The sequence below is a fragment of the Tsukamurella hominis genome (assembly GCF_965137015.1).
GTDB lineage: Bacteria > Actinomycetota > Actinomycetes > Mycobacteriales > Mycobacteriaceae > Tsukamurella > Tsukamurella hominis.
Genome location: NZ_CBCRZG010000026.1, coordinates 6,811 through 57,632, shown reverse-complemented (window position 1 = coordinate 57,632; position 50,822 = coordinate 6,811). Strand labels below are relative to the sequence as shown.

Below are 50,822 nucleotides of genomic sequence, written 5' to 3'. Positions count from 1 at the left end.
GCCCGGTCCCCCGCCGCTGCCGGGGCCACCGCCCCCGTCCGAGCCGCCCGCGCCGGAGCCCGTGTGGTCGAACGCGCAGAAGCTGGCGTTCCGGCTGCTGTTCGTGCTCGGCGGCGGCATCCTGCTGCTGTCCGTGTACGGCAACGCGGGACTCGCCGTCGTGTGGAAGTTCTCCGGGATCTGGTGGCTGTTCGCCCAGATCGGCAGCTTCATCACCACCGGCGGAGGCGTCGACATCGTCGTCTCCGGCGGCGGCGACAACCGGTGGCAGTGGTCCATGCACCTCGGCTGGATCGTGGTCGGCCTGGTGATCGTGGCGGTGTGGACGGCCCTCGACCGGAACCGCCCGAACTACCGCTCGCTGCTGGGGCTGCTCGGCGTCCTCGCACGGTTCGCGCTGGCGCTGTCGATGCTGTTCTACGGCATCGCCAAGGTGCTCCCCACGCAGATGGGCTTCATGGCGCTGCCGGCTAACCAGCTGCAGCTCACCGGCGACACCAGCCTGTTCACCACGCTGTGGGGCTTCATGGGCGCGTCGGTGCCCTACATGGTGGTCACCGGCCTCATCGAGCTGACGGCGGGCGTGCTGCTGCTGTGGCGGCGCACCGCGATCCTGGGATCGCTGCTCGCGATCGTCGCGATGGGGCAGGTGTTCCTGCTCAACCTGTTCTACGACGTGCCCGTGAAGATCATCGCCGGCGAGCTGCTGCTCATCGCGATCGCGCTCACCGTGCCGTACGCGCCGAACCTGCTGCGGGCGGCGCTGAACCGGCCGGCGCCGACCCCGGTACCGCCGCTGCCCGTCGCGGGCGCGGGCCGCTCGTGGGCCCGGATCACGGGGCAGGTCCTCAAGTTCGGCGTGGCGGGGCTCCTGATGATGGTGCTGACGGCGAGCGGCGCGCTCATGACCTACGTGCTCCACACCCCGCGCTCCGCCCTCGACGGGGTCTGGCGGGCCACGTCCTTCACCGTCGACGGTGCGCCCGCCGGGCTCGCGCAGCGCGACCCGGCGCCGTGGGCGAACGTGGCGATCACCCTGCGCGGTAGCGACTCCAACGACGTGCTGAAGCAGCTCGGCTCGGCGTACGACAGCGTGGTGACGCAGGAGCCCTCCGGCTACACCACCTCGTGGCTGCTCGAAGTGGAGGGCGACGTGCTCAAGCTGCGCAAGAAGGAGGACGACGCTCCCCTGCGCGTGACCGCGCGGGTCGACGGCGACCGGCTGCAGTTGAGCGGCACGGTGGACGGCAAGCGCGTCGAGGGCGTCTACGAACGACGATTCATGGAGCGGCAGCGTTCGCACTTCCGGCTCGTCCAGCCCGACGATCCCGGTGCCGCAAGCCCGGAACGAGGAGGTTCCTGACATGACCAGACCATTCCGCTTCGCGGTGACCGCTCTGCCGGTGCCGCAGCTCGGCGACTGGGCGACCTACGCCCGGTCGGTGGAGTCCGACGGCTTCGACGTGCTCGCGCTGCCCGAGAACTACCCGCTGCCCGACGGTTTCACCTCCGCCGCGGTGGCGCTGGGCGCGACCTCGACGCTGGAGGTGGCGAACTACGTGGTGGCCGCGCCGCTGCACGATCCGAAGCACGCGGCGTGGCAGGCGCATTCGCTGGCGACGATCAGCGGCGGCCGGTACCGGTTCGGCATCGGCACGGGCCGGCCCGACGTGGCCGGCGACGCCGCCGCCCTCGGCGTACCCTTCGGCACGGGCGCCGAGCGCCTCGCCCGCGTCGTGGACACGCTCGACGCCCTGGCCGCGCTCGACGGTGCCGGGCACACCCCGGTGCTCATGGCGGCGGGCGGGCCGAAGGCCCTCGCGGTGGCGCGCGAGCGGGCCGACACGGTGGCCGTCGCGACGGCGCCCACCACCACGGCCGAGGCCCTCGCGGCGCTGACGGCGCCGCTGCGGGACCGGGTGGAGCTGGCCTGCTCGATCTTCGCGGTGAACGGCTTCGCGCCCGACTACGTGAGCGCCTTCATCGGCACCGACCTCGACGCCCTGCGCGCCGTGGACTCCCCCGCGCTGGTGGACGGCTCGGTGGACGAGATCTGCGAGACGCTGATCCGCCGCCGCGAGGAGTACGGCTTCTCGCTCATCGCGCTCGGCGGGCACACCCTGGAGGCGATGCGCCCGGTGGTATCGCGCCTGGCCGGAACGTGACGCGCCGACGCTGCCCCTCCCCGACCGTGCAGGCGCATGATGGAGGCATGCGCCCCGAACTGAGGTCCGTGCCCGGTGCCGCCCCGCGGGGCGTGGTGTTCGGCGATCCGCACGTCACGCCCGACGGGACGACGGTCATCACCGTCTCCCGCGTGCGGCGCCGGCGCAGCGGCGAGGACCGGGTCTCCGCGATCGGCGTGTACACCGTGCGTGACGGGCAGGCGGTGTGGTCGCCGGCCGTCGACGCGGACCGCATCGCGCTCATCGGTGTGGCGACCGGCTTCGTCGCCGCCACGCTCGCGACCCTCGCCGTGCTCCGGCAGCCGCCGTGGCCGGCGATGACCGGGACGATCACAGCGATCCGGGACCGGTAGCTCCGGGGCAGCTGCCATCTCAAGGAGAAGGGTGGTTCGCTGATGTCGGACTCCGAGACAGAACCGCTCATGCGAGCAGTCGGAACGCTGCTGGATGTCGAGAGATCGCCCGGCTTGACGTGCACCGTGCTGGACAAGCGTTGGCCCAGAGGGCAGTTCCACGGCGAGCCGTCCTCGGTGAAGCGTCGTCAGCTCGAGTTCGATCACGCCGCGCAGACCTTCTCGCTCGTCGACACATCGTCGCCCGTTCGGGTCGAGACCCGCTACTCCCCCGACACCGGGTACCAGATGATCCACGGCGACGACCCCACGGACCTTCCCGCCGATAGCCCAAGGCCGCTCGCCGTTCAACTCCTCACCCCGTCTCAGCTCGACATCTGGGGACGCGGATCGGACCAGTGGAGGATTGCGAGCTCAGCGCAGCAGAACGGCGAACTGCTCGTTCGCGCCGTTCACAGGGTCAGTCCGCATTCCCGCGCCGAGATCGCGATCGATCTCGGCGTCAGGCTCCCCGTGCGGTGGACCGCGGAGTACGAGGCGAGCGGGGGCAAGTTCGAGATCGAGTTGGCGGACATCGCGCTCGACGGGCCATGGTCGTTCACCCCCTGGGAACTCGGCTCGCGGGAGCGCGAGGGCACGCTCGGCGCCGACTCCCTCGGTCCGACCTCCACCTAGCTGCGGCCCCGGACCACGCTGACCGCACGTCCACTCCACGCACCGTGCGCGAGATGCAGCGCTACGCGACGGAGCGCACCCGATCCTCATCCAGTTGGGCCTTCCCCTGGCCCGGCGCCGGAGCTGGGACCCGCGACACGTCTGCCGCGGGTGCTCATCGCTCCGGCTCGTCGACCATCGCCACCTGCACCAGCTCCACGCCGCGGGCCCGGGAGACCCAGGTGCCGCGGCCGGGCGGCTGCGGCGACATCTTGACCGCACCGAGGACGGTGCCCTCCTCGCGGGAGCCGCTCATCACCAGGCCGTCAGCGGCGAGGTCGCGGAGGCGGGCGAGGAAGCTCTCGTACAGTCCGCGCGCGAGGCCGCCGCTGCGCCGCGCGACGATCACCTTGAGACCGATGTCGCGCGCCTGCGGCAGCAGCTCCAGCAGCGGAGCGAGGGGGTTGCCGGTGGCACTCGCGACCAGGTCGTAGTCGTCGACGATCAGGTAGATGTCCGGGCCGGTCCACCACGAGCGGTCCTTGAGCTGCTGCGGCGTGACGTCCCCGTCCGGGCAGCGCTCGCGCAGGACCCGCACGAGATGCGCGACCATGGGGGTCAGCGCATCCGATGACGAGGCGTAGCCCGCGAGGTGGTCGCTCTCGATCACGCCGAGCAGCGTCCGGCGGTAGTCGACGAGGACGATCTTCGTCTGCTGCGGGGTGCCGCCGGCGACGAGGCCGGCGATGATCGTCCGCAGGGTCTCGGTCTTGCCGCACTCGCTGTCGCCCAGCACCAGGAAGAAGGGCTGCGACTCGAACTGCAGTGTCGCGGCGGCGAGTTCGGATTCGCCGACGCCGAAGACGGCGTGCGTGGGTGGCGCGTCCCGGCGAGCCGGGATCCGGTCGCGCAACACGAGGTCGGGAAGCATCCGCACCTCGGGCGCACGTTCTGCGCAGCGCTCCGCGATCTCGGAGACCAGGGCCTGCTGCGCCGCGGGGAGATCGTCGGACTCCACGCCGCAGGGCAGCGCGACGAGCATGTGCAGCTGATCCGAGGTGATGCCGCGGCCGGGCCGTCCGACGGGCACCGAACCCGCCACCCGGCGGCCCATCTCGGAATCCATCGGATCGCCCAGCCGCAGCTCGATCCGCGTGCCCAGCTGATCCTTCACCGCGGGGCGGACCTCGCCCCACCGCGACGCGGCGATCACCAGATGCACGCCGTAGGACAGGCCCTGCGCGGCGATGGCGTTGACCTGCGGCTCGAGCGACTCGAACTCGCTGCGCAGCACCTGCCAGCCGTCGATCACGAGGAAGACGTCGCCGAACGGATCGGTCGCGGCGGCCGGGTGGGCGCGGTACTGCTCCATCGACGCGACGCCGTGCTCACGGAACGCCGCCTCCCGCCGGCGGATCACCCCCGTGACCTCCGCGACGGTGCGGCGCACCCGGTCCGGGTCCAGGCGGCCGGCGACGGATCCCACGTGCGGGACGCCGGCGATGCTCGCGAGTGAGCCGCCACCGAAGTCGAGTACGTAGAACTGGACCTGCCGCGGCGTGTGCGTGAGCGCCGCGGAGACGATCAGCGTGCGCAGTGCGGTCGACTTGCCCGACTGCGGGCCGCCGACGACCGCGACGTTGCCCTGAGCACCGTTGAGATCGACCACCAGGAGGTCCCGGCGCTGGTCGTACGGGCGGTCGACGACGCCGATCGCGACGCGCAGCGCCGTGGAGTCGTTGCGCCGCAGGTGCGCCGCGAGCTCGCCGACGGGCGCGGACTCGTCGAGCGGCGGCAGCCAGACCTCGTGCGCGGGCAGGCCGTGCCCGGCCAGGCGCGCGACCATCGTCTGCAGGAGCGACGGCGCGCCGACCCCAGGCGCGGCTGTGCCCGACGGGCTGGTCGGCGGCACGGGGTCGCCGGGCTGGGCGGGAATCCGCATGAGCCCCTCGGGCAACCCCGGCGACCGGCGCCGCTCGATCGGGGCCGCCGCGTTGAGGTATTCGCGGACCGCGGCACTGCCGACCGTCCCGCGGCGCACCGTCGACGCCGCGGAACTCGGCGGCTCGTACTCACCCGAGACGTAGCAGGCGTGGAAGCGGCGCGGCGGATCGGCGTCGAATTTGAGGTAACCCGCGCCGGGCGTCGACGGCAGGTGATACGCGTCCGGCACGCCGAGGACGGCGCGGGACTCGCTGGCCGAGAAGGTCTTCAGACCGATGCGATAGGACAAGTGCGAGTCCAGCCCGCGGAGCTTGCCCTCCTCGAGCCGCTGCGAGGCCAGCAGCAGGTGGATGTGCAGCGACCGTCCCAGGCGGCCGATCGCGACGAAGAGCTCGGCGAAATCAGGCTTCTGCGAGAGCAACTCGGAGAACTCGTCGACGATGACCACGAGCGCGGGCATCGGCTCGAGCGGCGCGCCCGCGCGGCGCGCCTTCTCGTACTCGCCGACATTGGCGAAGTTCCCTGCCCGGCGCAGCACCTCCTGTCGGCGGTTCATCTCGCCGGAGAGGGCGTCGCGCATGCGGTCGACCATCGCGATCTCCTCCTCGAGGTTCGTGATGACCGCGGCCACGTGGTTCAGGGATTCGAGCCCCAGGAACGTGGCGCCGCCCTTGAAGTCGACGAGCACCAGGTTCAGCGCCTCCGGCGGGTGCGTGGCGACCATCGACAGCACGAGGGTGCGCAGGAACTCGGACTTCCCGGAGCCCGTGGCCCCGATGCAGAGCCCGTGCGGGCCCATGCCGTTCTCGGCCGCCTCCTTGAGGTCGATCTCCACCGGCTCGCCCCGCGGCCCCACCCCGATGGGCACCCGCAGCCGCTCGCGCGCGGTGCGCTCGCGCCACACCGTCTCGGGTGTGATCGCGGCGGCGTCGGTGATGCCGATCAGCGCGGGCAGGCCGGGGTCCGTCGCGCCCGCGTCACCGTCGAAGTCGAGCAGCTCGGCCATGGACGCCGGGCGGAACCGGCCGATCCGCCGGGCCGTGACCTGCGCGGCGCCCGCCGTCACGGCGTCGGGCTGCGCGAAGTACTCGACCCCGGCGGCGCTGCGGGCGCCGAGCCGCCGGGCGTCGTCGATGACGAGTTGCAGGCCCGCGCGGACCGCGAGCGAGTCCGGCTCGGGCGAGAGGTCGAGCAGCGTCACGCCGTCGATCCCGACGGCCGCGTCGAGCGCACCGCCGGGCGTCACGGCGATCCCGCGGTCCAGCAGGATCACGACGTGGGGCCGCGAGGGATCGACGGGCGCGGACCGCGCGAAGGGGCCGCGGTCGGCGAGCTGGGGCGCGATCGCGTCCTCGAGCTCCGCCGCCGAGCCGTAGACCGTGCGCACGGGACCGAGACTGTCGCACTCCGTCGGGTGGGCCACGTGCGGAAGCCATTTCAGCCATCCCCACTCGGCGGAGTCGACCTCGGGCGTGGCGGCGACGATCCGCACGTGGTCGGGCCCGTGCAGAGCCGCGAGGGCCAGCACCATCGCGCGGGCCGCGTCGAAGACCTCGGCGCGCGGACCGCTCAGCCCGACGGCGGGGAACCCGCGCAGGGCCACCGCGACGGGCAGCCCGGGCACGGAGGCGCCGTGCCGGACGAACCGGCGCAGCGCCACCGTCGACACCGGTTCGAGGTCCTCGAGCGGGCCGGTCTCCGGCGGCACCAGGCGCGTGGCGAGACGCTGGCTGCCGACGCCGACGCGCACGTGCAGGAAGTCGGGGTCGGCGGGTCGGCGCTCCCACATCCGCCGGGTCCCGACGCACCCGGGCAGCGCCGCCGGATCGGGGTGGATCCAGTCCAGGGCGGCGCGCTGCTCCGTGCGGGTACGGTCCACCTGGGTGCGGATCTGCCCCAGGTAGCGTAGGTAGTCCTTGCGGTCCTCGTTCAGTTCGGCCGCGGACGCACCGTTGCCGCGGTTGTTCATCCCGTACATGCCGAACATCGACATGAGCATCATGATCGGGAACATCATCATGAACGGGCTCTGCATCATGGCGCTGCCAGAGGTGAACATCAACGCGATCATGCCGATCACGGCGACCACCATGACCACGGGCAGCAGCTTGCCGAGCAGACCTCCGGGGACGGCGCGCGGGATCTCGGGCGGCGCCTGCAACGCCACCTCGCCGCCGGGCGTCCGCGGTGGCGCGAGCCGCTGCTTGCGCGCGAAACCCTCTGTGACGGGCTCGAAAACCACGTCGGTCGTGTCGGTCACCCTCGGACTCCCCCGGGACTGCGGCGCGCCCCCACGCGCCGTCGTGGCACCACTGTGCACCCTCGCGTCGGCGCGCGGAAGACTTTCCGCGAACTTCGCGCGGAAGGGAACCGATCGCCGGGCTGGTGCGTCCAATGAGTATCGGGCCCTGTTCCGCGGGCGCGGATGACGGCATGCGAGGGGGCGCTATGACCGACGTGATGGAGGAGACGACCGCCGAGGTGGCGCGGCTGAGCCGCGTCTCCGTGCTGTGCGGCGGGGCGCAGGTCGACGTGTCCATCCCGCTCCTCACGCCCACGGAGGTCCTCATCCCGGAGCTGGTGCGGCTCTTCGGCGACCGGATCGGCGGGTCCGCGGAGTCGGCGTGGTCGCGGCCGTGGCGCCTCGCGCCGGTCGGGGGCGAGCCGCTGCCCGGCCCGCAGACCCCGGCGGACGCCGGCATCGCCGACGGTGCGCTCCTGGTCCTGTTCGTGGCGGAGGCGCCGCCCCCGCCGCCGGTCTTCGACGACGTCTTCGACCGCACCGCAGCGGATCTCGTCACGAGTCGGCGCTGGGACGAGCGTGCGGCCCTGATCGTCGGGCTCGTCGTGCTGGGCCTGGCGACGCTCGCGACGGGGGCGGTCGCGCTGCGGCTCGGTCTGGCCCCGCGCGGCGCCGACGGGGCGCGGCCCGCGATCGACCACGTCTTCGCGCAGCTGTGGTGCGGCGCCGCCGCGGTGGCGCTGCTCACCGGGTCGCTGCTGTCCGCACGCCGAATGCCCTCGCCCGGTCCGGTGCCCACCGCGCTCGCGATGTGCGCCACCGTGCTCGCCGGGGTGACGGGCGCCCTGGTCGTGCCGCTCGGCGCCGACGGCCGGTACGGTCCCGCGCACGCGCTCCTCGCCACCGCTACGGCCGCCGTGTCGGCGCTGATGGCGCTGCGGTTCACCGGCCGCGGCACGGTGGTGCACACGGCCCTGCTCGCGGCGGCCGCGCTCGCCGGGCCGGCGATGTTCGCCGCGCTGTGGTTGCCCGGGCGCCGCGCCGCGATCGGCGCGACCGTCGCGGTCGTCGCCTACCTCGTCCTGGTGTTCGCGGCCCGGATCGCCGCCGTGGCGGCCCGCCTGCCACTCCCGCACGTACCCGCCGCGGGCGAGCGGATCGATCCCATCGACGACGATCCGCCGCCGACGGTGGCGGGGGTCGGCGCCGTCGCCGCGGGTCTCGACGACGAGTCGCCGGAGCGGGACGCGCCGCCACGGTCCGAGCTCGCGCAGCTCATCTGCACCGGAATCACCGTCGGCGCGGCCGCGGCGGGGGCGGTCGCCACCCTCGCCGTGGGTGCCGCGACGCGCGAGCTGCCGGGACATCACCTCGCCTTCGCCCTGGTCATGGCGGTCGCCTTCTGCCTGCGTGGCCGCACCCACGCGGAACCCGTCCAAGCAGGTGCCGGCGTCCTCGCAGGCGCGGTCATCGCCATCGGCACCGCCACCAGCCTCGCGTGGGGCTTCGGTTCCTGGCCGGTCGTCGGCCTCGTGGGCCTCGCGCTGATCGCGGCCCTCGCGCTCGCGTGCGGGGCGCTCGCGCCCGGCGTCGTCTTCAGCCCGGTGCAGCGGCGCCTGGCGGAGCTCGGCGAGTACCTCACCATCGCCGCCGCCGGCCCCCTGCTGGGCTGGGTGTGGGACGTGTACGCGACCGTCCGGAACCTCTGATGGGACGGCGGATCCGGGTCGCCGCCGCGGCGGCGGTGCTCACGCTCGCCGTCCCCGCGGTATCCGCCGGGACGGCATCCGCCGATCCGCCTCCCGACGGTGCGCCGCGCGGCCCCGTCGCGCCGCTCGCACCCACCGTCCAACGCTCCCAGTGCAACACGCTGCGCACGCAGCCCGGCACCGACTACGCCCGGGTGGATCACGCCGCTCGATCCCTCCGCTTCGACCAGGCCTGGCGGTTCACCCGCGGCGAGGGGCAGAAGGTCGCGGTGATCGACACCGGCGTGACCCCGCACCCCCGACTCGGCGAGGTGATCGCCGGCGGCGACTACGTCTCGTCGGGCGACGGCCGCGACGACTGCGACGCCCACGGCACCGCCGTGGCCGGCATCATCGCCGGCCGCCCGGCTCCGGGAGACTCCTTCGCAGGGGTCGCTCCGGCGGCGTCGATCATCGCGATCCGTCAGGCCAGCGCGGCCTTCGAACCGCAGCAGCGCGGGGTCAACAGCCACGGCAACGTGACCACCATGGCCTACGCCGTGGTGCGCGCGGTCGACCTGGGCGCCACGGTCGTCAACATCTCCGAGGTGGCCTGTGCCGGTTCCGCGTCCGCGCTCGGCGACGACGCGCTCGGCCGCGCGGTGCGGTACGCCGCGGACCGGAACGTCGTGGTGGTCGCAGCGGCCGGGAACGTCTCGACGGGCGCCTGCGCCGAGCAGAACGCGAATCCGGTCGCGCCGAAGACCTTCGCATCGCCCGCGCGGTTCGCCGATCAGGTTCTCGCCGTGGGCGCCACCGAGCCGGACGGCCGCGCCGCCGCGTTCTCCCTGGCCGGGCCGTGGGTCACGGTCGCCGCGCCGGGCACCGATGTGACGACGCTCGAGCCGCGCGGCACGGGACTCGCCAACGCGCAGGTGACCCGCGAGGGCACGACGCCGCTCGCCGGGACCAGCTACGCCGCGCCGTACGTCGCCGGTGTGGCGGCCCTGGTCCGGGCGCGGTTCCCACAGCTGACGGCGGCGCAGGTCCGCGGCCGGATCCTGGCGACCGCGCGCCGGTCCGCGGGGATGGGCGGAGCGGGGATCGTCGATCCCGTCGCCGCGGTCTCCGCTGCGGTGCCGGGCGAGGCGCCCACGGCGGGCCGCCTGGACGTGGCCGCGACGCCCGCCCCGGATACCCGGCCGCGCACGTACGCGCTCGCCGGGGTCGCGCTCCTCGCGGTGGCCGCTGTCGCGGCGTGCCTGGCGCGCCGCTGAGCCTCAGCGGTCGACGGTGACCGGCGTGCCGTCGCGGGTCACCGCGGCGGCGGCGCGAGTGAGGTCGGGACCCGCGGGCATCGCCGTCAGCACCGACCAGGCCACCGGCCTCGGCTTGTGCTGCAGGCCCAGGATCTGCGCCGTCTCCACGTCCGGGATGCCGTACCGCACACCCGAGTCCGAGACGTAGAACAAGCCGTCCCGGCGCTCACCACCGGGGTCGGCCGACACGACGTACTCGCCCGAGCCGGACGGGATCGACGCGAAGTCGAGGGCGTCCCCGGCACCGTCGGCGCCGGCCAGCGCGACGGGCAGGCCCGGGCCGGGCGGCGTACGGAAGGAACGCAGCTCGACGGTGCCGCCGCCCTCGCCGTCGGTCGACGCGGCCGCACAGACCACGGGCGCGTCGCTCACGGTCCGCGCCACCGGACGAGTGTCGGGCAGGTCGCCGACCGGCACGGCGCGACGGGTGGGTGCGGAGGCCACGGTGGCCGCCGGCACCGTCGCGATGGCGGTGCCCGCGGGGTCTCCCGCGCGGATCAGATCGGCGGCCCACGCGCCGACGGACTGGACGCCGTCGGCGAGGACGACGTACAGGCGGTCGCGGTCGGTGTCGGCGACGCGCACGACGTCGCCGACGCGGGACCCGCCCACCGCGGCCGAAGGCTGTCCGCGCCCGGGGATCTGCGGCACCGCGATCGCGTCGATCGGTGCGAAGGCGTTGAGCAGGGGCGCGCTGACCGCGCGGGCGGAGACGCCGTCGATCCCGGCGAGTCTGCGCACCACGGGATCCGACGGGTCCACCGTCGCGCGCACGCCACGGAACAGGAGGAAGTGGTCGTCGCCGTGGCGGACCAGTACGGCGCCGTCGTCCGCGGACCCGGAATCGACCGAGGAGACCATCGTGTCGAGCCCGTCCCGCGCGGTGGGCTTGTCCGACGGTGCCCGCCGCGTCCGGTCGCAGAGCAGCCAGGGCGAAGCCCCCTCGGTCCAGGCCGAGACGGGACCGAGGATCTGCGCGGGCGCGCCGACGATGCCGACCTCGGGGCCTCGGCGGAAATCGCTGAGCCGCTTGTCCTTGACCGACGAGGGCTGCGCCGCCTCCCCCACCACCAGGCGCGCCGAGGCGAGCCCGGTGACCGGGTGCAGAACGTCGTCGACCCGGACGTAGAGGGCGCCGGACTCCTTGGCCAGCACGATCTTCGCGTCGCCCACCGCGCCCTGCGGCCGGAGCAGCGCGAGCACGCCGCATCCCCCGGTGATCACGAGCGCCAGGACGAGGCCGACGATGAGTGACCGCGACTGCGACGCCATCGGATCGGAGATCATGCGCGGATCCCGGCGCAGCAGCGCGTGATCCATCCGCCGCAGGATGAACCGATACCCGCTGACCTGCGCGCGCGTGGTCAACTGCTTCCGCATGACGCCCTCCCCCAAGGTGCGTATCGGCCGCTTCCCCCGAAGCGGCCGTACCGGCCCTCAGAATACGGTACTTTCGGCGCACGACAGCACGTTTCGGGGGAGACGGCGCTCTTTCTGGGGGAGACGAGACATGGAACAGGCGACTGGATCGACCGGACTCGTCGCGCCCGGCAGGTGGCACCGCGCGGCGTGGCCCTCCAGCGGGTCCGTCCTCCTCGCGGAGGCCGCCGCGGCCGCCGCGGGACTCGGCGCAGCCGCGCTCGGCGGGCCGCACTGGGCGGCCGCCACCGCGGCTTTGACGGTCGGCGCGGGCGCGCTCGTCCGCGTGCGCGGGACCTCGGGCGCGGAGTACGCAGCGGACCGGCTCCGCGTGCGCACCGCCACGGGTTCGCTCGTCGGGGCGGCGCCGTATCCCGGCGGCGGCGAGGTCGGGATCCGCCGCGCCGACCGCCGGCTGACCGCCTTCGTCCGCCTCGCACCGCCCGCCCCACAGCTCGTGGCGATGCTGCGGCGCGAGGATCCGGCGATCCCGCTGGAACTGCTCGCCGACCTCATCCGGCACGCGGACACCCCCGCGGCGCGGATCGACCTGCTCCTCGCCGGCGGGCGGGTTCCGGGCGAGCCGCCCGCACCGCGGATGCGCTACCAGCAGCTCCTCGGCCCACTGCACCGCTGGGCGGCGGCGGACCTCCTCGTGGCGGTGACGATCGATCCTCGGGACTGCGCGGCGGCCTGCGCGCGACGAGGCGGCGGCGCGTCCGGTGAGCTCCGGATCGCGGCGCTCGCGGCGCAGCGGGTCGTCGATGCGCTCCGCGCCCACGGGGTCGCCGCAGTGCCGCTGCGTCCCGCTGAGGCTGTCGGCATCGACCCCGCCCCGCCGGCCGGTTCCGTCCCCTGCGATCCCGAGGCGCTCGCCCGCGGCGACCTCGACACCTTGTTCTCGGTCGATGCGCCGGGCCGCGCCGGCATCTCGGTGCGCCCGGACCGGACGAGCGGGATCCGTGTGGGGGCATGGCGGTCCGCCGACGGTGCGGACGAGGCAGGGCGGCGCGGCGATCACGAGGCGACCGGCCCCACGGCGGCGCTCGCCGCGCTGCACGTCCCGCTCGGCGGGTGCGGGCAGATCCTCGGCTCGGACGCGACGGGCGGCCCCGTCGCCGCGCGGCTGCACGGTCGGGGCGTGCGCAGCGTCTGGGCCGCCGTGGCCGACGATCCGGCGCGTCAGCTCGTGGAACGGGCCGTGGCCACCGGGGCGCGGGTGCTGATCGTGACGGGGCGGCCGGCGATGTGGCAGCCACTGGTGAACTGGGTGGGATCGCCGCGCCACCTGTGGATCTCCGGCTGGCGCTACCCGCAGCAGCTCGCCGAGCTCGGCCCCGCGGACTACACGGTGACCGTCCTCGACGGCACCGCCGCGGGCCTGACGCCGGGGGCGGTGGAGCCCTCGGGGACGGTGTGGCGGATCGAGCAGGCCGGGATCTCCCCCGTCACCGAGGCCGACGTGGTGCTCAGCCAGCCCCTGCCGGGGATGCTCACCGTGCGCACCGACGGCGGCGCGGCCACGCTGCGGCTCGTCGCGTAGCGCACCGAAGACGAGCGGGCCCGGCAGCCTTCCGGCTGCCGGGCCCGCTCGCGTGCGGTGGTCTGCTAGGTCCAGCTCTGCGCGGCCTTGGCGTTGGTCTGCTGCATGGACACCACGGCGTTCTCGGCCGCGGTCCGCACCCGCGTCAGCAGGTCGTTGATGTCCTCGAAGCCGGAGTTCCACCGCGTCTGCACGGCCTGGTACGCGGTCGCGGAATCGGGATCCTCCCACGCGGTCGCGAACTTGTTCTGTTCGGTGCGGATCGCGTCGGCCTGCTGGATCAGGACGGTGGTGCGCTGCGCGATGTCATCGAGCGCGCCCCGGATGGTGGCGTAGTCGTAGCGGATCATGTCGCTCATGCTTGGTCCCCCTAGGTCTTTCGGATGCGGTCAGAGGCTGAGTGCCGTGATGGTGGAGGTGTTGTCGTCCTCCTGCGCGCGGTAGCTCGAGGTGTTGCCCGCGAGCATGCTGCTGATGTCGACGAGCGCGGTGTTCACCTTCGCGGCGCTCTCGTCCCACCGCGCCATCACCCCGAGGAAGGCGACCTGAGCCGCACCGGCCCACACCCCCTGCGTCGCCTCCACGTCGCCGCGCAGCTGGCTCAGGGTCGTCTTCATCTGCGCCCCGAGGTCGTCCAGCGTGTCGGCGCCGGTCTTCATCGCCGCGAGTTCGGCCTTGGTCCCCGTCATGTCGTACTCCTCCCCGCCGGACGTGCCGGCACCGTCGGCCCGCACCCGGATGGTGCGTGCCGTCCCCGGTCACGGCGTCCAGCCGCCCCCCGGAAGTTCCTCGCAGGCGCGCCGCAGCGCCCTGCCGATGCGATGGGCGCTGCCGTCGGCGACGGAGATCCAGGTCCCCGAGCCCGGCTCGCGCGCCGTCCGCACCACGACGCGCCCAGCGGGCGAGTCGATGACCGCGACCACCGCCGCGGAGCGGTGATCCCCCGCGTGCACCGTGAACTCGACGCTGCGCTGCGAGCGGGCGAAGACCCGTCCGATCAGCCGCGCCGCGTCCGGGTCCACCCCGATCGCCCGCAGCGCCGCACCGACCTCGCCCGCGTCGCCCGCTCGGAGGGCCGCCCGCCCTTCCTCTGCCGGGAAGGACGCCGCGACAGCGGGATCCGCCGGTGCCGCATCTCCCAACACCGGTGCGACCAGCGCGGCCAGCCGGTCCGCGGAACCGTCGCAGTGCGGTAGATCGACGGTGGCGGTTCCCGCGGCACGCACGACCCGCGCCGTGAGGTGGCCCGCCCGGGCCAGGCACAGCCGGGTGTCCAGCGCGCCCGTCGCCCGGGCCTCGATCCGCACCTCCGGCGCGGCGAGCACGTCCAGGGCGGTGGTCTCGTCGACGTCGAGCTCCTCGATGAGCGGAGCGGGCTCGGCGGCGGTGCGGCGCGGGTCGGGCGGCGTCCACAGCACCGGGGGAACCTCGGTGCCGAACCGCGCGCTCAGCGCCGCCACCGCGTGCGCGGTCACGGCTCCTCCACCATCGACTCGCCGTGGGCGCCGAGCACCGCGGGCGCGGCGTGGACCACGAAGGCGTCGGCCTCGTCCTCGGCCTCGGACGGGACCGCGCCCGCCGGCTGCGCGGCGTGCTTCGCCGCCACGGCGGCGCCCGCCGCACCCATCATGCCGGCGGGCATCATCGGAATGCCGCGGCCGGCGGACGAAGAGGCGTTCGACGTCGACGCCGGCGTCGTTCCGGTGCCACCCTGCTCGCGCTGCACCGTTCCGATGGGGAACGCTCCGAGCGCGGGCGCCGGCACCCCGACCCCGCCGCCTCCCGTGCCACGGCCCGTGCCCGAAGCTCCGCCCGTGCCCTTGCCCTTCGGCGGCTTGGTGCGCGACCCGGGCACCGTCGGCGGCGCGGCGAACTCCCACGGCGCGCGCAGGGGCTCCGCGGCCCGCTCGAACCCCGCCATGACCGCCGCGGCGGTGCCGTGCGCCTGCTGCTCGACGCGCTCCGAATCCGCTGCGGCGCCGACGAGGGCGGCCACCGCGGGTTCCGCGCCGCCCGCCGCCGCGGCGGCCTGGGCGTTCTCCCGATCGGTGCGGATCCGGGCGGCATCGGCCACCGAGGGCATCGCACGCGCCGCGGTCTCGTACGCCGCGCCCTGCCCGGCGAGCTTGGCCGCGTACTCCGCGAGATCCGCGGCGTGCCGCGCGAGCCAGCGCGCGTACTCCGGCAGCGGGCCCGTACGGCGCACGTCGGACTCCTGACGCCCCAGGTCCACCGCGCCGTCGAGCCGGACCACGAGGCGGTCAAACTGGACGGCGGCGGCGCCGTACGCCGCAGCGAGACGCGCGGTCTCCTGCGCGGCGGTGGTGAGCGGCTGCGCGCCCGCCCCGCCCAGCAGATCGCCCGCGAGCCGCTCCGTGGGGCGAGCGGCCCAGTCGACGCCGGTGAAGCCCGGATCGCGGAGCACGGGTCAGACCACCAGGCCGAGGGTGGCGCCGAGCTCCGCGTCCCCGCGCTGCACCGCGGTGACGTGCCCCGAGACCGCCTCGCCGAGGCGGCGCAGGTCGGCGACCGCGGCCTCCGCTGCGCGGAGTTGGTTCTCCCCCATGCGCTGCGTGGTGCGCGCCACGGTCTGCGAGACCTCGTCCCGGCCCGTGGCGGCAGGCGCGGCGTGCGCCTCGAAACGCTTCTGCGCGCCGCGCAGGTCCTCCACGATCCGCTCGATGCCGCGGGCGATCTCCCGCGCCTCCTGCGGATCCATGCTCAGCTTGCTACCGGACACGATGTGCACTCCCCCCGAAGTTGTCTCTATCCATTAGACGCACCGGCTCCCGGTACGGTTCCGCCTCTTACAGGCGGAGTTCCACGTCCGGCTCGTCGTACTGCTCGGCCGGGAGCGCATCACCCACCACCTGCGGGCCCACCAGCGGCAGGTCACCGAGCACGCTCTCCCCGTTGTCGCTGGTGACGAGGTAGTCGGGCACCGCGTGGTCGCCGGCCGTCGCGCCGCGGGCGCCCGCCGCCCCGGCGGCGCCCATCGGCATCATCGGGGCCGCCATGCCGCCGCGCGAGACGACATCGGCCGAGGCCGGCACCGTCCGGGCGCCGCCCTCGACGACGGGTGTCCGGGAGGCGGGCGCGGCGGATTGCGGCTGCGACAACGCCGCCGCGGCACCGGCACCGGCGCCGGAGCCGAGCCCGCCGATGCCGCCGCCACCCGCACCGGAGCCTCCGACGCCCGCTCCGCTGCCCGTGAGCGCCGCGGCGGCCGGGAAGTCATCCGTCGCAGTCGGGTCGGTACCCGTGACGGCATCGTCCTCGGTGTCCGTCGCGGATTCCGCGAGCCCGCTCAGGGCCTCGCCCGCGGACGTCGCGACGCCGACGGCGGTCTTCACCGCGCCGGACACCGTATCGGTCGCGAGCTTGCCGACGGCCGTCACCGCCCCGGTCGCGGCGGAGACGACGCCGGGAATGATCGAGGCGGCGGCCTGCGCCGCGGCAGTGGCCGCCGTCGTGGGCGGGGTGGCGACCGGCACCTTGCGGCCGGCGGCCCCGACCTGCGCGCTGAGCCCGGAGAGCTGACTCTTCGTGCGGGCCACGACCTCCGTCGCGTGGGCCAGATGCTCCTGCGCGGCGGCGACGGCCGCGGCCTGCCCCGGCGGGAGCCACAACGACGGGCCGAGCGCCGAGATCACCGCCATGAACGAGTCGATGATCGCCTGGAGCTCCGCCTCGCCCGTGCCCACGACCGCCGCGGCCTCGCCGACCGCGGTCGACAGCTCGGCCCCCTGCTCCGCCACCAGGCCCGTGCCGGTCGCGGCCTCGAGGCCCTTGCCCGTCGCGGCCGTCGCCGCGGGTCCCTGCCACACCGAGGACAGCTGGCTGATCGCCTGCATCCCCGCCGAGACGCCCTGCTCCAGCGCCTTCGACGCGCCGGAGAGCGCCGCCGACGGATCGAGCCCCTCGAAGCTGCCCGAGCCGAAGGTCGAGAGCAGGTCCGTCATCGGCTTGACCAGCCCGGCGACGTCGAATCCCGGCACCTGCGGCGCCTCGGGAACGCCCTTGGGCGCCGCCGGGAGCTCCTGCTGCGGCGGCGTTTCCGGTGCCGTCGGCACCGGCGGCAGGCCGAGCGCCGCGAGCACCTCGTTGACCGGCCGGTCGAGCAGCGCACGGATCGCCGGGTCGAGCGCGGTGTCGGGCGCCACCGGCACCGCCACGGGATCGGCCACGGTCAGATCCCCACGGAGCCCAACCCGGCGACGTTGCCGGCCTCGGTCAGACCGTATGCGGCGACCGTGCCGGCCGAGGACGCCGCGATCCCGCCGTAGAGGACGGCCAGCTCCGCGACGGACTCCACGTGGACGGCCTGCGCGGCGGCGAAGGCCGCGAGGAAGTCCTGCCCGATCAGGCCGAGCGCCGGGTTCAGCGCCGCGACGTTCGCCGCCGCATCCACGGAGCCCGCCGTCGCGACCGCCGCCCCGATCCCGGCGTTGGCGGCCCCGAAGGCCGAGATCGCCGAATTCACCGCCATGAACATTGCTCTCCCCCATCGTCTGCAGCGGGCCCGGTGCGAAGGCCCTCATCAATTGGACGCACCAGCTCGGGATTCGGATCCCGATTGCTCCCCGGCCCGCGGATCAGCCCACCGCGAAGTCCGCGTGGAAGCGCTCCATCACCGCGGCACGCCGCGCCTGCACCTCCCGTGCGGCGACGGCGCACACATCGACGATGCGCCGCCCGAGGGCGGCTCCGTCGGACCTGCAGGCCGCCGGGGTCAGCGTGAGCCCGACGAGCGCGCAGACCCCGTCGAGCTCCACGCGGATGGCGCCGTCCGGGCTGGAGACGGCGACGCGGACGCCGTCCAGTTCCGCACTGGTGCGGCGCAGCACGCGCAGCTGCTCGTGCGCGCGGGCCTCGATGCGATCCATCTCGGCACTCATCACACCCTCCGCAACCAGGTGCCGACGGAGTCGTCGCGCTCGGGGGCCGGCGCCGCGACCGGCTCCGGGAGGCGCATGGCGCGCAACACCTCCGGGCCCACGCCGGCGCGCTCCAGTTCGGCGCGGCGCTGCAGGCCCGCGGTGGTCGCGGCCTCCCGGCAGAGCCGCACGACGGTGTCGGCCAGGTCCTGCGGCTCCCGTCGCAGCTCGGTCCGCTCGATGGCGATGTGCAGCGGCGTGCCCTGGTCGTTGGCCCGCACCCGCACCCCTCCGTTGGTGGATGTGGCGATCGTCATCTGTCCCCCTTCATGTCTCATTCCTCCCGCACGGTGCCGACGGCGCGCTCGCACGCGCCCGCCAACGGCGCCGCGGTGCGCCCCGCCTCGCAGCCGACGCTCAGCTGCGCCGCGCCCGCAACCACGACGTACCAGTCCACGAACCGCTCCGCGTCGACCTGCTCGCGGTAGCCGATCACCTCGCGGCCCGCGACGAGGGTGCTCGGGTCGAGGTCGGTGATACGACGATCCGACCGTCGCGCGAGGGCGGATTCCAGGTCGGCCGCGACGGCCGCGAGGTTCGACGGTGCCCGGAGTCGCGTCCGCACCACGGTGACCCGGCGGCCGTCGTCCGCCTGTGCCAGCCGCCGGTCCGGGCCGGGCTCGGTGACCGCCCAGCCCTGCGGCAGGTCGACGGAGGCACCGTCGAAGGCAACGCGGACGAAGCTCTCCGCGGGCGGCGCGGGGCGGGCCGGCGCGGGCGGCGGAGAGCCGGGCAGGCAGGCGACCGCGCCCGCGGCCACCACGCCGACGGTGCCGGCACCCGCCGCGACGAGCGGCCAGCGCCGCGGGCCGCGGTGTCCGGGTGTGTGTTCCGGTTCCGGCTCGGGCGCGGGCGGTGCCGTTGCGGGCCGCGGGTCCGGGGTCGGCGCGAGCACCTCTTCCGGCTCGATCCGGACGGCGCGCCAGAGGTGGGCCGTGGCCAGCGCGCGGCGGACCCGGTGGTAGACCTCGGGCGGACCGTCGACGAGGGCCTGGTCGACGTCGTCGTCGAAGACCTTCCGGGCGGCGCGCAGCGGGTCCGGGTGGGAGGCGGATGCGACGGGGCGCCACGCACCGTCGGCGAGGGCGAGGACGTGCGCCTGCGCCACCGGGCCACGGCATTCGAGGACGAGGGCGCGCCGGCAGTAGAGGACGCCGGCGGCGCGGACGAGGGCCTCCGCGCGCGGGAGCACCTCGGAGTCGACCCCGAGCGAGGCGCCGGCCGCGGCGATCAGGCTGCGCCGCGGGGCGCCGAAGACGCTGGGCGCCAGGATCGTCCACGCGCGTGACGGTGCGCTGCCGCTCGCCGCGTCGGCCAGCCACTGCGCCCACTGCCGGGTCGCGACCGCGGGCGCGACGAACTCGTCGACGTCCGGCGGCGCGGCCGTCGACCGCACGGCACCGTCCGGCCCGCGTACGTACCACTCGTCCCCCGCGCAGTCGATGACGATGCGCTCCGGGTCCCCCAACCCGATCATGCGGAGGAGATTAGCGCGTGGCGGGCTCCGCCGGAGCGGATTCGGCGGCTTCGCGCTTGCGGGCGCGGCGGGTGATCACGGTGATCGCGATGGGGATGATGATCGTCAGCGCGGAGCCGATGAACAGCACCTCGAGGTGATCGCGAAGCAGCGGGATGCCGCCGAGGAAGTAGCCCAGCAGCACGATCCCGTCGCACCACAGGATCGAGCCGAGCACCGAGAACAGCGTGAACTTGCGGTGGTCCATCTTCGAGAAGCCCGCCAGCACCGGCACCAGCGTGCGGACGATGCCGATGAACCGGGCGAAGAGCACCGTGAACGGGCCGTACTTGTCGAAGAAGGCGTAGGTCTTGTCGACGGGGCCTTGCCCGATGAAGTTCATGACCCTGCCGCGCATCACCTTCGGGCCGGCGTACCGGCCGAGGGCGTAGCCGCACTGATCGCCGATGATCGCCGCGATCGGCAGGAACAGCAGCAGTTGCCACAGCTGCGCGAAGGGCTGCGGCTGCGCCGCGAAGATGCCCGCGGTGAACAGGATCGAATCCCCCGGGAAGATGAAGCCCACCAGCAGACCGGTCTCGATGAAGATCAGCAGCACCAGGCCGATGAGGCCCGCGGAGCCGAGGAAGCCGGTGACGTCGAAGGGGTTCACATCACCCGAGTATCCACGCGGTGGGCATCGCGATCATGAACTGCGGGCGAACGGCGCCCCAAGCTCCGTCAGTCGCCGCAGCAGCCGCCCGCGCCCGACCCCGGGCCGTCGACCTCGCGCTTCTCGCGGGTGATCAGGTTGCGCTCGGCGAGCTCGTCGTCGGCGGGGTAGTCGACGCGGACCAGCGTGAGCCCGCAGGCGGCGGCCACGTTGATGGCGCTGGAGCGCTCGCGCTCGTCGAGCAGCCCGGCGACCCAGTCGGCGGACCGTCGGCCCTCCCCGACCGCGGCGACCGCCCCGACGAGGGAGCGCACCATCGACCAGCAGAAGGCGTCGGCGGAGACCTCCGCGGTGAACACGCCGTCGTTGTCCCGACGCCAGGCGAAGCGCTGCAGCTCGCGGACCGTCGTGGCGCCCTCGCGGCGGCGGCAGAAGGCGGCGAAGTCGTGCAGGCCCAGGAGCCGGTCGCTCGCCTCCTGCATCCGGTCCAGGTCGACGGGCCGCCGCCACGGCGCGGTGTCGCGGGCGCGCAACGGGTTCGCGCCGAACGGGGCGTCGGTGAGGCGGTACTCGTAGTGGCGGCGCAGCGCGGAGAAGCGGGCGTCGAACTCCGGCGGGGCGATGCGGATCGCGGTCACCCGGACGTCCTGCGGGAGCATGCGCGCCAGGCGGCGGACCAGGCCGTCGGGCAGCACGACGGGGTCCGGCAGGTCGACGTGCGCCACCTGGCCCGTCGCGTGCACGCCCGCGTCGGTGCGGCCGGCGACGGTGAGCTGCACCTGCGCGCGCAGGATCGTCCCGATCGCCTCCTCCAGCACGCCGCACACCGTGCGGCGCTCGGGCTGGCGGGCCCAGCCGCTGAAGTCGGTGCCGTCGTAGGCGATGTCGAGGCGGTAACGAGTCATGTCGCGCGTGACTCTACCGCTGCCGCCAGGCCGTCGAGGTAGCGCGTGAGCGCGGTGTCGAGCAGCACGTCGGCGTCGTACGGGTAGCTCGTGTGCAGCATCTCCGCCATCACCGGGAACCGGTCGGCGGGCGCCGCGGCGCGCAGCTCGTCCAGCTGCGTGTCGATCCACTCATCCTCGGTGACGCCCGTCGCCGCGCGGTCGGCGAGCTCGGGCTCGATCGTCGCGCCCAGGCCGCGCACCAGGTTGAGCAGGCACAGGTACTCGGTGAAGGCCTCGCGCTGCTCGAGTCCGGCGGCGCGGAGGGCGGCGAGCAGGTGCTCCGACATCGGCATCGCGCCGGGCAGCACCGCCGGCCGGGTCATCGACATCGCGGCGGCGAGCCACGGGTGGGCCTGCATCGTCTCCCACAGGGAGCGGAGCAGCGCCTCGACATCGGCGCGCCAGTCCGCGGTGCGGGGCGGGACGGGCAGGTCCGACAGCACGCGGTCCAGCATCGCCGATTGCAGCTCGTCGCTGCTGGGGACGTAGCGGTAGACGGCCATCGTCGGGATCTCCAGCGCCGCGGCGAGCCGGCGCATCGAGACGGCCTGCAGGGACTCGGCGTCGGCGATGGCGACGGCCGCGGCGATCACGTCGGCGGCGGTCAGCTCGGGGGCGCGCGGGCGGTCCGGGCTCACCACCACACTCCCCCTCCCCGGGGCCGAGTCGACCAGGCCGTCGGCCTGCAGCAGGGACAGGACCTTCGAGGCCGTCGCCATCGCCACGCCGTGATCGCGCATGATCGCCCGGGTCGACGGTGCCCGGTCCCCCGGACGCAGCCGGCCGGACGCGATGCGCTCCCGGAGCGCCGCCGCGATCTCCTCGGCGCGCGTCACCCGAGCCCCGATGCACTAGTGCACTTTCTAGGAACATCCACGTCAACACTGTAGCGCGATGCACTCGATACGGCGTACGTTCGCCCTATGAATCAGCTCCGAGTCCTCATCAGCGGCGCCTCCATCGCCGGTCCCGCCGCCGCCCTCCTCCTCGCCCGCCAGGGCCACCGCGTCACGATCGTCGAACGCGCACCGTCGCTGCGTACGGGCGGCCAGACCGTCGACCTGCGCGGCGCCGGCCGCACCGTGATCGACCGGCTCGGCCTCGGCCCCGCCACGACCGAGCGGCTGCTCGACCAGCGAGGCCTCGTCAAGGTCGACGGCCGCGGGCGGCGCGGCGCGCGCATGCCCGTCGAGGCCTTCGGCGGCAACGGCGTGGTCTCCACCCACGAGATCCTGCGCGGCGACCTCGCCGAGGTGCTCGTCGACGCGGTGCCCGCCGACGTCGAGTACGTGTGGGACGACACCGTGACCTCGATCGAGCAGGACGGCCACGTCGCGCGGGTGCGCTTCGAGACGGCCCAGCCGCGGGAGTTCGACCTCGTGATCGGCGCCGACGGCCTGGGCTCCGCGGTGCGCCGCGCCGCCTTCGGCCCCGACGCGGGAGCGCTCGAGCCCATCGGGCTGCGGTACGCGTGGTTCACCGCCACCATCGACGAGGACACCCGCGGCTGGTACCTCATGCACACCGCGCGCCGCGGCCGCGTGGTGTCGGTGCGCCCGTCGCGCACCGACGGCACCGTCAAGGCGGGGCTCGCGATCCGCGGCACCGACCCGAGTCGGCTGGGCCGCGAGGAGCAGTTCGCGCTCTTCGAGCGGGAGTTCGCGGACATCGGCTGGGTCACCCCGCAGCTGCTGGCGGCCATGCGCACCGCGGACGACTGGGCGTACCAGGACCTCGCGCAGGTGAAGCTGGACGGCTGGACCCACGGCCGCGTCGCGCTCGTCGGCGACGCGGGCTACTGCCCCACCCCGCTCACCGGGCTCGGCACCACCCTCGCGCTGGTCGGCGCGTACGTCCTCGCCGGCGAGCTGGGCCGGGCCGACGGCGACGTCCCCCGCGCGGTCGCCCGGTACGACGCGGTGATGCGGCCGTTCGTGACCAAGGCGCAGGAGCTGCCGCCCGGCAGCCCCGCGGGGTTCGCGCCGATGGGCCGGATCGGCGTGGCGCTCGGGGATCTCACCTACCGGACCGCGATGCACTGGCCCATGCGGCTGGTCTGGGCGGCGCAGTTCGCGAAGGCCGACGGCATCGACCTGCCCGCGTACACCTGATGCGGCTCACGATGTCGGGTTCTGCGGCCATGCGCGTGCACCAGCGCACGTCCACATGCGCAGAAGTCGACATCGTGAGCGGCGTAGCGTCGGGACCATGACCGATACCGCGCAGACCGTCACCGTGTTCGCCGATGTCCCGCCGGCCGTGCTCTTCGCGGCGCTGACCCGCCCCGCGGTGCACGCGGCGGCCGACGGATCCGGGATGCTGCGCGGCGTCTCCGACGGCACCCCCGAGACGATCACCGGCGTCGGCCAGACGTTCGGCATGGAGATGACCGACGAGCAGGGGCGGCCGTACTCGGTCGACAATCACGTCACGGCCTTCGAACCGGATCGGCGGATCGCGTGGCTGCCCGCCGGGCGCGGGAAGCCGCCCGTCGGCGTCGAGTGGTCGTGGGAGTTCACCCCGCACTCGGACAACGGGGTCGACGGTTCGCTGATCGCCGTCACCTGCGACTGGTCGCGCGTGACGAACGAGGCCTACCTCGCGCGGTTCACCCTGCCGCGGGTCTCGGCGGACAAGGTCCGGGCCACCGTCGACGCCGTGATCGCGTCGACGCGCTGACCCGCCGAACGACGAAGCCCGCCACCTGCGATGCAGGTGGCGGGATTGCGTGCGTGGGTGGGTGACTACTCCGAGTCGGAGGCGTCCTCCTGCTGCGACTTCGGCAGCGAGTAGCCCGCGGCCTCGGCCGAAGCCTCGTCGGCGAACCAGATCTCGGCGACCGTCGAGTCGAAGAAGCGGGTACCGGGGCGGTGGTACAGCTTCGAGTCGGCGTTGCCCTTGATCGGGAAGCCCTCGGGGGCCTCGTTCACGTCCTCGAGCGGCGCGTGCGCGCCGGCGGGGAGGTCCGAGCCCTCGGCCGGAGCCTCGGTCTCGGTGATCTCCGCAGCCTCGACGGCGGCGGACTTGGCAGCGGCCTGCGAGGCGGCGACGCGGGTGGCGCGCGAGGCCTCGGTGGCGGCGAGCTGCTCGGTCACGATCTCGATGACCGCCATGGGGGCGTTGTCGCCCTTGCGGTTCTCGGTCTTGATGATCCGGGTGTAGCCGCCCTGACGGTCGGCGACGGCCGGAGCGATCTCCGCGAACAGCACGTGCACGACGTCCTTGTTGCGGATCTCCTTCATGACCTCGCGGCGGTTGGCCAGCTTGCCGTGCTTGGCATGGCTGATCAGCTTCTCCGCGTAGGGACGCAGGCGCTTGGCGCGGGACTCGGTGGTCTCGATGCGGCCGTGCTCGAAGAGCGCGGTCGCGAGGTTCGCCAGAATGTGCTTCTGGTGCGAGGCCGAGCCGCCCATCCGGGCGCCCTTAGTGGGCCTAGGCATTGTTTCTCCTGTGGGGTTTTACGAGCTGGTTAGCTCAGAGCTGCTCGGTCTCGGCGTAATCCTGGTCGCCATCGGCGTCGCCCGAGAACGACGGCTCGTCGCTCCAGGTACCGGTGGCCGGGTCGTACCCGTCGACCTGCGACGGATCGAACGAAGCGGGGCTGTCCTTGAGGGCCAGACCCAGCGCGTGCAGCTTGACCTTGACCTCGTCGATCGACTTCTGACCGAAGTTGCGGATGTCGAGAAGATCGGACTCGGTGCGGGCCACGAGCTCGCCCACGGTGTGCACACCCTCGCGCTTGAGGCAGTTGTACGAGCGCACCGTCAGGTCGAGGTCCTCGATCGGCAGCGAGAACGCCGCGATGTGGTCGGCCTCGGCCGGCGACGGGCCGATCTCGATGCCCTCGGCCTCGACGTTGAGCTCCCGGGCGAGCCCGAACAGCTCGACCAGGGTCTTGCCCGCCGACGCCAGCGCGTCCCGCGCGGTCATCGAGTTCTTGGTCTCGACGTCCAGGATCAGACGATCGAAGTCGGTGCGCTGCTCGACACGGGTCGCCTCGACCTTGTAGGTCACCTTCAGCACGGGCGAGTAGATCGAGTCGACCGGGATGCGGCCGATCTCGGCGCCCGACGCCTTGTTCTGCACGGCCGGCACGTAGCCACGGCCCCGCTCGACGACCAGCTCGATCTCGAGCTTGCCCTTGTCGTTCAGGGTGGCGATGTGCAGGTCGGGGTTGTGGACGGTGACCGACGCCGGCGGAACGATGTCGCCCGCGGTGACGGCGCCCGGACCCTGCTTGCGCACGTACATGGTGACCGGCTCGTCGTCCTCCGACGAGACGACCAGGCCCTTGAGGTTCAGGATGATGTCGGTGACATCCTCCTTCACGCCGGGGACCGTGGTGAACTCGTGCAGCACGCCGTCGATGCGGATGCTGGTCACTGCCGCGCCCGGGATGGACGACAGCAGCGTGCGGCGGAGCGAGTTGCCCAGCGTGTAACCGAAGCCCGGCTCCAGCGGCTCGATGATGAACTTCGAGCGCGCCTCGGAGATGACCTCTTCGCTGAGGGTGGGTCGCTGCGAGATGAGCATTGAGTGATTCCTTCTCTCTGGGCGTCCGCTATTTGACGCCCGTAGAAGGCCGCCGGCGGCGAATCCGCCGGCGACCCTGCACTACTTACTTCGAGTAGTACTCGACGATGAGCTGCTCCTGGAAGGGAACGACGATCTGCTCACGCTCGGGCACGCGGTGCACGAGGATGCGCAGGTTCGACGGGACCACCTGGAGCCAAGCCGGAGCGGTGCGCTCGCCGACGGTCTCACGCGCGATCTGGAACGGCGTGGTGCCGAGCGACTTCGGGCGGACGTCGATGATGTCGTACTGCGAGACGCGGTACGAGGGAACGTCGACGCGGACGCCGTTCACCGTGAAGTGACCGTGGGTCACCAGCTGGCGGGCCTGACGACGGGTACGGGCCAGGCCGGCGCGGTACACGACGTTGTCGAGGCGGGTCTCGAGGATCTGGAGCAGGGCGTCACCGGTCTTACCGGTGGCGGCCTTCGCCTCCTTGTAGTAGCGGGAGAACTGCTTCTCCATCACGCCGTACATGAAGCGAGCCTTCTGCTTCTCCTTGAGCTGCAGGAGGTACTCGGACTCCTTGATCCGCGCGCGGCCGTGCTGGCCGGGCGGGTACGGACGACGCTCGAACGCCTCGGAACCGCCGACGAGGTCGACGCCCAGACGACGGGACTTACGGGTGACAGGGCCGGTATAACGAGCCATGGTTTCTCTCTCCTACCTTCCCTAGACCCGACGCCGCTTGGGCGGACGGCAGCCGTTGTGCGGCTGCGGCGTCACGTCGGAGATGGTGCCCACCTCCAGGCCGGCGGCCTGGAGCGAGCGGATTGCGGTCTCGCGACCCGAACCCGGGCCCTTGACGAAGACGTCGACCTTCTTGACGCCGTTCTCCTGCGCCTTGCGGGCAGCGTTCTCGGCGGCGAGCTGCGCGGCGAAGGGGGTGCTCTTGCGCGAGCCCTTGAAGCCGACGTGGCCCGAGGAGGCCCAGCTGATCACGTTGCCACTGGGGTCCGTGATCGAGACGATCGTGTTGTTGAACGTGCTCTTGATGTGAGCGTGGCCGTGCGGGACGTTCTTCTTTTCGCGACGACGCGAAACGCCCTTCTTCGCGCCCGTGGCGCGCGACTTCGGAGGCATTACTTCTTCTTTCCGGCGATGGTCTTCTTCGGACCCTTGCGGGTGCGAGCGTTGGTCTTGGTGCGCTGGCCACGCACGGGCAGGCCACGACGGTGGCGGATGCCCTGGTAGCACTGGATCTCGATCTTGCGACGGATGTCGGCCTGCACCTCGCGGCGCAGGTCACCCTCGACCTTGTAGTCCGTGCCCTCGATGTAGTCACGGAGCTTGGTCAGGTCCTCGTCGCTGAGGTCCTTGCTGCGCAGATCCGGGCTCACACCGGTCTCGGCGAGAATCTCAGTCGCGCGGGTACGGCCGATGCCGTAGATGTAGGTCAGTGCGATCTCCATGCGCTTCTCGCGCGGGAGGTCGACACCCATAAGACGTGCCATTCTTGGCTGTTTCCTTCTTCATAGTCGGAGGTCTGCTCCCCGTCCGTCCTCGGTGGTTCCGGCGCTTTCACGCCGGCCGAGGCCCCGGCCTCCGAGCCGGGGGTTCACGGGGGCTCGTCTGCCCCCGCTGGTGCGGAGAGGTCATCGTGTGTTCAAGCGGCGAACCGCTCGAAGCGCAGTGATCTAGCCCTGACGCTGCTTGTGGCGCAGGTTGTCGCAGATCACCATGACCCGACCGTTACGGCGGATCACCTTGCACTTCTCGCAGATCGGCTTGACGCTGGGGTTGACCTTCACGTCAGTCCTATCCAGTTGTTCTCAGTGTTTTTCGTCGCCGCCACCGGTAGCCGGAGGGGCGCCACGGCGCACACGACGAAGCCGCGCACGCACGCGATGATCCAGTGTACGCTGCACACCCGCCTGCCCCAAATCAGCCGCGAAGAGCACGCGGGCGCACGCACGAGCGGTCTCTCATGCTAGCCTCAGGAACGATCGGTGATGCACTATTCGCCACCGAAGATTCCGCGATCTGATCCCTCGATCCGATAGGACCCCGCGATGCGTCTGTCCCCCTCCCGCCGCCTGGGCGTCGCCGCCACCGCCGCCGTCGGCGTCGCGACCTCGCTCCTCGTCTCCGCCGCGCCCGCGTCGGCCGCGCCGCGCATCGTCGTGGGCCCCGGCTCGGAGATCGACATCGTGCAGAACGAGACGGCCGAGGGCATCGAGGTCGCCGCGTGCACCCTCGGCGTGCTCGCCACCACCCCCGACGGCCGCCGCGTGGGCGTCACCGCCGGCCACTGCGGCAAGGTCGGCCAGGAGGTCACCGTGCCCGCGCCCGGCCAGGCCCGCGCGCTCATCTCCGTCGGAAAGTTCGAGAAGTCGTCGAACCCGCCCACCAAGATCGTCGACGGCCGCGAGGTCTCGACCAACATCTCGCACCCGGACTGGGGCACCGTCTCCTTCAAGCCCGGCGTACCGCTGGTCAACCGCCTCGGCAAGGCCGCCCCCCGCTCGCTCGGCAAGGCCAGGATCGGCGACAAGGTTTGCAGCCAGGGCCGCACCAGCGGCTGGGTCTGCGGCGCCGTCACGGACGTGACCGCCAACCGCTTCCGCACCGACCTCAAGCTGCGCTCCGGCGACAGCGGCGCCTCGCTGATCCGCCTGTCCGACGGTGCCGCGCTCGGCATCCACGCCACCGGCTCGTCCGAGCCCGGCCGCGACGGCTCCGAGGTCTCCGACTACTGGGACCTCGGCTTCGTCCTCGCCCAGGCGGGCGGCCTGCGCCTGGCGGTCTAGCACCCCGAACACGAAGAAGACCCACCCCGCGGGGTGGGTCTTTCTCGTATCCGGCTGCGCGCTACGCGGTCACTTGTACCGGTAGACGATGCGCCCGCGCGTCAGGTCGTAGGGCGAGAGCTCCACGACGACCCGGTCCTCGGGCAGAATACGAATGTAGTGCTGCCGCATCTTGCCGCTGATGTGCGCGAGCACCTTGTGCCCGTTCTCCAGCTCGATGCGGAACATTGCGTTGGGGAGCGGCTCGACGACGCGGCCCTCCACCTCGATGGCTCCGTCCTTCTTCGCCATACCCTCCACGATCCTGTTGTCTTCAGCGGACGCCGTGTGCGACCTGTGCCCCTCCTGAGCGGACGGGCGTGCGGCCGAACGCCGCGCTACCCATCTATTCTACGCGCTCAGGACTCGTCCGACGAATCCTGCCCGGAACCGCCCCCGGCGCTGACGAGGTGCAACGCGAGTTCGACCGAGTCGGGGACGAAGTCGGCGGGGTCCGCAGCCACCGCCGCGAGCAGATCGGCCGGCGCCATCCACGCGCCGCTCTCCACCTCCTCGGGCTGGTGCACGACGACCCCGTCGTACGTGCAGACGTACTGGAAGCACACGAACCGGGTACGGGGGTCGGCGTAGGCCCGCACGCCGACGGGCCGCAGCTCCACCCCGTGCACCCCGAGTTCCTCGAAGGCCTCGCGCGCGGCACCGTCGTCGGGCGCCTCCCCCGCGAGGAGCACGCCGCCCGCGGTGAAGTCGCGCAAACCCGGGTAGACGTCCTTGACCGGGGTGCGGCGGTGCACGTAGATCCGGCCGGCCGAGTCGAAGACGAGGACGCCGGTGGTGCCGTGACGCAGGTTCTCGGCGCGCACGCGGGACCGCGGCGCCGCGCCCGACGGGCGCCCGGCATCGTCGTACAGCGCGACGATCTCGTCCATGCTCCGGCCTCCTTTTCTCCACAGTATGAGTCAAACCCTGGACACCGCAGCGCCCGTGCACTTGTATCGGGGCCATGAGCAATCCGGACAGCCCGAACTGGCATTTCGAGACCACGCAGATCCACGCCGGGCAGACGCCCGACGGTGCCACCAACGCGCGTGCGCTGCCGATCTACCAGACCACGTCGTACACGTTCAACAACACCGATCACGCCGCGGCGCTGTTCGGGCTTGCCGAGCCGGGCAACATCTACACCCGCATCATGAACCCGACGCAGGACGCCGTCGAGCAGCGGATCGCCGCGCTCGAGGGCGGCGTGGCCGCGCTGCTCGTGGCCTCCGGCCAGGCGGCCGAGACCCTCGCGATCCTCAACGTCGCGGAGTCCGGCGATCACATCGTCAGCTCGCCCTACCTGTACGGCGGCACGTACAACCTGCTCCACTACACCCTCGCCAAGCTGGGCATCGAGGTCAGCTTCGTCGAGAACCCGGACGACCTGGAGCAGTGGCGCGCCGCCGTCCGCCCCAACACCCGCGCCTTCTTCGCCGAGACCATCGCGAACCCGCGCGGCCACGTCCTCGACGTCGCCGGCGTGGCCGGCGTCGCGCACGAGAACGGGCTGCCGCTCATCGTCGACAACACGGTCGCCACCCCGTACCTGCTGCGCCCGCTCGAGCACGGCGCCGACATCGTGGTGCACTCGGCCACCAAGTACCTCGGCGGCCACGGTTCCGCGATCGGCGGCGTCATCGTCGACGGCGGCAACTTCGACTGGACGCAGGGCCGGCACCCGAACTTCACCACCCCGGACCCGTCGTACCACGGCGTCGTCTTCGCCGACCTCGGCGCGCCCGCCTTCGCGCTCAAGGCCCGCGTGCAGCTGCTGCGCGACCTGGGCCCCGCGATCTCGCCGTTCAACGCCTTCCTGCTCTCGCAGGGCATCGAGACGCTGAGCCTGCGCGTGGAGCGGCACATCGAGAACGCGCAGAAGGTCGCCGAGTACCTCTCCGGGCAGGAGGGCGTCACCGAGGTGATCTACGCCGGGCTGCCCTCGTCCCCGTACCACGAGCGCGCGAAGTCGCTGCTGCCCAAGGGCGCCGGCGCGATCGTCGCCTTCGAGCTGGCCGGCGGCGTGCCCGCGGGCAAGGCCTTCGTCGACGCCCTGGAGCTGCACAGCCACGTCGCGAACATCGGCGACGTGCGCTCGCTGGTGATCCACCCCGCCTCGACCACGCATTCGCAGCTCACCGAGCAGGAGCAGCTCGAGTCCGGCGTCACGCCGGGCCTGGTGCGCCTGGCCGTGGGCATCGAGCACATCGACGACATCCTCGCCGACCTGCAGCTGGGCCTCAAGGCCGCGGCGAACGCCTCCTAGGAGCCCGTGATGCGCGCGCTGCGGTGGTTGCGACGGGCGGTCCGTTCCGCCCTCCAGGACGACGACGCCTGGACCGCGGCCGTGCAGCGCGGCTGTACCTGAGATCAGGTTCTCCTCGATGGCACCCCCGAGTCATGGACTCGGGGGTGCCATCGTCTGAGCACTCTCGGATTCTGTCCGATCCGGACAGGGATTTCACTGGGACCTGATTGGGATGTGCCTGGTAGATTGGTCCCGTGGAAGCAACAGTGGATTCCGTGGGCCGGATACTCGTCCCGAAACAGCTTCGCGACGCCCTCGGCATCACGCCTGGCTCGGTGGTCGACATCTCCTGGTACGGCAGCGGAGTTCAGATCACTCCCGGGGGCCGTACGGCCCGGCTGGAGCGGGACGAAGACGGTCGCCTCGTCGCGGTGGGCGGCGGCCCCCTCACCGACGAGGTGGTTTTCGCCCTGATCGACGCCGGGCGCAAATGACCGACGACGTCGCTATCGCAGTGGACACGTCCGTAGCTGTTGCACTTCTGTTCGCGGAGCACGACCACCATGCCGCCGTCGCCGCCTGGGCGAAGGGCAAGCGGCTCGCGCTGAGCGGGCATGCGCTCGCCGAGACCTACTCGGTTCTCACCCGGTTGCCCGGGGAACATCGCCTGACGCCCGACGACGCTGCCCGATTGATCGACGACAGTTTTCCCGAGAACTTCGCGCTCCCACCGGCGGCAGGAGCCGAGATCCACCACCGCTGTGTGGAGACGAACATCGCGGGTGGACAGGTGCACGACGCACTCGTCGCCTTCGTCGCCCTCGACAACGGCGCAATGCTCGCGACACGGGACGGCCGCGCTCGCGGCACCTACAACGCCATCGGCGTGACCACGATCCTCATCGCTTCGTGATCGATCTCTCTCGCCGCTCCAGCTCAGCCCGGACCTGGATCTCCAGGGCCACGGTGGCGGATCCCGGCACGTCGATGCTGCCTCGAGACCAACGCACCTGACGGATTCGCCGGCCACGTCGTGTCGACATCGGCCATCCTGGCTTCGACGTCCCCTCGTACCGCGCATCCGGCGCGATACGCCGAGAGGAGCGAGCCGTGAAGTACGTCATCCTGATCCACTCCAATCCCCAACCCTGGGGACACCCCACCGGGGACTTCCTGCCCGAGTACCGCGACCTCGACCCCGCCGTGAAGGCGCGGATGGACGCCGACTTCGAACGGCTCCTCACCGAGTTGGACGAGCGCGGCGAGCTCGTCGGGGGCGAGGCGCTCGGCGATCCCGTCTCGGCGCGCCTGTACCGCTGGCACGACGACGCGCCGCTCGCGGTCGACGGGCCGTACTCCGAGACGAAGGAGCACCTCGCGGGCTTCTTCCTGATCGACGTGGAGGACCGGCGGCGGGCCGAAGCCGTGGCCGCGCAGTTCTCCGGCCCCGGCGAGACCGTCGAGCTGCGCCCGGTCATGGGCCCGGGCGGCGACGAATCCTGAGCGCCGTGCCCGCCGGCGACGCCTTCGAGGATGTGTGGCGGCGCGAGTCGCCGCACGTCCTGGCTGCGCTCCTCCGCGTCCGCGCCGATCTCGGGGCGTGCGAGGACGCGGCGCAGGAGGCCGCCGAGGCGGCGGTCCGGCAGTGGCCGCGCGACGGGACGCCGCACGATCCGCGCGGGTGGTTGATCCGCGTGGCGCAGCGGCGCCTCATCGACCGATGGCGGTCGGAGGCCGCGCGCACCCGCCGCGAGGAGGCCGACGCACGAGGAGCGACCGCCGTCGAAGTCTCGTCGGCCGACGACTCCGTCGATCTCCTGCTGCTCTGCGCCCACCCGGCGCTGAGCCGGCCCTCCCAGGTCGCGCTGGCCCTGCGCGCCGTGGCCGGACTCGGCGTGGAGCGCATCGCCGCCGTGTACCTCGTACCGCCCCGGACGATGACGCAGCGGCTGACCCGCGCCCGGGCCACCCTGCGGGACGCCGGCGCGACCTTTCCCGTGCCGTCCGGCGCGGAGCTCCCCGGTCGCGTGGCCGCCGCCCTGGACGTGTGCCACCTGATGTTCACCGCCGGGTACACCCGCAGCTCGGGAACCGACCTGCTGGACGACGAGCTGACGGCGGAGGCGCTGCGCCTGACCCGGCGGATGGTCGCGGCCTTCCCCGACCACGACGAGGCGGCCGGAGCCCTCGCGCTGATGCTGCTCACCGACGCGCGGGCACCGGCCCGCGTGGACGCCCGCGGCGACCTCGTCCCCCTCGCCGAGCAGGACCGCTCGCGCTGGCGGTGCGATGCGATCGCCGAGGGCGTGGCGATCCTCGAGGAGCTGCTCCCCCGCGGCCACGTGGGCACCTTCGCGCTGCAGGCCGCGATCGCGGCGGTGCACGCGGAGGCCGACACCTACGACGACACGGACTGGGCGCAGATCGTCGTCCTGTACCGCTTGCTGGAGCGGGTCGCGCCGTCGGCCACCGTCGCGCTCAATCACGCTGTCGCGGTGGGGATGGCGTACGGGCCGGAGGCGGGCCTCGCGCTGCTCGCCCGCTTGGACGACGACCGCGCGCTGCGCGACGGACACCGGCTCCCCGCCGCCCGAGCGCACCTGTTCGAGCTGGCGGGCCGCACCGACGACGCGGCCGCGGCGTACCGCATCGCGGCGGCGCGCACGGCGAGTCTCCCCGAACAGCGGTACCTCAACCGGCGGCTGGGCGACCTCCGTGCGTGACGCCGCCGACGCCCGACGGGCTGGGTACTCAGCGCTCCAGGGCCGCGCGGACCTGCTTCTCCAGCGCGACGGTGGCGGATCGCGGCAGGTCGATGAGGCCGTCCAGCTCGGCGCGGGCGCGCTGGTAGGCCTGCTGGCGCTCCGGCCCGGTCGCGGACCCGTCGAGCGCGACGGCGAGCAGCCGCTGCGCCTTGGCGAGGCGCTCCTGCTCCAGCGGTGAGAAGTCCCCGCGGCGGCGGCGCTTGGCCTCCTGCTCCGCGACGTCGAAGGTAGCGGCGTACGCGTGCACCGCGTCGCGGTACTGCTCGACGTCCGACGCGGACGCCTCGTCGGGAGAATCCGGGCGGAGCAGATCCGCCCGACGCTTGGCCTTGTGGAAGTCGACGGTGAGCGGCTCCCGCATGTCGACCATCATCGGGAAGTCGAGGATGGTGGCGAGGTCCGTCTCGTAGCCGAACCAGCGGGTGTCCACCCCGTCGTGCGCGGCGACGGCGCGCTCGAGCTCCCGCTGGACCTGCGCCGCGTCGACCCGGCCCATGCCCTTCGCCGTCGCGAGCGCCACCTTGGTCTCCTGCTTGATGCGGTACTTCTCGAGGCGGCGCGCCGCGCGGCGCTCGTACCAGACGGAGAGGCCCTTCGTGCTGCCGCCGAGCACGAAGACGAGCCACCAGTAGTCCTTGACGAGTTCCACCAGCTGGTCCACTCCCCCAGGGTACGTACCGCGACGCACGGGCACGGCGTCGTTCGTGACGACCGCCGTGCCCGTCCAGCTACTGCTGCTCCGCGTTCGCGGTGACGATGTCGACCACGTACTGGGCGAGGCCCGGCGCGATGTCCTCGTAGTGCTTCCTGAACCGGGGATCGGTCACGTACATCTGCGCCACGCACACCTGCATCGCGTGGTCGCAGTCGTACCAGCGGTCGATGCCGGCGCGGTGCCGCTCGGCGAGCGCGTTCGCCTCGAGCGAGCCGGGTGCGACGCCGCGGGCCAGGCCGTCGGCGAGCGCGGCCTCGAGGGCGTCGCCCTCGGCCTTGAGCTGCTTCCAGTCGTCCTTGCTCAGCTTCGCGGTGCGCTCGGCGCTCTGCTTCCAGGCGTCGGTGTCGCCCCAGCGCTGCTCCGCCTCCTCGGCATAACCCTCGCCGAGCCAGTCGGCGCCGAAGATCTCGGTCTGCTCCTCGGCGGTGAGGGTGATACCCCGCTTCTTGCTGTTCATCATGTCCTCCACAGCCGCGACCATCCGGTGCAAACGATCGATCCGCTCGGACAGCAGCTTCCGTTGCGCCTCCAGATGCGCGATGGCATCGGCCGCCGGATCGTCGAGCAGGGTCGCTATCTGCTCGAGTGGGAAGCCCAGCTCGCGGTACGTGAGCACCTGGTGCAGGCGTTCGACGTCACCGTCGGAGTACACCCGGTACCCGGCGTGGGTGCGGTCGGACGGCACCACGAGGCCGATCTCGTCGTAGTGGTGCAGTGTCCGGACGCTGACGCCGGTGAGGCGCGCGATGGCGCCGACCGTGTGCGCGGGCTTCCGTTCGTTCACAGCGACCACACTCCGGCCTCACGTCGCGTGAGGGTCAAGCCGGAGATCATCGACGCAGGTCAGGGACGGGGCGTGAGGATGCGGGGGCCGTCGGCGGTGACGGCGACGGTGTGCTCCCAGTGCGCGGACCGCGCACCGTCGTCCGTGACGACGGTCCAGTCGTCGGCGAGCACCGAGGTGTCGGGGGTGCCCAGGGTGAGCATCGGCTCGATCGCGAGGGTGGAGCCGACGACGAGGTGCGGGCCCTTGCCCGGGTCGCCCTCGTTGGCGAGGAAGGGCTCCATGTGCATCTCGCGGCCGATGCCGTGGCCGCCGTAACCGTCGACGATCGCGAACTCGCGGCCCAGCCGCGCCGACTGCGCGTAGGTGGCGGTCTCGATGGCGTGCGAGACATCGGTGAGGCGGTTGCCGTCGAGCATCGCGGCGATGCCGGCCTCCATCGCGAGGCGAGTGGCCTCGGAGAGGTCCTCGTCCGCCGTGGACAGCTCGCCTACGCCGAAGGTCCACGCGGAGTCGCCGTGCCAGCCGTCGAGGATCGCGCCGCAGTCGATGGAGACCAGGTCGCCGAGGGCGAGCACCGTCGAGCGGTCCGGGATGCCGTGGACGACGACCTCGTTGACCGAGGAGCAGATCGATCCCGGGAAGCCGTGGTAGCCCTTGAAGGAGGGCACCGCGCCGGCGTCGCGGATCACCGTCTCGGCGACCTCGTCGAGTTCGAGGGTGGAAACGCCGACGCGGGCGGCGTCGCGGACCGCGACGAGCGCGCGGCCCACGACGGCGCCCGCGGCGGCCATCGCGTCGAGCTCTCCCGCGGAGCGGAAGGGCACGGTCTTCTTGCGGCGGAAACGACTCACTTGTCGAGCTGCGCGGTCACGCGGCCGAGGACCTCGTCGACGGTGCCGACGGCGTCGATGTGCGTGACGAAGTCGCCGTAGTAGGCGAGCAGCGGCGCGGTCTGGTTCTCGTACACGTGCAGGCGGTTACGGATGACGTCTTCCGTGTCGTCCGCGCGGCCGCGCGCGAGCATGCGCTCGACGACGGTGTCCTCGGGGACCTCGAAGGAGACGACGGCGTCGAGCTTCTGGCCGCCCTCGGCCAGGATCTCGCCGAGCGCATCGGCCTGGTCCGTGGCGCGCGGGAAGCCGTCGAGGATGAAGCCGTTCTTCGCGTCGGGCTCCGCCAGGCGCGAACGCACCATGTCGACGGTGACCGACGACGGGACGAGCTCGCCCGCGTCCATGTACTTCTTCGCCTCGACGCCCAGCGCGGTGCCCTCGCTGATGTTGGCGCGGAACAGGTCGCCCGTCGAGATGTGCGGAATGCCGTACTTCTCCGACAGTCGTTCGGCCTGCGTGCCCTTGCCCGCGCCGGGAGGGCCCAGAATAACGAGTCTCACTTGAGGAATCCTTCGTAGTTACGTTGCATCAACTGGCTTTCGACCTGCTTGGTGGTATCGAGTGCCACGACCACGATGATGAGCACCATCGTGCCGCCGAACGGCAGATTACTCATGTTCGAGCCGCTACCGGTGAGTTCGATGAAGAGGTTCGGGAGGATCGCGATGATGCCGAGGTACAGCGAACCGGGCAGCGTGATGCGCTGCAGCACGTAGTTCAGGTAGTCGGCGGTCGGCTTGCCGGGGCGGATGCCCGGGATGAAGCCGCCGAACTTCTTCATCTCGTCGGCGCGCTCCTCCGGGTTGAAGGTGATCGCGACGTAGAAGTACGTGAAGAAGATGATCAGCGCGAAGTAGATCACGATGTGCCAGGTGCTGCCGGGGTTCACCAGGTTGGTCTGGATCCACTGCACCCAACCCGCGGTCGAATCGCTCGCGACGAGCTGGATGACCAGCTGCGGCAGGTACAGCAGCGACGAGGCGAAGATGACCGGGATGACGCCGGCGGTGTTCACCTTGAGCGGCAGGTAGGTCGACGAGCCGCCGTACATCTTGCGGCCGACCATGCGCTTGGCGTACTGCACCGGGATGCGGCGCTGGCCCTGCTCGACGAAGACGACGGCGACGAGGATCAGGAAGACCGCGAAGCAGACGAGGCCGAAGGCGAGGCCGCCCTGGCTCTGCAGGATCTGCTGGCCGTCGGCGGGCAGGCGCGAGGCGATGCCGGCGAAGATGAGCAGCGACATGCCGTTGCCGATGCCGCGCTCGGTGATCAGCTCGCCGAACCACATGACGAGGATCGCGCCGGCGGTCATGGTGGCGACGATGACGGTCAGGGAGAAGATGCCGTTGTCGGCGAGGATGCCGGGGCAGTCGGGCAGCAGGTTGCCGCGCGAGGCCATCGCGACGATCGCGGTCGCCTGCAGCAGCGCCAGCGCCACCGTGAGGTAGCGGGTGTACTGCGTGATCTTCGCCTGGCCGGCCTGCCCCTCTTTACGGAGCGTCTCGAAGCGCGGGATCACCACCATCAGCAGCTGGATGATGATCGACGCCGTGATGTACGGCATGATGCCGATCGCGAACACCGACAACTGCAGGAGCGCGCCGCCGGAGAACATGTTGATCAGCGAGTAGACCTGACCGCTGTCGCCGCTCGTGGCCTTGTCGACGCACTCGGTGATCGTCCCGAAGTTCACACCGGGCGACGGCAGCGTGGCGCCGAGCCGGTAGAGCACGAGGATGCCCAGGACGATCAGGATCTTCCGCCGCAACTCCGGGGTCCGGAAGATCGGGACTAGGGCCGAAAGCACACATCCTCCTGGCAGCCGGGCGGCCCGGACGGGCCGCCCCACGCTCGTGGACACCTGCTCCGCGCGCGGCGGAGCACGACGTCCTCATGGGTAATCCTGCAAACGTATGAACTCTAACAGCCGTACTGATACGGGCTGTTCACGGCGGGTACCGCCCGGCAGGAGGCAGGGGCACCGTCGTGGAGCGAAACGAGAGCCGCGGTAGGCACCGGTGACCGGCGCCTACCGCGGCGTCCACGTTGCGCAGCGCGAGGACTAGGCCTCGGCCGAGGGCTTCAGCTCGGTGGTGGTACCACCGGCGGCCTCGATCTTCGCCTTGGCGGCGCCGGTGACCTTGGTCGCCGTCACGTCCACCTTGACGCTGATCTCGCCGTCGCCCAGCACCTTGACGACACGGTTCTTGCGAACCGCACCGGCGGCGACGAGCTCGTCGATGCCGATGGTGCCGCCCTGCGGGAACAGGCGAGCGATGTCGCCCACGTTCACCACCTGGTACTCGACGCGGTTGCGGTTCTTGAAGCCCTTGAGCTTCGGCAGCCGCATGTGCAGCGGCATCTGGCCGCCCTCGAACGCCACGGGGACGTTCTTGCGCGCCTTGGTGCCCTTGGTGCCGCGACCGGCGGTCTTACCCTTCGAGCCCTCACCGCGACCCACGCGGGTCTTGGCCGTCTTCGCGCCCTTGGCGGGACGGAGATCGTGCAGCTTGATAGCCATTGCTTACACCTCCTCCACTTCCACGAGATGCGATACGACCTGGATCAGGCCGCGGTTGACGGGGGTGTCCTCACGGACGACCGACTTGCGGATGCCCTTGAGGCCCAGGGTGCGCAGGCTGTCGCGCTGGTTCTGCTTGAGCCCGACGAGGCCCCGCACCTGGGTGATCTTCAGCTCTGCCATGACTTACGCTCCCTGACCTGCACGGGCGCGGAGCATGCCGGCCGGGGCCACGTCCTCGATGGGCAGGCCGCGACGAGCCGCGACCTCCTCCGGACGCTGCAGCTCCTTGAGAGCGGCCACGGTCGCGTGCACCACGTTGATGGCGTTGTCCGAGCCGAGGCTCTTGGCGATGACGTCGTGGACGCCGGCCGCCTCGAGCACGGGACGCACGGCGCCACCGGCGATGACACCGGTACCCGGGCTGGCGGGACGCAGCAGCACGACGCCGGCCGCGGCCTCACCCTGGACCGGGTGCACGATGGTGTTGCCGATCATGGGGACGCGGAAGAAGTTCTTCCGGGCCTCCTCGACACCCTTCTGGATGGCCGCAGGAACTTCCTTGGCCTTGCCGTAACCGACGCCGACCATGCCCTGGCCGTCGCCGACGATCACGAGGGCGGTGAAGCTGAAGCGACGACCACCCTTCACGACCTTCGAGACACGGTTGATGGTGACAACCTTCTCGATGTAGTTGCTCTTCTCGGCCTCGTTGCGGCCACCGCGCTGATCGCGGTCGCGGCCACCACGACCGCCGCGGCGGTCGTTCGAGTTCTCGTTGCTTCCGGCGGGGCCGTTGTTTCCGCCGTCACGACGCTGACGTCCGGGCATCAGGCTGCCTCTCCTTCGATGGAAAACATGGTGGTGTGGGTCATCAGAACGTCAACCCGCCTTCGCGAGCGGCGTCCGCGAGCGCGGCGATCCGGCCGTGGTACTTGTTGCCACCACGGTCGAACACGACGGCCTCCACACCGGCAGCCTTGGCACGGGCGGCGATGAGCTCGCCGACCTTCTTGGCCTGGGCCGACTTGTCGCCGCCCGCGGCCTTGACGTCCGCCTCCAGCGTCGACGCCGCGGCCAGGGTGTGGCCCTTCAGGTCGTCGATCAGCTGGACGTGGATGTGCCGGCTCGAACGCTTGACCGCGAGCCGCGGACGGACCGCGGTGCCCTCGATCTTCTTGCGCAGGCGGAAGTGACGACGGGCCTTCGACGTGCGACGACGAGTCGAGACGTCCTTGCCCGCCGGGATGCGCTTCTTGTTCTCAGTCTGAGTTGCCATGAGTTACTTACCCGTCTTTCCGACCTTGCGACGGATCTGCTCACCCTCGTACCGCACGCCCTTGCCCTTGTAGGGATCGGGACGACGGAGCTTGCGGATGACCGCCGAGACCTGGCCGACCTGCTGCTTGTCGATGCCGGACACGGAGAACTTGGTGGGGCTCTCCACCGCGAAGGTGATGCCCTCGGGCGCCTCGATCGGGACCGGGTGGCTGTAGCCCAGGGAGAACTCGAGGTCCTTGCCCTTGAGCGCCACGCGGTAACCGACGCCGTAGATCTCCATCTTCTTGGTGTAACCCTCGGTCACACCCGTCACCATGTTGGCGACCAGCGTCCGCGACAGACCGTGCAGCGCCTTGTTGCGCCGCTCGTCGTCGGGACGGGCGACCACGATGGCGCCCTCATCGTTCTTCGACACCGAGATCGGCTCGGAGACGGTCAGCGCCAGCTGGCCCTTGGGGCCCTTGACGATGACGTCCTGGCCGGCGATCTGCACGTCGACGCCCGCGGGAACGACCACGGGGTGCTTACCAATTCGCGACATAAGTTTCTGTCCCCTTACCAGACGTAAGCGAGGACTTCGCCGCCCACGCCCTGCTTGGCTGCCTGGCGATCCGTGAGGAGGCCCGAGGACGTGGAGATGATCGCCACGCCCAGGCCGCCCAGGACCTTCGGCAGGTTGGTGGACTTCGCGTACACGCGCAGACCGGGCTTCGACACGCGGCGCAGGCCGGCGATCGAACGCTCACGGCTGGGGCCGTACTTCAGCGACACGACGAGGTTCTTGCCCACCTCGGCGTCCTCGGTACGGAAGTCGGTGATGTAGCCCTCGGCCTTGAGGATCTCGGCGATGTTCGCCTTGATCTTCGAGTGCGGGAGCGTCACCTCGTCGTGGTACGCCGAGTTGGCGTTGCGCAGACGGGTCAAGAAGTCTGCGATCGGATCAGTCATGGTCATGACAGATTCGTCTACCTTTCTCGCAGCGGTTCCCATGCATCGCCGGCGCTCTGGTGCCCGCTCTCGACAGCGCGAAAGGCGGGCCTGGAACGTCCGACGGTGGGCCTACTACGAAGCAAACCGTCCTGCAATACCGTTGCACTGCAGGGATTCCGGACCGGCGAACCGGTTCGGGGAAGTGCGCCGGCCGTGCTCGAAGCACGACAGGCAACCTCACTAGTGTAGAGAAAGTGCCGGTCAGAGTCGAATCGGCGGCTCTTGTCCCCCGGCGCCGGGCGGCCTAGCGTGAGGATCATGTCCTCGGTGAACGATCTCGTCCGCGATCCCCGGCTCTATCAGGCGGCCGCCGCCGGGCAGGCGACGGACGCGGCCATCTGCATCCGGCCCATCCCGTACGTCGCTAAGTGCCTCGACGACGTCGGCTGGCCCGACGGTGGCCGCTGGTTCTTCCCCGTGGTCAAGGGCGCCTCGGCGCTCGGGCTCGCGGCGGCGCCGCGGTGGCCGGGACTCGCCCGGCTCACCGCGATCATGCTGACGCTGTACTTCTGCACGGCGGTCGGGCTGCACGTGCGCGCCCGCGACCTGCGGCTGAACTTCGCGGCGGCCTCGTCGCTGCTGCTCTTCTACGGCACGCTCGCCGCGACCGGCCCCCGGGTCAGTTCACCCGCAGCGTCGTCGTGACCGGCGTGGGGTTCTGGGTGAGGTCCAGGACCGGGCAGTGCTTGTCGACGGTGTCGGTCAGCTCGCGGTAGCGCTCCTCGGAGTCCGGGCCGGTGATGTCGACGGCGACCCGCACCGCCGTGAAGCCCGGGCGGACGGTCTCGTCCAGGCCGAAGAAGCCCCGCACGTCGAGGTCGCCCTCGGCGCTGAGCTTGAGCTCGTCGATGGTGATGCCGAGCTTGTCGGCGTAGAAGCGGTAGGTCACCACCTGGCAGGACAGGAGCGCGCCGAGATACGCCTCGACGGGGTTGATCGCGGTGTCGTCGCCGCCGAGCGTCGGCGGCTCGTCGACGACCAGGGTGTGCTGGCGCGCGGTGGTGACGCTGCCGACGGTGCCCTGCGGAACGGCCGTCGCGGCGAAGACCACGTGCGCGTTGGCGGTGTTGCGGGTGACGGCCTGGTCGGTCGCGTCGATGATGGCGGCGAGGGTTCCGGTGGCGGATGCGGTCATGGGGCACTCCTGATTCGGACGGTTGATTCCTTCGCGGAACATATGTCCGTTCCCGCGGCGGCACAGCGGTTGCGTTCAGCGTGATTCGCTGCGGATACGCTGACCCGGTGTCCACCTTCCTGACGGTCGCCCTGCTCGCGGTGCTCACCACGGTGGGCCTGGTCGGGGCCGTCGCGTCCGACGGTGCCGCGTCCCTGGTCTGGGCGGTCGGGACCGTCGTGGTCGCGGGCGCACTCGCGTGGCGGCTGCGGTCCGCGCCGCCGGGGATGGGGTTGGTCGCCGCGTTCGTCACCGGCATCCTCATCGTCTCCGCCGGCCTCCCCGCGGCGATCGTGTTGACCGAGACCGGCCGCCACGGAGCGTCGGTCTTCGCGTCCGACGACGAGAAGACGGTCGACCCGTCGACCGAGCTCCGTCGCGCCCTGGCGAAGGCGGGCGAGTTGCTGCCGGGCGGCGCCGACTCGATCCTGTCGATCGACATCGACGGGTACTCCACCCAGGTGTACGTGCTGAACCTGGTGAAGGGGCAGCGGATCTACGCGAACTACTCGCAGTCCAGCGACGAGTGGTACGAGCCGAGCAGCACGTCGACCAACGATCGGATCGACGCCGCGTTCCGCGCCGCCGAGCTCGCGAACCTCGACCTGACGGCGGCGAGAACGAAGGTGGACGACAGCGCGCGGGGCCTCGGCGTCGATCTGTCCAAGCGGTCGTCGTCCGACGGCGTCGTCATCGCGCGGCGCAGTGCCGACAAGAAACTGGTCGCGACGTACGACCTGACCTCACGGGTGAAGTTCGAGACGGACCAGGCCGGGAACCTGCCCGACAATCTGGCGCTCGCCAAGGTCGACGGCCTTCTGCCGACCGCGGAGCGGCTGCTCCGAGCCCACGGCATCGACCCCACGAAGCCGGTCCTCGACGAACTGGAGTACCGCGTCTTCGCGGAGAACGCCTCCACCGTCGGCTCGACGGATCCCGGCACCGTCGATATCCGGCTCAGCGGCGCGGGCGGCCGGAGCGGCACACTCAAGGAGACCGTCGGACGGTTCCCCGAGGTGCGGTTGTACGCCTCCTCCGGCACGAACAGCCGGGCCTTCCCGCTCACCACGATCACGGCCGACGGCATCGAGAAGGCGCGCGCCGAGCTCGAACGGCGCACCTCCGTGCCACCGATCGATGCGCACGCGATCTCGCTGGAGGTGGAGGGCGATACGACCTCCCCCGGCTGGATGCGCGGCGGACTACCGCCGTTACTGCGGCTGGGCCTCGGCCCGGACTCGGACGATCAGGCCTACTTCCGCCCGGACGGCGCCTTCGTCAAGGCCGCGCCGTGATCACGTCCGCGCGGCGGTGAGGCGGCGGACCGTCGCGACCTCGGCGTCCCTATAGGGGCGGCCGTCGGGCCAGAGCAGGTCGTGGAACCACTGCTGCGGCTGGCGCGCGCCGACGTAGGGCTGCTTCCACGAGTCCCACGGGTAGTAGGTCTGGCTGCGGCCGGCCACGAAGCCCCACTGGTAGGCGTCGATGCCGAGCTCCTTGCAGATCGGCAGGATCGTCTCGATGGTGCTGCCCTGCGGGCGGGCCATGTACTCGGTGAGGAGCATGGGGCGGCCCTGCTTGGCGAGGTCGGCGGCCATCGCGCGGAACTTCTCCGGCGGGTCGTAGCTGTGGAAGCTGATGACGTCGGACTGCTCCAGCTGGATCGCGCGGATCTCGGGGCGGGTGTCGGCCCAGACGCCACTCGTGAGCGGCTGCGTCGGATTGCCGGCGCGGGCCCACGCGAAGGCCTGGGGCAGCAGCTTCGCGACGCGGGCGACCTTGTCGGGCGGGCTCAGCGGGTACGAGTCGGCGAGGTTCTCCGGCTCGTTCCACACGTCCCACGCGATGACGCGGGGGTCGTTGGCGAAGGCCTTGACCACGCCGGTCGCGTAGGCCTGCAGGCCCGCGGTGTCGGCGTTCGTCAGGCCCGCGGCGCCGGGGCTCTGCACCCACGTCGAGTTGTGCACGCCGGGCGTGGGCTCGCGCTGCACGCCGGGCTTCGGGTTGGGGTCCCAGCACGAGTCGAACAGCACGAACATGATCTTGATGCCGTTGCTGTGGGCGATCGTGAGGAACTGGTCGAGGCGCTGGACGAGGCCGGCGGGGTCGGCGGTCCACAGCTGGTCCTGCAGGAAGACCCGCATGGTGGTCATGCCGAGGCCGCGGGCCCAGCCGAGCTCCAGGTTCATCCGGTTCGGGTCGAAGGTCTGCGCCTGGAACATCTCGAACTGGTTCCCGGCGTTGGCGTTGATGTAATTGGCCCCGACCATCCACGGGTTCTGCGTGCGCCACTGCTGCGCCCGCTCGGGGGTCCACCGCGCCGCCGGCCCGGCGGGCGCCGCGCCCGGGGGCGTCGCGCCCGGGGTCGTCGCGCCCGGGGTCGTCGGCCCGACGGTTCCGCCCGCCCCCGCCCCGGAGCCGGGGTCGGCGGCGGCGCGCGCGGCCACCATTACGGCCGGCAGTGCGGCGGCGGTCCCCAGCAGAACCCGTCGAGTCACAACAGTCACATCAACACCATACGCAACAATAGTCACAGAACGGTGAAGGCGGGCGGAGGTCGCGCGTCACGAAACCCGCCGTCTCCGGGCGCGCGACGACGTATTCGCATCGTCACGCAGAATTCGGCCGGTTTCGGAACCCGTGTCAGCCCTCGATGGCCTTGCGGGCCTCGGCCTCCAGCTCGGCGCGGAAGCGGGGCGGCGCGGGGAGCACCCCGCGGTCGACGAGCCTGTCGACGGTGCTGACCACCTGATCGAGGTACGCCGCCCGCTCGGCGGCGACGCTCGACGACGCGTGGCGGTACAGCTTGAGGCCGCGGTCGAGGTCGCGCACGTCCTCGTCGGCGAGGCCGGCGGATCCGGTACTGCGGGCGTGCCGGTCGGCGGCGTACCAGGTCGTGCGCAGGTCCGTGACCGCGTCCACGTACTCCGCCGCGGACTCGTCGCCGGGGTACTCGTCGGTGCGCAGGGCCCCGGCGTGCTCGAGCGCGTCGTGGAAGGCGATCACCTTCGGCGAGCTGAAGTCCCACATCGCGGGGAAGCGGAGCAGCATCTCGGGGTCGAGCTCGTAGGCCGCGTACTCCCCCAGCACCGTGTCGTGCCGGCCGGCGGCGCGCTCCCACAGCGCGCGGCCCGACGGCGGCGCCGGTTTCGGCTGCGCCCGGGGCCGGTCCGCGCGCGGGCGCTCGGTGGCGGGCTTCACCTCGACGAACCGCAGCGGATCATCCCGGCGCACCGCGGCGGGGTCGCCGCCTCCCGCGAGCAGCACGATCATGCCGACGATCAGCGCGCCCGCCAGGAACAGCATCCCGATGGCGCCGACGAAGCGGGTGGCGATCAGCGCGACCGCCGCGACGCCGAGGGCGCCGGCGAGGACCGTGTTACGCATCGGAATCACCCACGTCGCTCAGCGTAGTCGTCAGGCGGCGAGCGCCTGCTCCCCCACCGGCGGGGCGGCGACGGCACCGTCGGGCGACGGGGGCCGGGCGATGCGCGCGTAGGCGACGACCATGGTGCCGGCGGCGCCGAGGAGGGCGGTCGCGGCGAGGTAGCCGCTCTGCGCCATGGGCACGCTGAGGTAGCGGATGGACAGCAGGATCGCGGCGAAGGCGAGGGCCCCGCCCACGACGGTGGCGATCCGGCGCGGATACCAGCCGTCCTCGGGGCGGACCAGCGCCGCCTCGAGGGTCAGCGCGAAGACGAAGCCGGCGACGAGATCGACGCCGTAGTGTGCGCCGATGCCCAGGGTGGCCGAGATCGTGCAGACCCACCAGAAGACGCCGAACAGCTTGAGCAGGCGCGGCCCGCGCAGCGCGTGGAGCAGGATCGCGGTCGCCCAGGCGGTGTGCAGGCTGGGCATGCAGTTGCGGGGCGCCGCCTGGCTGAAGTAGGCGGAGACGGGCTCGAGCGAGGTGGGCACCACGTGCGGCCAGACGTTCATCCAGCCCGCGCCGGCCACCTCGTTGCCGAAGGCGTACGCCGGTCCCACGACGGGGAACAGGAAGTAGACGATGGGGCCGATCGCGCCGATGAGGATGAAGGACTTGACGATGTGGTGGCGTGGGAAGCCCTCGGTGGAGCTGCGGCGCAGCTGGAAGAACGCCACGACGGCGGCGCCCACCGGCAGGTAGGTGTAGACCTTGGTGATCAGGGCGAGGTACCAGCCGTGCTCGTGCACGAACCGGCCCATCACCCACGACGGGCTGCCGAGCGCGCGGTCCGCGACCTCGACGAAGTGATCGGCGACGTACGGCAGCGCCTCCATCGTGAGCCCCAGCCACACCGACGAGCAGGCGTTCGCGACGATGAGGATCCCGGCGACGCCGGCCGCCTTGAACGCGGCGACCCGCTCGGGGCCGGTGAGTCGCAGGCCCGCGTAGGCGGCCAGCGCGACCAGTGCCCACATCACGCCGTTGCCGAAGTGCAGGGGCGAGCCGGCGGCCAGCCGCTCGGCGTTGAACAGGACCTCCGTGCCGACGACCACGCCGGCTAACGGCAGCCGCAGCCGGGCTGGCATGCACATCAGGGCGAGCGCGAGGGCCGCGACCTTGACCTCGCCGGTGACGGGGCGGCCGACGAAGTCCTTCGCCAGGCCCTCGATCGGCCCGGCCAGGCCGTAGGCCGTCGCGGCCGCCTGGATCGCGGCGACGAAGACGACGACGGCCAGGACCGCCCACATCCACGGGCTGTTCCGGAACCCGCTGCGGGTGTGCTCACCGCGCGGACCTCGCGGGAGCGCGAAGTCTGCACGCACCAACATGAGATGACAGCATAGTTAACAGGCGGGTAACACTGTGAATCCGCTGCGCGTTTCGTGACGCGAATCGCGTGGCGCGGCGCCCCCCGGAGACGACGAAGGGCGCGCACCCCGCCGAAGCGGAATGCGCGCCCTCGCGCGTGGATCGGCCCGGGTCACGCCCGGGTTCACTCACCAGCTGCTCTTGTGCACACCGGGGAGCTCGCCGGCGTGCGCCATCTCGCGCAGGCACACACGGCAGAGGCCGAACTTGCGGAACACCGAGTGCGGGCGGCCGCACTTGTTGCAGCGGGTGTACGCGCGGACGGCGAACTTCGGCTTCTTGTTGGCCTTGTTGACCAGCGCCTTCTTTGCCATGGCTCAGTTCTCCTTGAAGGGGAAGCCGAGGTGCTTGAGCAGCGCGCGGCCTTCCTCATTGTTGGTGGCAGTGGTGACGACGGTGATGTCCATACCGCGCGGGCGGTCGATGGAGTCCACGTCGATCTCGTGGAACATCGACTGCTCGTTCAGGCCGAACGTGTAGTTGCCGTTGCCATCGAACTGGTTGCCGTTCAGGCCGCGGAAGTCGCGGATACGGGGCAGCGCGATCGAGGTGAGGCGATCGAGGAACTCCCACATGCGGTCGCCACGGAGGGTGACGCGCGCGCCGATCGGCATGCCCTCACGCAGCTTGAACTGCGCGATGGACTTGCGGGCCTTGCGGATCTCCGGCTTCTGGCCGGTGATGAGCTCGAGGTCCTTGACAGCGCCGTTGATGAGCTTGGCGTCACGGGCGGCGTCGCCGACGCCCATGTTCACGACCACCTTGACGACGCCGGGGATCTGCATCACGTTGGCGTAGTCGAACTCGCTGTTCAGCGCGTCCTTGATCTCGGCGCGGTAGCGCGCCTTCAGGCGCGGCTGGGTCTTCTCAGAGGTGGTCATCTCAGATGTCCTTCCCGTTCTTGCGGGAGATCCGCACGCGCTTGCCGGTCTCCTCGTCGGTCCGGTAGCCCACGCGGGTGGGGTTGCCGTCCGAGTCGACGACCATCACGTTGGAGACGTGGATCGGGGCCTCGCGGACCTCGATCCCGCCCTGCGCGGTGGCGGACGTGCTGGTGTGCTTCTTGATCCGGTTGACGCCCTCGACGAGGACCTTGTCAGCCTTCGGGAAGGACTCGACGACCTTGCCCTTCGCGCCCTTGTCCGGGCCCGAGATCACGATGACGGTGTCGCCCTTGTGCACCTTCATGTCAGAGCACCTCCGGAGCCAGCGAAACGATCTTCATGAACTTCTTGTCGCGCAGCTCGCGGCCGACCGGGCCGAAGATGCGGGTACCACGAGGGTCGTTGTCGTTCTTGATGATGACAGCGGCGTTCTCGTCGAACTTGATGTACGAACCGTCCGGACGGCGGCGCTCCTTGGCGGTCCGCACGATGACGGCCTTGACGACCTCGCCGCGCTTGACGTTGCCGCCGGGGATGGCGTCCTTGACGGTGGCGACGATGATGTCGCCGATGCCGGCGTAGCGGCGCGAGCTGCCACCGAGCACGCGGATGCAGAGGATTTCCTTAGCACCCGTGTTGTCGGCGACCCGCACCCGCGATTCCTGCTGAATCACTGTTGCAGTCTCCTCAGACCTGGATTTTCATGCGCGCCGGATTACCGACCCGGACACGCGCGGTCCGTCGCATGCGGCACAGGGCCGCAGGCAACCCGTCCATGATAGGGGAAGTCGCAGGTCGCTGTCGAATCGTGCCCGGTCGGGCACCGGCCGCCGGCCATCGTGTCCGACGGTGCCGCCCCGATCTCGCCGATCACGAATCACGTCGCCGGCGCTATGTACTCGTGCGTGAGCTCGCTGACGCGGGCGATGTGCTCGAAGCCGTGGTCGGCGGCGAGCACGGTCGCGTCGTTGACGATGGCGTAGGCCGCGATCACGATGTCCGCGGGTCCGGCGGCGCGGACGAGCCCGGATGACCACAGCGCGGCTTGGATGTCGAGAACGAGATCCTCGTCCGGGGCGCGCTCGAGGGGAAAGCCCATCGTGATCCGGTCCCGATAGAGCTCGTGCTCGTCGGGCGTTCGCGCGCTGTGACAGAACTCGAACACCTGGGGCGGGCACGTCACGAACAGATCCGCGGGCGACCGTTCTATGCGCCGCAGGCGGTTCGCGATCCTCCCGTCTCCGGTCGCGAGCCGCGCCCAGACGGAGTTGTCGACGAGGTAGTCCGTCACGGCGTCGCGGTCGGATCGACGACGGGCGCGCCGAGACCGTCGGGGAGTCCGGCGAGCTCGGCGATCCCGTCGATCATCGCGCCCTTCTGCTTCGACGCGATGAGCCGGCGCAGCGCGAGATCGATCACGGAGCGGTTCGAGCGCTCCCCGGTGAGTTCACGAGCCCGCTCGATCAGTCGGGGGTCGAGGTCGACGCTGGTGACAGCCATGGGAGACCACCTTTCGATCGCTATATATCAGAGTATATAGACGACCTGATCTGCGCTCGCCGCTCGGAGGATCGGATTCGCCGGGCCAGAGGCCTACGGATGCGATCGCGATGCCGTAACTTCGTCTCGTGCAGCTCTCCGATCTGCCCGTGGGCGGCGTCGCACGACTGCGGGGGACCTCCGCCTCCGCGCTCGCGTCCGCCGCCGAGCGCCGCGGGCCGCAGGACCCGGTGGTGGTCTTCCCCGGCCTCACGCTGCCCCTCCCCTCCTCCCCGGGCGCGATCATCGACGACGTGCTGAACCGCGAGGTCGCCGTGGCCTTCGAGGTCTTCCCCGCCTGGCTCCCCGACCCGGCGCTCGCCCCCGAATCCGGCGGGGTCCTGGACCGGTTCGCCGCCCGCGAGCTCGCCCACCGGCACGACGGCGGCCGCGGGATCGGCACGGCGCTGGGCGCGCTCGCCACCGCGGCGCTGCGGCCGGAATCCGCCCGTGGTTTCGCCGAACTGCCCGCCGCCGACCGGCGCGACGCCCTCGAGTACGCCCTCACCCGCAGCTACCACGCCCCGTCGGTGGCACTCGCGATCGACGTCGAGCGCCCCCTCGCCCCGCACCTCGGCGACGCCCTCTCCACCGCGTCGCAGTGGCTCGCGCGCGGCGACAGCGCCGTCTGGCTGTGCGGTCCGGGCGCCGCGGCCCTGGACCGGTTCCCGGCGGTCGACGGTCCGCCCCTCGTCGCCGAGCCGTCCCGCGAGCCGTCCGAGTACACCGTCGGGCTCGAGCCGCTCCCGACCTTCCCGCCCGTCGCGGGCAAACCGCACCCGGCGAGCGCCGCGGAGCAGTGCCTCGAGCGCGGCCTCGTCAGCCAGGCATGGGCCGCCGCCCGGCACTGGAACTACGCCATCGACCTGGGGCCGCTGAGCCGGCCGGTCCGCGTGGACCTGCTGTTCCCGCAGCCCCGCCTCGTGGTCGAGGTCGACGGCCCCGACCACCGCGGGCACGAGAAGTACGAGGCCGACCGGTGCCGCGACGCCGACCTCATGCTCGCGGGATTCCGGGTGCTGCGGCTGACCAACGCGCGGATCCTGGACGACCTCGCGGAATCCGTGTCGATCATCCGTACATTGGTCACTGCAACGGGATCGGGCCACGGGAGGGGTGCGTGATGGGCGAGTCGATCGCGGGGCTCACGGGCACGGAATCCGCGGTGCTGCTGGTGCTCGCGTCGGCCGTCGAGCCGGTGCGCAACCCCGACCTCAAGCTGCTCGGCCCCGCGCTGGAGGCCCCGTCGCGGCGCAAGCTGGTCGAGCGCGGCCTGCTCGACGTGGAGGTCGGCGAGCGCCGCGCGCTGCTGCTCTCCCTCACCGACCGCGGCTGGGCCGCGGCGGCCGCACTGCTGGAATCCCCGCCCCCGCCGCGCGCGACGCCGCAGCTGCGCGCGCTGTTCACCTTCGCCGCCGGGATCGGCCGGTACCTGCGCCGCGAGTCGCTCGCGCTGGGCGAGGTGGTCACGCCCGCCGATCCGCCCGCGCCCGCCCCGGNC

At 71.9% G+C, this 50,822-nt stretch carries 62 protein-coding genes and 1 pseudogene; 19 read left to right on the top strand and 44 right to left on the bottom strand.

All coding sequences use genetic code 11. The features are described from left to right. The 4 genes from ACM9LD_RS22245 to ACM9LD_RS22230 all read left to right on the top strand — a co-directional run. Positions 1-1,363: hypothetical protein (locus ACM9LD_RS22245; RefSeq protein WP_415678695.1), on the top strand; the 1,363-nt coding region annotated here is incomplete at its 5' end. A gap of 1 nt (position 1,364) precedes the next feature. Then, positions 1,365-2,165 (top strand): LLM class flavin-dependent oxidoreductase, encoded by an 801-nt coding sequence (locus tag ACM9LD_RS22240; protein ID WP_415678694.1) that lies wholly within the window; start codon positions 1,365-1,367, stop codon positions 2,163-2,165. Positions 2,166-2,212: 47 nt separating this feature from the next. Then, positions 2,213-2,539 (top strand): hypothetical protein, encoded by a 327-nt coding sequence (locus tag ACM9LD_RS22235; RefSeq protein ID WP_415678693.1) that lies wholly within the window; start codon positions 2,213-2,215, stop codon positions 2,537-2,539. 177 nt (positions 2,540-2,716) lie between these two features. Then, the gene (locus ACM9LD_RS22230) at positions 2,717-3,214 is read left to right on the top strand and encodes a hypothetical protein (protein ID WP_415678692.1); all 498 of its coding nucleotides are present in this window, start codon (positions 2,717-2,719) and stop codon (positions 3,212-3,214) included. A gap of 154 nt (positions 3,215-3,368) precedes the next feature. Here ACM9LD_RS22230 and eccCa read toward each other — a convergent pair whose 3' ends face one another. Continuing rightward, the gene (gene eccCa / locus ACM9LD_RS22225; protein WP_415678691.1) at positions 3,369-7,397 is read right to left on the bottom strand and encodes a type VII secretion protein EccCa; all 4,029 of its coding nucleotides are present in this window, start codon (positions 7,395-7,397) and stop codon (positions 3,369-3,371) included. A gap of 188 nt (positions 7,398-7,585) precedes the next feature. Here eccCa and eccD point away from each other — a divergent pair, with 188 nt between their 5' ends. Next, the gene (eccD, locus tag ACM9LD_RS22220) at positions 7,586-9,088 is read left to right on the top strand and encodes a type VII secretion integral membrane protein EccD (RefSeq protein ID WP_415678690.1); all 1,503 of its coding nucleotides are present in this window, start codon (positions 7,586-7,588) and stop codon (positions 9,086-9,088) included. Then, entirely contained in the window at positions 9,088-10,344 is a 1,257-nt protein-coding gene (mycP, locus tag ACM9LD_RS22215; RefSeq protein ID WP_415678689.1) for a type VII secretion-associated serine protease mycosin, read from the top strand. Before eccD ends, mycP begins: the two co-directional genes overlap by 1 nt. 3 nt (positions 10,345-10,347) lie before the next feature. Here the strand turns inward: mycP and eccB are convergent, their stop codons facing one another. Further along, positions 10,348-11,766 (bottom strand): type VII secretion protein EccB, encoded by a 1,419-nt coding sequence (gene eccB, locus ACM9LD_RS22210; RefSeq protein ID WP_415678688.1) that lies wholly within the window; start codon positions 11,764-11,766, stop codon positions 10,348-10,350. Positions 11,767-11,896: 130 nt separating this feature from the next. Here eccB and ACM9LD_RS22205 point away from each other — a divergent pair, with 130 nt between their 5' ends. After that, the gene (locus ACM9LD_RS22205; RefSeq protein WP_415678687.1) at positions 11,897-13,348 is read left to right on the top strand and encodes a type VII secretion protein EccE; all 1,452 of its coding nucleotides are present in this window, start codon (positions 11,897-11,899) and stop codon (positions 13,346-13,348) included. A 65-nt stretch (positions 13,349-13,413) separates the two neighbouring features. Here ACM9LD_RS22205 and ACM9LD_RS22200 read toward each other — a convergent pair whose 3' ends face one another. The 13 genes from ACM9LD_RS22200 to ACM9LD_RS22140 form a co-directional block, all read right to left on the bottom strand. Further along, positions 13,414-13,707: a WXG100 family type VII secretion target gene (locus tag ACM9LD_RS22200; protein WP_415678686.1), complete on the bottom strand. Its 294-nt coding sequence runs from the start codon at positions 13,705-13,707 to the stop codon at positions 13,414-13,416. 30 nt (positions 13,708-13,737) lie between these two features. After that, complete coding sequence (locus ACM9LD_RS22195; protein WP_415678685.1) at positions 13,738-14,037, bottom strand: WXG100 family type VII secretion target; 300 nt, start codon at positions 14,035-14,037, stop codon at positions 13,738-13,740. Positions 14,038-14,106: 69 nt separating this feature from the next. Next, positions 14,107-14,823, bottom strand: a complete 717-nt coding sequence (locus ACM9LD_RS22190; protein WP_415678684.1) for an ESX secretion-associated protein EspG — start codon at positions 14,821-14,823, stop codon at positions 14,107-14,109. Next, on the bottom strand, positions 14,820-15,773 hold the full coding sequence (locus ACM9LD_RS22185; protein ID WP_415678683.1) for a PPE domain-containing protein: 954 nt from the start codon (positions 15,771-15,773) through the stop codon (positions 14,820-14,822). Before ACM9LD_RS22185 ends, ACM9LD_RS22190 begins: the two co-directional genes overlap by 4 nt. Positions 15,774-15,776: 3 nt before the next feature. Beyond that, a complete protein-coding gene (locus ACM9LD_RS22180; RefSeq protein ID WP_415678682.1) occupies positions 15,777-16,067 on the bottom strand; it encodes a PE domain-containing protein in 291 nt (96 codons plus the stop codon). A gap of 88 nt (positions 16,068-16,155) precedes the next feature. Beyond that, positions 16,156-17,535 carry a WXG100 family type VII secretion target gene (locus ACM9LD_RS22175; protein WP_415678681.1) on the bottom strand — a complete coding sequence of 460 codons (1,380 nt, stop codon included), beginning with the start codon at positions 17,533-17,535 and terminating at the stop codon, positions 16,156-16,158. Between the two features lie 2 nt (positions 17,536-17,537). Then, the gene (locus ACM9LD_RS22170; protein ID WP_227966786.1) at positions 17,538-17,837 is read right to left on the bottom strand and encodes a hypothetical protein; all 300 of its coding nucleotides are present in this window, start codon (positions 17,835-17,837) and stop codon (positions 17,538-17,540) included. 106 nt (positions 17,838-17,943) lie between these two features. Beyond that, complete coding sequence (locus ACM9LD_RS22165) at positions 17,944-18,246, bottom strand: YbaB/EbfC family nucleoid-associated protein (RefSeq protein WP_415678680.1); 303 nt, start codon at positions 18,244-18,246, stop codon at positions 17,944-17,946. After that, positions 18,246-18,542 (bottom strand): hypothetical protein, encoded by a 297-nt coding sequence (locus tag ACM9LD_RS22160; protein ID WP_415678679.1) that lies wholly within the window; start codon positions 18,540-18,542, stop codon positions 18,246-18,248. Before ACM9LD_RS22160 ends, ACM9LD_RS22165 begins: the two co-directional genes overlap by 1 nt. Before the next feature lie 17 nt (positions 18,543-18,559). Further along, positions 18,560-19,762, bottom strand: coding sequence for a type VII secretion-associated protein (locus tag ACM9LD_RS22155; RefSeq protein ID WP_415678678.1), 1,203 nt, complete (start codon positions 19,760-19,762; stop codon positions 18,560-18,562). 10 nt (positions 19,763-19,772) lie between these two features. Next, positions 19,773-20,414 carry a DedA family protein gene (locus ACM9LD_RS22150; protein WP_415678677.1) on the bottom strand — a complete coding sequence of 214 codons (642 nt, stop codon included), beginning with the start codon at positions 20,412-20,414 and terminating at the stop codon, positions 19,773-19,775. Between the two features lie 68 nt (positions 20,415-20,482). Continuing rightward, on the bottom strand, positions 20,483-21,319 hold the full coding sequence (gene truA / locus ACM9LD_RS22145) for a tRNA pseudouridine(38-40) synthase TruA (RefSeq protein WP_415678676.1): 837 nt from the start codon (positions 21,317-21,319) through the stop codon (positions 20,483-20,485). Beyond that, positions 21,316-22,197: a TetR/AcrR family transcriptional regulator C-terminal domain-containing protein gene (locus tag ACM9LD_RS22140; RefSeq protein ID WP_415678675.1), complete on the bottom strand. Its 882-nt coding sequence runs from the start codon at positions 22,195-22,197 to the stop codon at positions 21,316-21,318. The genes truA and ACM9LD_RS22140 overlap by 4 nt, the downstream gene beginning before the upstream one ends. Before the next feature lie 87 nt (positions 22,198-22,284). Between ACM9LD_RS22140 and ACM9LD_RS22135 the strand changes: the two genes are divergently transcribed. Both ACM9LD_RS22135 and ACM9LD_RS22130 read left to right on the top strand, forming a co-directional pair. Next, positions 22,285-23,472 (top strand): FAD-dependent monooxygenase, encoded by a 1,188-nt coding sequence (locus ACM9LD_RS22135; protein ID WP_415678674.1) that lies wholly within the window; start codon positions 22,285-22,287, stop codon positions 23,470-23,472. A 97-nt stretch (positions 23,473-23,569) separates the two neighbouring features. Next, entirely contained in the window at positions 23,570-24,040 is a 471-nt protein-coding gene (locus ACM9LD_RS22130; protein WP_415678673.1) for an SRPBCC family protein, read from the top strand. Positions 24,041-24,105: 65 nt separating this feature from the next. Here ACM9LD_RS22130 and rplQ read toward each other — a convergent pair whose 3' ends face one another. From rplQ to rpmJ, 6 genes are all read right to left on the bottom strand, one after another. Continuing rightward, complete coding sequence (gene rplQ, locus ACM9LD_RS22125; RefSeq protein WP_415678672.1) at positions 24,106-24,801, bottom strand: 50S ribosomal protein L17, sunset domain variant; 696 nt, start codon at positions 24,799-24,801, stop codon at positions 24,106-24,108. A 34-nt stretch (positions 24,802-24,835) separates the two neighbouring features. Continuing rightward, positions 24,836-25,894 (bottom strand): DNA-directed RNA polymerase subunit alpha, encoded by a 1,059-nt coding sequence (locus ACM9LD_RS22120; RefSeq protein ID WP_068522636.1) that lies wholly within the window; start codon positions 25,892-25,894, stop codon positions 24,836-24,838. Positions 25,895-25,979: 85 nt separating this feature from the next. Further along, complete coding sequence (gene rpsD / locus ACM9LD_RS22115) at positions 25,980-26,585, bottom strand: 30S ribosomal protein S4 (protein ID WP_415678671.1); 606 nt, start codon at positions 26,583-26,585, stop codon at positions 25,980-25,982. Between the two features lie 21 nt (positions 26,586-26,606). Next, entirely contained in the window at positions 26,607-27,017 is a 411-nt protein-coding gene (rpsK, locus tag ACM9LD_RS22110; RefSeq protein ID WP_068522638.1) for a 30S ribosomal protein S11, read from the bottom strand. Continuing rightward, complete coding sequence (rpsM, locus tag ACM9LD_RS22105) at positions 27,017-27,388, bottom strand: 30S ribosomal protein S13 (protein WP_146435040.1); 372 nt, start codon at positions 27,386-27,388, stop codon at positions 27,017-27,019. The genes rpsK and rpsM overlap by 1 nt, the downstream gene beginning before the upstream one ends. Before the next feature lie 183 nt (positions 27,389-27,571). Further along, positions 27,572-27,685 carry a 50S ribosomal protein L36 gene (gene rpmJ, locus ACM9LD_RS22100; protein WP_013127970.1) on the bottom strand — a complete coding sequence of 38 codons (114 nt, stop codon included), beginning with the start codon at positions 27,683-27,685 and terminating at the stop codon, positions 27,572-27,574. A 261-nt stretch (positions 27,686-27,946) separates the two neighbouring features. Between rpmJ and ACM9LD_RS22095 the strand changes: the two genes are divergently transcribed. Next, positions 27,947-28,684 carry a S1 family peptidase gene (locus tag ACM9LD_RS22095; protein WP_415678670.1) on the top strand — a complete coding sequence of 246 codons (738 nt, stop codon included), beginning with the start codon at positions 27,947-27,949 and terminating at the stop codon, positions 28,682-28,684. A gap of 69 nt (positions 28,685-28,753) precedes the next feature. Here ACM9LD_RS22095 and infA read toward each other — a convergent pair whose 3' ends face one another. Continuing rightward, positions 28,754-28,975 carry a translation initiation factor IF-1 gene (gene infA / locus ACM9LD_RS22090; RefSeq protein ID WP_005140011.1) on the bottom strand — a complete coding sequence of 74 codons (222 nt, stop codon included), beginning with the start codon at positions 28,973-28,975 and terminating at the stop codon, positions 28,754-28,756. Between the two features lie 107 nt (positions 28,976-29,082). Further along, positions 29,083-29,613, bottom strand: coding sequence for an NUDIX hydrolase (locus tag ACM9LD_RS22085; RefSeq protein ID WP_415678669.1), 531 nt, complete (start codon positions 29,611-29,613; stop codon positions 29,083-29,085). Positions 29,614-29,687: 74 nt separating this feature from the next. Here ACM9LD_RS22085 and ACM9LD_RS22080 point away from each other — a divergent pair, with 74 nt between their 5' ends. The 5 genes from ACM9LD_RS22080 (at position 29,688) to ACM9LD_RS22060 (ending at position 33,694) form a co-directional block, all read left to right on the top strand. Then, positions 29,688-30,989: a bifunctional o-acetylhomoserine/o-acetylserine sulfhydrylase gene (locus ACM9LD_RS22080; protein ID WP_415678668.1), complete on the top strand. Its 1,302-nt coding sequence runs from the start codon at positions 29,688-29,690 to the stop codon at positions 30,987-30,989. A gap of 236 nt (positions 30,990-31,225) precedes the next feature. Next, positions 31,226-31,465, top strand: a complete 240-nt coding sequence (locus ACM9LD_RS22075; protein ID WP_224650140.1) for an AbrB/MazE/SpoVT family DNA-binding domain-containing protein — start codon at positions 31,226-31,228, stop codon at positions 31,463-31,465. Further along, positions 31,462-31,884: a type II toxin-antitoxin system VapC family toxin gene (locus tag ACM9LD_RS22070; RefSeq protein WP_415678667.1), complete on the top strand. Its 423-nt coding sequence runs from the start codon at positions 31,462-31,464 to the stop codon at positions 31,882-31,884. Before ACM9LD_RS22075 ends, ACM9LD_RS22070 begins: the two co-directional genes overlap by 4 nt. 197 nt (positions 31,885-32,081) lie before the next feature. After that, positions 32,082-32,474, top strand: a complete 393-nt coding sequence (locus ACM9LD_RS22065) for a YciI family protein (RefSeq protein WP_415678666.1) — start codon at positions 32,082-32,084, stop codon at positions 32,472-32,474. A gap of 5 nt (positions 32,475-32,479) precedes the next feature. Continuing rightward, complete coding sequence (locus tag ACM9LD_RS22060) at positions 32,480-33,694, top strand: RNA polymerase sigma factor (RefSeq protein WP_415678665.1); 1,215 nt, start codon at positions 32,480-32,482, stop codon at positions 33,692-33,694. A 28-nt stretch (positions 33,695-33,722) separates the two neighbouring features. Here the strand turns inward: ACM9LD_RS22060 and ACM9LD_RS22055 are convergent, their stop codons facing one another. The 11 genes from ACM9LD_RS22055 to rpsH form a co-directional block, all read right to left on the bottom strand. After that, positions 33,723-34,397: a hypothetical protein gene (locus ACM9LD_RS22055; RefSeq protein WP_415678664.1), complete on the bottom strand. Its 675-nt coding sequence runs from the start codon at positions 34,395-34,397 to the stop codon at positions 33,723-33,725. A gap of 67 nt (positions 34,398-34,464) precedes the next feature. Then, a complete protein-coding gene (locus tag ACM9LD_RS22050) occupies positions 34,465-35,235 on the bottom strand; it encodes a MerR family transcriptional regulator (protein ID WP_415678663.1) in 771 nt (256 codons plus the stop codon). Between the two features lie 59 nt (positions 35,236-35,294). Continuing rightward, positions 35,295-36,089 carry a type I methionyl aminopeptidase gene (map, locus tag ACM9LD_RS22045; protein WP_415678662.1) on the bottom strand — a complete coding sequence of 265 codons (795 nt, stop codon included), beginning with the start codon at positions 36,087-36,089 and terminating at the stop codon, positions 35,295-35,297. Further along, a complete protein-coding gene (locus ACM9LD_RS22040) occupies positions 36,086-36,631 on the bottom strand; it encodes an adenylate kinase (RefSeq protein ID WP_415678661.1) in 546 nt (181 codons plus the stop codon). Before ACM9LD_RS22040 ends, map begins: the two co-directional genes overlap by 4 nt. After that, positions 36,628-37,941 carry a preprotein translocase subunit SecY gene (gene secY, locus ACM9LD_RS22035; RefSeq protein ID WP_415678660.1) on the bottom strand — a complete coding sequence of 438 codons (1,314 nt, stop codon included), beginning with the start codon at positions 37,939-37,941 and terminating at the stop codon, positions 36,628-36,630. The genes ACM9LD_RS22040 and secY overlap by 4 nt, the downstream gene beginning before the upstream one ends. Before the next feature lie 255 nt (positions 37,942-38,196). Further along, positions 38,197-38,655, bottom strand: a complete 459-nt coding sequence (rplO, locus tag ACM9LD_RS22030) for a 50S ribosomal protein L15 (RefSeq protein ID WP_415678659.1) — start codon at positions 38,653-38,655, stop codon at positions 38,197-38,199. A gap of 3 nt (positions 38,656-38,658) precedes the next feature. Further along, entirely contained in the window at positions 38,659-38,838 is a 180-nt protein-coding gene (gene rpmD, locus ACM9LD_RS22025) for a 50S ribosomal protein L30 (RefSeq protein WP_068522648.1), read from the bottom strand. Between the two features lie 3 nt (positions 38,839-38,841). Beyond that, positions 38,842-39,486 carry a 30S ribosomal protein S5 gene (gene rpsE / locus ACM9LD_RS22020; RefSeq protein ID WP_126196461.1) on the bottom strand — a complete coding sequence of 215 codons (645 nt, stop codon included), beginning with the start codon at positions 39,484-39,486 and terminating at the stop codon, positions 38,842-38,844. A gap of 43 nt (positions 39,487-39,529) precedes the next feature. Then, positions 39,530-39,934, bottom strand: coding sequence for a 50S ribosomal protein L18 (gene rplR, locus ACM9LD_RS22015; protein WP_415678658.1), 405 nt, complete (start codon positions 39,932-39,934; stop codon positions 39,530-39,532). A gap of 3 nt (positions 39,935-39,937) precedes the next feature. After that, on the bottom strand, positions 39,938-40,477 hold the full coding sequence (gene rplF / locus ACM9LD_RS22010) for a 50S ribosomal protein L6 (RefSeq protein WP_415678657.1): 540 nt from the start codon (positions 40,475-40,477) through the stop codon (positions 39,938-39,940). 14 nt (positions 40,478-40,491) lie between these two features. Further along, positions 40,492-40,890, bottom strand: coding sequence for a 30S ribosomal protein S8 (gene rpsH / locus ACM9LD_RS22005; protein WP_126196458.1), 399 nt, complete (start codon positions 40,888-40,890; stop codon positions 40,492-40,494). A 294-nt stretch (positions 40,891-41,184) separates the two neighbouring features. Here rpsH and ACM9LD_RS22000 point away from each other — a divergent pair, with 294 nt between their 5' ends. Next, the gene (locus ACM9LD_RS22000) at positions 41,185-41,571 is read left to right on the top strand and encodes a DoxX family protein (RefSeq protein WP_415678656.1); all 387 of its coding nucleotides are present in this window, start codon (positions 41,185-41,187) and stop codon (positions 41,569-41,571) included. Here the strand turns inward: ACM9LD_RS22000 and ACM9LD_RS21995 are convergent. Continuing rightward, a complete protein-coding gene (locus ACM9LD_RS21995) occupies positions 41,546-42,061 on the bottom strand; it encodes an OsmC family protein (RefSeq protein ID WP_415678655.1) in 516 nt (171 codons plus the stop codon). The two genes, ACM9LD_RS22000 and ACM9LD_RS21995, sit on opposite strands and share 26 nt — an antisense overlap. A 107-nt stretch (positions 42,062-42,168) precedes the next feature. Between ACM9LD_RS21995 and ACM9LD_RS21990 the strand changes: the two genes are divergently transcribed. Then, entirely contained in the window at positions 42,169-43,395 is a 1,227-nt protein-coding gene (locus tag ACM9LD_RS21990) for a hypothetical protein (protein ID WP_415678654.1), read from the top strand. Here the strand turns inward: ACM9LD_RS21990 and ACM9LD_RS21985 are convergent, their stop codons facing one another. The 9 genes from ACM9LD_RS21985 to ACM9LD_RS21945 all read right to left on the bottom strand — a co-directional run bounded on the left by ACM9LD_RS21985 (position 43,396) and on the right by ACM9LD_RS21945 (position 49,282). After that, on the bottom strand, positions 43,396-44,550 hold the full coding sequence (locus tag ACM9LD_RS21985; protein WP_415678697.1) for a cellulase family glycosylhydrolase: 1,155 nt from the start codon (positions 44,548-44,550) through the stop codon (positions 43,396-43,398). 193 nt (positions 44,551-44,743) lie between these two features. After that, positions 44,744-45,487 (bottom strand): hypothetical protein, encoded by a 744-nt coding sequence (locus ACM9LD_RS21980; protein WP_415678653.1) that lies wholly within the window; start codon positions 45,485-45,487, stop codon positions 44,744-44,746. Between the two features lie 30 nt (positions 45,488-45,517). Then, positions 45,518-46,858: a DUF5933 domain-containing protein gene (locus ACM9LD_RS21975; RefSeq protein ID WP_415678652.1), complete on the bottom strand. Its 1,341-nt coding sequence runs from the start codon at positions 46,856-46,858 to the stop codon at positions 45,518-45,520. 168 nt (positions 46,859-47,026) lie between these two features. Further along, positions 47,027-47,212 carry a type Z 30S ribosomal protein S14 gene (locus tag ACM9LD_RS21970; protein WP_068522657.1) on the bottom strand — a complete coding sequence of 62 codons (186 nt, stop codon included), beginning with the start codon at positions 47,210-47,212 and terminating at the stop codon, positions 47,027-47,029. A 3-nt stretch (positions 47,213-47,215) separates the two neighbouring features. Further along, positions 47,216-47,779, bottom strand: coding sequence for a 50S ribosomal protein L5 (gene rplE / locus ACM9LD_RS21965; RefSeq protein WP_013128002.1), 564 nt, complete (start codon positions 47,777-47,779; stop codon positions 47,216-47,218). Position 47,780: 1 nt separating this feature from the next. Then, the gene (rplX, locus tag ACM9LD_RS21960; protein ID WP_068522658.1) at positions 47,781-48,086 is read right to left on the bottom strand and encodes a 50S ribosomal protein L24; all 306 of its coding nucleotides are present in this window, start codon (positions 48,084-48,086) and stop codon (positions 47,781-47,783) included. Position 48,087: 1 nt separating this feature from the next. Then, complete coding sequence (gene rplN, locus ACM9LD_RS21955) at positions 48,088-48,456, bottom strand: 50S ribosomal protein L14 (RefSeq protein WP_013128004.1); 369 nt, start codon at positions 48,454-48,456, stop codon at positions 48,088-48,090. A gap of 203 nt (positions 48,457-48,659) precedes the next feature. Continuing rightward, entirely contained in the window at positions 48,660-49,073 is a 414-nt protein-coding gene (locus ACM9LD_RS21950; RefSeq protein ID WP_415678651.1) for a PIN domain-containing protein, read from the bottom strand. Next, positions 49,070-49,282: a type II toxin-antitoxin system VapB family antitoxin gene (locus tag ACM9LD_RS21945; protein WP_068522660.1), complete on the bottom strand. Its 213-nt coding sequence runs from the start codon at positions 49,280-49,282 to the stop codon at positions 49,070-49,072. The genes ACM9LD_RS21950 and ACM9LD_RS21945 overlap by 4 nt, the downstream gene beginning before the upstream one ends. 128 nt (positions 49,283-49,410) lie before the next feature. Between ACM9LD_RS21945 and ACM9LD_RS21940 the strand changes: the two genes are divergently transcribed. Together ACM9LD_RS21940 and ACM9LD_RS21935 are read left to right on the top strand one after the other, a co-directional pair. Next, entirely contained in the window at positions 49,411-50,445 is a 1,035-nt protein-coding gene (locus tag ACM9LD_RS21940) for an endonuclease domain-containing protein (RefSeq protein WP_415678650.1), read from the top strand. Continuing rightward, positions 50,445-50,822 (top strand): annotated as a pseudogene (locus ACM9LD_RS21935) (hypothetical protein); the annotation flags it as partial. The gene ACM9LD_RS21940 and the pseudogene ACM9LD_RS21935, both read left to right, overlap by 1 nt.

What these genes read in the sequence shown, in the direction of transcription:
- ACM9LD_RS22240 (WP_415678694.1), top strand. Translation starts at nt 1,365, where the DNA reads ATGACCAGACCATTCCGCTTCGCGGTGACCGCTCTGCCGGTGCCGCAG.
- ACM9LD_RS22235 (WP_415678693.1), top strand. Translation starts at nt 2,213, where the DNA reads ATGCGCCCCGAACTGAGGTCCGTGCCCGGTGCCGCCCCGCGGGGCGTG.
- eccD (WP_415678690.1), top strand. Translation starts at nt 7,586, where the DNA reads ATGACCGACGTGATGGAGGAGACGACCGCCGAGGTGGCGCGGCTGAGC.
- mycP (WP_415678689.1), top strand. Translation starts at nt 9,088, where the DNA reads ATGGGACGGCGGATCCGGGTCGCCGCCGCGGCGGCGGTGCTCACGCTC.
- eccB (WP_415678688.1), bottom strand. Translation starts at nt 11,766, where the DNA reads ATGCGGAAGCAGTTGACCACGCGCGCGCAGGTCAGCGGGTATCGGTTC.
- ACM9LD_RS22205 (WP_415678687.1), top strand. Translation starts at nt 11,897, where the DNA reads ATGGAACAGGCGACTGGATCGACCGGACTCGTCGCGCCCGGCAGGTGG.
- ACM9LD_RS22200 (WP_415678686.1), bottom strand. Translation starts at nt 13,707, where the DNA reads ATGAGCGACATGATCCGCTACGACTACGCCACCATCCGGGGCGCGCTC.
- ACM9LD_RS22195 (WP_415678685.1), bottom strand. Translation starts at nt 14,037, where the DNA reads ATGACGGGGACCAAGGCCGAACTCGCGGCGATGAAGACCGGCGCCGAC.
- ACM9LD_RS22180 (WP_415678682.1), bottom strand. Translation starts at nt 16,067, where the DNA reads ATGGATCCGCAGGAGGCGCGGGAGATCGCCCGCGGCATCGAGCGGATC.
- ACM9LD_RS22170 (WP_227966786.1), bottom strand. Translation starts at nt 17,837, where the DNA reads ATGGCGGTGAATTCGGCGATCTCGGCCTTCGGGGCCGCCAACGCCGGG.
- ACM9LD_RS22165 (WP_415678680.1), bottom strand. Translation starts at nt 18,246, where the DNA reads ATGAGTGCCGAGATGGATCGCATCGAGGCCCGCGCGCACGAGCAGCTG.
- ACM9LD_RS22160 (WP_415678679.1), bottom strand. Translation starts at nt 18,542, where the DNA reads ATGACGATCGCCACATCCACCAACGGAGGGGTGCGGGTGCGGGCCAAC.
- ACM9LD_RS22155 (WP_415678678.1), bottom strand. Translation starts at nt 19,762, where the DNA reads ATGATCGGGTTGGGGGACCCGGAGCGCATCGTCATCGACTGCGCGGGG.
- truA (WP_415678676.1), bottom strand. Translation starts at nt 21,319, where the DNA reads ATGACTCGTTACCGCCTCGACATCGCCTACGACGGCACCGACTTCAGC.
- ACM9LD_RS22135 (WP_415678674.1), top strand. Translation starts at nt 22,285, where the DNA reads ATGAATCAGCTCCGAGTCCTCATCAGCGGCGCCTCCATCGCCGGTCCC.
- ACM9LD_RS22130 (WP_415678673.1), top strand. Translation starts at nt 23,570, where the DNA reads ATGACCGATACCGCGCAGACCGTCACCGTGTTCGCCGATGTCCCGCCG.
- rplQ (WP_415678672.1), bottom strand. Translation starts at nt 24,801, where the DNA reads ATGCCTAGGCCCACTAAGGGCGCCCGGATGGGCGGCTCGGCCTCGCAC.
- ACM9LD_RS22120 (WP_068522636.1), bottom strand. Translation starts at nt 25,894, where the DNA reads ATGCTCATCTCGCAGCGACCCACCCTCAGCGAAGAGGTCATCTCCGAG.
- rpsD (WP_415678671.1), bottom strand. Translation starts at nt 26,585, where the DNA reads ATGGCTCGTTATACCGGCCCTGTCACCCGTAAGTCCCGTCGTCTGGGC.
- rpsK (WP_068522638.1), bottom strand. Translation starts at nt 27,017, where the DNA reads ATGCCTCCGAAGTCGCGCGCCACGGGCGCGAAGAAGGGCGTTTCGCGT.
- rpsM (WP_146435040.1), bottom strand. Translation starts at nt 27,388, where the DNA reads ATGGCACGTCTTATGGGTGTCGACCTCCCGCGCGAGAAGCGCATGGAG.
- ACM9LD_RS22095 (WP_415678670.1), top strand. Translation starts at nt 27,947, where the DNA reads ATGCGTCTGTCCCCCTCCCGCCGCCTGGGCGTCGCCGCCACCGCCGCC.
- infA (WP_005140011.1), bottom strand. Translation starts at nt 28,975, where the DNA reads ATGGCGAAGAAGGACGGAGCCATCGAGGTGGAGGGCCGCGTCGTCGAG.
- ACM9LD_RS22085 (WP_415678669.1), bottom strand. Translation starts at nt 29,613, where the DNA reads ATGGACGAGATCGTCGCGCTGTACGACGATGCCGGGCGCCCGTCGGGC.
- ACM9LD_RS22080 (WP_415678668.1), top strand. Translation starts at nt 29,688, where the DNA reads ATGAGCAATCCGGACAGCCCGAACTGGCATTTCGAGACCACGCAGATC.
- ACM9LD_RS22070 (WP_415678667.1), top strand. Translation starts at nt 31,462, where the DNA reads ATGACCGACGACGTCGCTATCGCAGTGGACACGTCCGTAGCTGTTGCA.
- rplO (WP_415678659.1), bottom strand. Translation starts at nt 38,655, where the DNA reads ATGGCTATCAAGCTGCACGATCTCCGTCCCGCCAAGGGCGCGAAGACG.
- rpmD (WP_068522648.1), bottom strand. Translation starts at nt 38,838, where the DNA reads ATGGCAGAGCTGAAGATCACCCAGGTGCGGGGCCTCGTCGGGCTCAAG.
- rpsE (WP_126196461.1), bottom strand. Translation starts at nt 39,486, where the DNA reads ATGCCCGGACGTCAGCGTCGTGACGGCGGAAACAACGGCCCCGCCGGA.
- rplR (WP_415678658.1), bottom strand. Translation starts at nt 39,934, where the DNA reads ATGGCAACTCAGACTGAGAACAAGAAGCGCATCCCGGCGGGCAAGGAC.
- rplF (WP_415678657.1), bottom strand. Translation starts at nt 40,477, where the DNA reads ATGTCGCGAATTGGTAAGCACCCCGTGGTCGTTCCCGCGGGCGTCGAC.
- rpsH (WP_126196458.1), bottom strand. Translation starts at nt 40,890, where the DNA reads ATGACCATGACTGATCCGATCGCAGACTTCTTGACCCGTCTGCGCAAC.
- ACM9LD_RS22000 (WP_415678656.1), top strand. Translation starts at nt 41,185, where the DNA reads ATGTCCTCGGTGAACGATCTCGTCCGCGATCCCCGGCTCTATCAGGCG.
- ACM9LD_RS21995 (WP_415678655.1), bottom strand. Translation starts at nt 42,061, where the DNA reads ATGACCGCATCCGCCACCGGAACCCTCGCCGCCATCATCGACGCGACC.
- ACM9LD_RS21985 (WP_415678697.1), bottom strand. Translation starts at nt 44,550, where the DNA reads ATGGTGGCCGCGCGCGCCGCCGCCGACCCCGGCTCCGGGGCGGGGGCG.
- ACM9LD_RS21980 (WP_415678653.1), bottom strand. Translation starts at nt 45,487, where the DNA reads ATGCGTAACACGGTCCTCGCCGGCGCCCTCGGCGTCGCGGCGGTCGCG.
- ACM9LD_RS21975 (WP_415678652.1), bottom strand. Translation starts at nt 46,858, where the DNA reads ATGTTGGTGCGTGCAGACTTCGCGCTCCCGCGAGGTCCGCGCGGTGAG.
- ACM9LD_RS21970 (WP_068522657.1), bottom strand. Translation starts at nt 47,212, where the DNA reads ATGGCAAAGAAGGCGCTGGTCAACAAGGCCAACAAGAAGCCGAAGTTC.
- rplE (WP_013128002.1), bottom strand. Translation starts at nt 47,779, where the DNA reads ATGACCACCTCTGAGAAGACCCAGCCGCGCCTGAAGGCGCGCTACCGC.
- rplX (WP_068522658.1), bottom strand. Translation starts at nt 48,086, where the DNA reads ATGAAGGTGCACAAGGGCGACACCGTCATCGTGATCTCGGGCCCGGAC.
- ACM9LD_RS21945 (WP_068522660.1), bottom strand. Translation starts at nt 49,282, where the DNA reads ATGGCTGTCACCAGCGTCGACCTCGACCCCCGACTGATCGAGCGGGCT.